General features: G+C 57.6%; 50 protein-coding genes and 2 tRNA genes (1 of these 52 only partly in view). 29 read left to right on the plus strand and 23 right to left on the minus strand.

Annotated features, from left to right (window positions below; all coding sequences use genetic code 11):
• The first annotated feature begins 264 nt into the window (after positions 1 to 264).
• From EQV96_RS06325 to EQV96_RS06335, 3 genes are read left to right on the plus strand one after another with little or no spacing between them, the layout of a single operon-like run.
• A complete protein-coding gene (locus tag EQV96_RS06325; protein ID WP_095003218.1) occupies positions 265 to 924 on the plus strand; it encodes a paraquat-inducible protein A in 660 nt (219 codons plus the stop codon).
• Positions 911 to 1,534, plus strand: a complete 624-nt coding sequence (locus tag EQV96_RS06330; RefSeq protein WP_095003217.1) for a paraquat-inducible protein A — start codon at positions 911 to 913, stop codon at positions 1,532 to 1,534. The genes EQV96_RS06325 and EQV96_RS06330 overlap by 14 nt, the downstream gene beginning before the upstream one ends.
• A complete protein-coding gene (locus EQV96_RS06335; RefSeq protein WP_095003216.1) occupies positions 1,527 to 3,830 on the plus strand; it encodes an MlaD family protein in 2,304 nt (767 codons plus the stop codon). The genes EQV96_RS06330 and EQV96_RS06335 overlap by 8 nt, the downstream gene beginning before the upstream one ends.
• A gap of 56 nt (positions 3,831 to 3,886) precedes the next feature.
• Here EQV96_RS06335 and mksF read toward each other — a convergent pair whose 3' ends face one another.
• The 3 genes from mksF to mksB are packed head-to-tail and all read right to left on the minus strand — an operon-like array spanning position 3,887 to position 8,638.
• Positions 3,887 to 6,727 carry an Mks condensin complex protein MksF gene (gene mksF / locus EQV96_RS06340; protein WP_095019682.1) on the minus strand — a complete coding sequence of 947 codons (2,841 nt, stop codon included), beginning with the start codon at positions 6,725 to 6,727 and terminating at the stop codon, positions 3,887 to 3,889.
• Positions 6,724 to 7,371, minus strand: coding sequence for an Mks condensin complex protein MksE (gene mksE, locus EQV96_RS06345; protein ID WP_095003214.1), 648 nt, complete (start codon positions 7,369 to 7,371; stop codon positions 6,724 to 6,726). The genes mksF and mksE overlap by 4 nt, the downstream gene beginning before the upstream one ends.
• Entirely contained in the window at positions 7,361 to 8,638 is a 1,278-nt protein-coding gene (gene mksB, locus EQV96_RS06350) for an Mks condensin complex protein MksB (protein WP_240881607.1), read from the minus strand. Before mksB ends, mksE begins: the two co-directional genes overlap by 11 nt.
• Positions 8,639 to 8,782: 144 nt before the next feature.
• On the opposite strand from mksB, the gene EQV96_RS06355 reads away from it, so the two are divergent.
• Together EQV96_RS06355 and rimI are read left to right on the plus strand one after the other, a co-directional pair.
• Positions 8,783 to 9,556, plus strand: coding sequence for an energy transducer TonB (locus EQV96_RS06355; protein WP_095003212.1), 774 nt, complete (start codon positions 8,783 to 8,785; stop codon positions 9,554 to 9,556).
• Entirely contained in the window at positions 9,549 to 10,001 is a 453-nt protein-coding gene (gene rimI / locus EQV96_RS06360) for a ribosomal protein S18-alanine N-acetyltransferase (RefSeq protein WP_016781701.1), read from the plus strand. The genes EQV96_RS06355 and rimI overlap by 8 nt, the downstream gene beginning before the upstream one ends.
• 105 nt (positions 10,002 to 10,106) lie before the next feature.
• On the opposite strand, the gene EQV96_RS06365 is transcribed toward rimI, so the two are convergent.
• The gene (locus EQV96_RS06365; RefSeq protein ID WP_169916771.1) at positions 10,107 to 10,490 is read right to left on the minus strand and encodes a serine kinase/phosphatase; all 384 of its coding nucleotides are present in this window, start codon (positions 10,488 to 10,490) and stop codon (positions 10,107 to 10,109) included.
• A 151-nt stretch (positions 10,491 to 10,641) separates the two neighbouring features.
• Between EQV96_RS06365 and can the strand changes: the two genes are divergently transcribed.
• Positions 10,642 to 11,286, plus strand: a complete 645-nt coding sequence (can, locus tag EQV96_RS06370) for a carbonate dehydratase (protein WP_095003211.1) — start codon at positions 10,642 to 10,644, stop codon at positions 11,284 to 11,286.
• A gap of 120 nt (positions 11,287 to 11,406) precedes the next feature.
• Here can and EQV96_RS06375 read toward each other — a convergent pair whose 3' ends face one another.
• Positions 11,407 to 12,825: a TIGR00366 family protein gene (locus tag EQV96_RS06375; RefSeq protein WP_095027170.1), complete on the minus strand. Its 1,419-nt coding sequence runs from the start codon at positions 12,823 to 12,825 to the stop codon at positions 11,407 to 11,409.
• Positions 12,826 to 13,036: 211 nt separating this feature from the next.
• Between EQV96_RS06375 and EQV96_RS06380 the strand changes: the two genes are divergently transcribed.
• The 6 genes from EQV96_RS06380 to EQV96_RS06405 all read left to right on the plus strand — a co-directional run bounded on the left by EQV96_RS06380 (position 13,037) and on the right by EQV96_RS06405 (position 20,824).
• Positions 13,037 to 14,353, plus strand: a complete 1,317-nt coding sequence (locus EQV96_RS06380; protein ID WP_095021247.1) for a PAS domain-containing methyl-accepting chemotaxis protein — start codon at positions 13,037 to 13,039, stop codon at positions 14,351 to 14,353.
• Positions 14,354 to 14,450: 97 nt separating this feature from the next.
• On the plus strand, positions 14,451 to 15,332 hold the full coding sequence (locus tag EQV96_RS06385; RefSeq protein WP_095039415.1) for a Dyp-type peroxidase: 882 nt from the start codon (positions 14,451 to 14,453) through the stop codon (positions 15,330 to 15,332).
• Between the two features lie 96 nt (positions 15,333 to 15,428).
• Complete coding sequence (locus EQV96_RS06390) at positions 15,429 to 18,197, plus strand: ATP-binding protein (RefSeq protein WP_095021246.1); 2,769 nt, start codon at positions 15,429 to 15,431, stop codon at positions 18,195 to 18,197.
• An 11-nt stretch (positions 18,198 to 18,208) separates the two neighbouring features.
• On the plus strand, positions 18,209 to 19,405 hold the full coding sequence (locus EQV96_RS06395) for an EAL domain-containing response regulator (protein ID WP_095021239.1): 1,197 nt from the start codon (positions 18,209 to 18,211) through the stop codon (positions 19,403 to 19,405).
• Between the two features lie 90 nt (positions 19,406 to 19,495).
• The gene (locus EQV96_RS06400; RefSeq protein ID WP_095003207.1) at positions 19,496 to 20,143 is read left to right on the plus strand and encodes a response regulator; all 648 of its coding nucleotides are present in this window, start codon (positions 19,496 to 19,498) and stop codon (positions 20,141 to 20,143) included.
• A gap of 36 nt (positions 20,144 to 20,179) precedes the next feature.
• Complete coding sequence (locus tag EQV96_RS06405; RefSeq protein ID WP_095019691.1) at positions 20,180 to 20,824, plus strand: response regulator; 645 nt, start codon at positions 20,180 to 20,182, stop codon at positions 20,822 to 20,824.
• A 9-nt stretch (positions 20,825 to 20,833) separates the two neighbouring features.
• Here EQV96_RS06405 and EQV96_RS06410 read toward each other — a convergent pair whose 3' ends face one another.
• From EQV96_RS06410 to EQV96_RS06435, 6 genes are all read right to left on the minus strand, one after another.
• The gene (locus EQV96_RS06410) at positions 20,834 to 21,352 is read right to left on the minus strand and encodes a fimbrial protein (protein WP_240881609.1); all 519 of its coding nucleotides are present in this window, start codon (positions 21,350 to 21,352) and stop codon (positions 20,834 to 20,836) included.
• A 7-nt stretch (positions 21,353 to 21,359) separates the two neighbouring features.
• Entirely contained in the window at positions 21,360 to 21,851 is a 492-nt protein-coding gene (locus EQV96_RS06415; RefSeq protein WP_240881611.1) for a fimbrial protein, read from the minus strand.
• A 19-nt stretch (positions 21,852 to 21,870) separates the two neighbouring features.
• Entirely contained in the window at positions 21,871 to 22,797 is a 927-nt protein-coding gene (locus EQV96_RS06420) for a fimbrial protein (protein ID WP_095021237.1), read from the minus strand.
• A complete protein-coding gene (locus tag EQV96_RS06425) occupies positions 22,790 to 25,411 on the minus strand; it encodes a fimbria/pilus outer membrane usher protein (protein WP_095031443.1) in 2,622 nt (873 codons plus the stop codon). The genes EQV96_RS06420 and EQV96_RS06425 overlap by 8 nt, the downstream gene beginning before the upstream one ends.
• Before the next feature lie 35 nt (positions 25,412 to 25,446).
• Positions 25,447 to 26,145 carry a molecular chaperone gene (locus tag EQV96_RS06430; RefSeq protein WP_153326335.1) on the minus strand — a complete coding sequence of 233 codons (699 nt, stop codon included), beginning with the start codon at positions 26,143 to 26,145 and terminating at the stop codon, positions 25,447 to 25,449.
• A gap of 75 nt (positions 26,146 to 26,220) precedes the next feature.
• Positions 26,221 to 26,802, minus strand: a complete 582-nt coding sequence (locus EQV96_RS06435; protein WP_095019672.1) for a fimbrial protein — start codon at positions 26,800 to 26,802, stop codon at positions 26,221 to 26,223.
• A gap of 281 nt (positions 26,803 to 27,083) precedes the next feature.
• On the opposite strand from EQV96_RS06435, the gene EQV96_RS06440 reads away from it, so the two are divergent.
• The 4 genes from EQV96_RS06440 to EQV96_RS06455 all read left to right on the plus strand — a co-directional run bounded on the left by EQV96_RS06440 (position 27,084) and on the right by EQV96_RS06455 (position 32,517).
• A complete protein-coding gene (locus tag EQV96_RS06440; protein WP_240881613.1) occupies positions 27,084 to 30,338 on the plus strand; it encodes a hybrid sensor histidine kinase/response regulator in 3,255 nt (1,084 codons plus the stop codon).
• 102 nt (positions 30,339 to 30,440) lie between these two features.
• Entirely contained in the window at positions 30,441 to 31,841 is a 1,401-nt protein-coding gene (locus EQV96_RS06445; RefSeq protein ID WP_240881615.1) for an FAD-linked oxidase C-terminal domain-containing protein, read from the plus strand.
• A gap of 99 nt (positions 31,842 to 31,940) precedes the next feature.
• Positions 31,941 to 32,016, plus strand: a tRNA-Phe gene (locus EQV96_RS06450).
• A gap of 156 nt (positions 32,017 to 32,172) precedes the next feature.
• On the plus strand, positions 32,173 to 32,517 hold the full coding sequence (locus EQV96_RS06455) for a cupin (RefSeq protein WP_240881618.1): 345 nt from the start codon (positions 32,173 to 32,175) through the stop codon (positions 32,515 to 32,517).
• A gap of 73 nt (positions 32,518 to 32,590) precedes the next feature.
• On the opposite strand, the gene EQV96_RS06460 is transcribed toward EQV96_RS06455, so the two are convergent.
• Complete coding sequence (locus EQV96_RS06460) at positions 32,591 to 33,955, minus strand: glycosyltransferase family 39 protein (RefSeq protein WP_240881623.1); 1,365 nt, start codon at positions 33,953 to 33,955, stop codon at positions 32,591 to 32,593.
• Positions 33,956 to 34,304: 349 nt separating this feature from the next.
• A tRNA-Met gene (locus EQV96_RS06465) sits at positions 34,305 to 34,381 on the minus strand.
• Positions 34,382 to 34,553: 172 nt separating this feature from the next.
• On the opposite strand from EQV96_RS06465, the gene EQV96_RS06470 reads away from it, so the two are divergent.
• Complete coding sequence (locus EQV96_RS06470; RefSeq protein ID WP_095003198.1) at positions 34,554 to 35,771, plus strand: MFS transporter; 1,218 nt, start codon at positions 34,554 to 34,556, stop codon at positions 35,769 to 35,771.
• A gap of 80 nt (positions 35,772 to 35,851) precedes the next feature.
• Here EQV96_RS06470 and EQV96_RS06475 read toward each other — a convergent pair whose 3' ends face one another.
• Positions 35,852 to 36,376: an RNA polymerase sigma factor gene (locus EQV96_RS06475; RefSeq protein ID WP_095019668.1), complete on the minus strand. Its 525-nt coding sequence runs from the start codon at positions 36,374 to 36,376 to the stop codon at positions 35,852 to 35,854.
• A gap of 330 nt (positions 36,377 to 36,706) precedes the next feature.
• Between EQV96_RS06475 and sctW the strand changes: the two genes are divergently transcribed.
• The 12 genes from sctW to EQV96_RS06535 all read left to right on the plus strand — a co-directional run bounded on the left by sctW (position 36,707) and on the right by EQV96_RS06535 (position 51,136).
• A complete protein-coding gene (gene sctW, locus EQV96_RS06480) occupies positions 36,707 to 37,738 on the plus strand; it encodes a type III secretion system gatekeeper subunit SctW (RefSeq protein WP_240881627.1) in 1,032 nt (343 codons plus the stop codon).
• Positions 37,735 to 39,828: a type III secretion system export apparatus subunit SctV gene (gene sctV / locus EQV96_RS06485; protein ID WP_240881629.1), complete on the plus strand. Its 2,094-nt coding sequence runs from the start codon at positions 37,735 to 37,737 to the stop codon at positions 39,826 to 39,828. The genes sctW and sctV overlap by 4 nt, the downstream gene beginning before the upstream one ends.
• Complete coding sequence (locus EQV96_RS06490) at positions 39,825 to 40,781, plus strand: FHA domain-containing protein (RefSeq protein WP_240881631.1); 957 nt, start codon at positions 39,825 to 39,827, stop codon at positions 40,779 to 40,781. The genes sctV and EQV96_RS06490 overlap by 4 nt, the downstream gene beginning before the upstream one ends.
• Positions 40,778 to 42,136: a FliI/YscN family ATPase gene (locus EQV96_RS06495; RefSeq protein ID WP_095024942.1), complete on the plus strand. Its 1,359-nt coding sequence runs from the start codon at positions 40,778 to 40,780 to the stop codon at positions 42,134 to 42,136. The genes EQV96_RS06490 and EQV96_RS06495 overlap by 4 nt, the downstream gene beginning before the upstream one ends.
• Positions 42,123 to 42,569, plus strand: a complete 447-nt coding sequence (locus EQV96_RS06500; RefSeq protein WP_095019664.1) for a YscO family type III secretion system apparatus protein — start codon at positions 42,123 to 42,125, stop codon at positions 42,567 to 42,569. Before EQV96_RS06495 ends, EQV96_RS06500 begins: the two co-directional genes overlap by 14 nt.
• The gene (locus EQV96_RS06505) at positions 42,548 to 42,934 is read left to right on the plus strand and encodes a type III secretion system HrpP C-terminal domain-containing protein (protein WP_169916765.1); all 387 of its coding nucleotides are present in this window, start codon (positions 42,548 to 42,550) and stop codon (positions 42,932 to 42,934) included. Before EQV96_RS06500 ends, EQV96_RS06505 begins: the two co-directional genes overlap by 22 nt.
• On the plus strand, positions 42,934 to 43,923 hold the full coding sequence (locus EQV96_RS06510) for a FliM/FliN family flagellar motor switch protein (protein WP_095019663.1): 990 nt from the start codon (positions 42,934 to 42,936) through the stop codon (positions 43,921 to 43,923). Before EQV96_RS06505 ends, EQV96_RS06510 begins: the two co-directional genes overlap by 1 nt.
• The gene (gene sctR / locus EQV96_RS06515; RefSeq protein ID WP_095003191.1) at positions 43,920 to 44,573 is read left to right on the plus strand and encodes a type III secretion system export apparatus subunit SctR; all 654 of its coding nucleotides are present in this window, start codon (positions 43,920 to 43,922) and stop codon (positions 44,571 to 44,573) included. The genes EQV96_RS06510 and sctR overlap by 4 nt, the downstream gene beginning before the upstream one ends.
• 7 nt (positions 44,574 to 44,580) lie before the next feature.
• Positions 44,581 to 44,841 (plus strand): type III secretion system export apparatus subunit SctS, encoded by a 261-nt coding sequence (gene sctS / locus EQV96_RS06520; protein ID WP_095003190.1) that lies wholly within the window; start codon positions 44,581 to 44,583, stop codon positions 44,839 to 44,841.
• 12 nt (positions 44,842 to 44,853) lie between these two features.
• Positions 44,854 to 45,651: a type III secretion system export apparatus subunit SctT gene (gene sctT / locus EQV96_RS06525; RefSeq protein WP_095021228.1), complete on the plus strand. Its 798-nt coding sequence runs from the start codon at positions 44,854 to 44,856 to the stop codon at positions 45,649 to 45,651.
• Positions 45,648 to 46,745, plus strand: coding sequence for a type III secretion system export apparatus subunit SctU (sctU, locus tag EQV96_RS06530; RefSeq protein WP_095019661.1), 1,098 nt, complete (start codon positions 45,648 to 45,650; stop codon positions 46,743 to 46,745). The genes sctT and sctU overlap by 4 nt, the downstream gene beginning before the upstream one ends.
• 68 nt (positions 46,746 to 46,813) lie before the next feature.
• Positions 46,814 to 51,136: an AvrE-family type 3 secretion system effector gene (locus EQV96_RS06535; protein WP_240881639.1), complete on the plus strand. Its 4,323-nt coding sequence runs from the start codon at positions 46,814 to 46,816 to the stop codon at positions 51,134 to 51,136.
• A gap of 132 nt (positions 51,137 to 51,268) precedes the next feature.
• Here EQV96_RS06535 and hrpT read toward each other — a convergent pair whose 3' ends face one another.
• From hrpT to EQV96_RS06580, 9 genes are all read right to left on the minus strand, one after another.
• Entirely contained in the window at positions 51,269 to 51,472 is a 204-nt protein-coding gene (gene hrpT, locus EQV96_RS06540) for an HrpT family type III secretion system protein (RefSeq protein ID WP_095031450.1), read from the minus strand.
• Entirely contained in the window at positions 51,469 to 53,454 is a 1,986-nt protein-coding gene (sctC, locus tag EQV96_RS06545) for a type III secretion system outer membrane ring subunit SctC (RefSeq protein ID WP_240881641.1), read from the minus strand. Before sctC ends, hrpT begins: the two co-directional genes overlap by 4 nt.
• Positions 53,455 to 53,489: 35 nt before the next feature.
• A complete protein-coding gene (locus EQV96_RS06550) occupies positions 53,490 to 53,708 on the minus strand; it encodes a type III secretion protein HrpF (protein WP_095019658.1) in 219 nt (72 codons plus the stop codon).
• Between the two features lie 21 nt (positions 53,709 to 53,729).
• Positions 53,730 to 54,344, minus strand: coding sequence for a type III secretion system stator protein SctL (sctL, locus tag EQV96_RS06555; protein ID WP_095021224.1), 615 nt, complete (start codon positions 54,342 to 54,344; stop codon positions 53,730 to 53,732).
• Entirely contained in the window at positions 54,322 to 54,867 is a 546-nt protein-coding gene (locus EQV96_RS06560) for a type III secretion protein (protein WP_095021243.1), read from the minus strand. The genes sctL and EQV96_RS06560 overlap by 23 nt, the downstream gene beginning before the upstream one ends.
• Complete coding sequence (sctJ, locus tag EQV96_RS06565; protein ID WP_095019656.1) at positions 54,864 to 55,619, minus strand: type III secretion inner membrane ring lipoprotein SctJ; 756 nt, start codon at positions 55,617 to 55,619, stop codon at positions 54,864 to 54,866. The genes EQV96_RS06560 and sctJ overlap by 4 nt, the downstream gene beginning before the upstream one ends.
• Positions 55,620 to 55,627: 8 nt before the next feature.
• On the minus strand, positions 55,628 to 55,996 hold the full coding sequence (locus EQV96_RS06570; protein WP_095003181.1) for an EscI/YscI/HrpB family type III secretion system inner rod protein: 369 nt from the start codon (positions 55,994 to 55,996) through the stop codon (positions 55,628 to 55,630).
• Between the two features lie 97 nt (positions 55,997 to 56,093).
• Positions 56,094 to 56,321, minus strand: coding sequence for a hypothetical protein (locus EQV96_RS06575; protein ID WP_095019655.1), 228 nt, complete (start codon positions 56,319 to 56,321; stop codon positions 56,094 to 56,096).
• 296 nt (positions 56,322 to 56,617) lie between these two features.
• A protein-coding gene (locus tag EQV96_RS06580) for a sigma-54 dependent transcriptional regulator (RefSeq protein WP_240881645.1) crosses the window boundary here: on the minus strand, positions 56,618 to 56,847 show its 3' portion. The gene runs 688 nt beyond the window's last position; only the last 230 of its 918 coding nucleotides appear in the window; its start codon lies beyond the right edge, outside the window; the stop codon is at positions 56,618 to 56,620.

Below are 56,847 nucleotides of genomic sequence, written 5' to 3' on the forward strand. Positions count from 1 at the left end.
GAACTCAGTAGTGAAACGATGCATCGCCGATGGTAGTGTGGGGTTTCCCCATGTGAGAGTAGGTCATCGTCAAGATTAAATTCCAAACCCCCTGTCTGCTCACGCAGACAGGGGGTTTGTTTTTGTGGCGAAAAAAGTTATGACCCGCCTGAGCGTATCGTTCTTCAGATCGCCTGCAGCTAAAGTCCTGCAAATAGGCACAGTTATTTTGTAGCCCGCGCACTAGAATAGGCCCAGTCATTTTCTGAGCCTGAGACTCCCTATATGCCAGATCCGGTTGACCCCCGCAGGGTGTCAGAATTACCGCTGGACGAGTTGGTGGCCTGTCATGAGTGCGATCTACTGATGCGCAAGCCGCATCTCGCTCTCGGTGAGAAAGCCCAATGCCCGCGCTGCGGCTATGAACTCTACGCTCATAGGTACAAGGTGGTTGAACGCAGCCTTGCGCTTGTGATTGCTGCTTTGCTGCTCTACATACCTGCGAACTTTTTACCCATCATGCAGCTCAATCTACTGGGCCAGGCGTCGCAAGACACGGTCTGGAGTGGTGTGCTCGGTTTGTACAACACCGGCATGCAAGGCATCGCGGTGGTGGTGTTCCTGTGCAGCATGGGCATCCCGCTGCTCAAGTTGCTCTGCCAGCTTGCTGTGTTGCTGAGCATTCGCTGGAATATCGGGCGCAGCTACGGTTTGCTGATTTACCGCATTTATCACCATCTGCGTGATTGGGGCATGCTTGAGGTGTACTTCATGGGCGTGCTGGTGGCCATCGTAAAACTGTCCGATCTGGCTGAGCTGAGTCTTGGCCTGGGCCTGGTCTGTTTTGTCAGCCTGTTGCTGGTACAGGTCTGGCTGGAAGTGGTGATGTCACCTCACCAGATCTGGCAGGCGTTATCCGGGGAGGATGCTCATGCGGGCGATTGATGCGGGTATCTTGATCTGTGGCGAATGCCACGAACTGAACAGGCAAGACCCCGAAACCGACGAGCAAACCTGTACTCGCTGCGGTGCTCTGGTTCACGCGCGTCGCCCCGACAGTTTGATGCGCACCTGGGCATTGCTGCTGACGTCGGCCATTCTCTATATCCCGGCCAACCTGCTGCCGATCATGACAGTCAACTCATTGGGCCAGGGCTCGCCGAGTACGATCATGGCGGGTGTCATCGAGCTGGTACAGCACGGCATGATCCCGATTGCTGCCGTGGTGTTTGTGGCAAGTATTCTGGTGCCCACCTTCAAGCTGGTCGGCATCGCCTTGCTGTTGTTTTCGGTACAACGCCATCAGCCTCTTTCTGCCCGGCAACGTATCATCATGTACCGATTTATCGAGTTCATTGGCCGTTGGTCAATGCTGGATATTTTCGTCATTGCCATTTTGGTGGCCGTGGTGAATTTTGGACGCATAGCCAGCATCGAAGCCAATCTTGGCGCAGTGGCATTTGCCAGTGTGGTGGTGCTAACGATGCTTGCAGCTGTAACTTTTGATCCCCGACTGATTTGGGACAACACGGAGTCGGACGACGACCATGAGTGACTTGCCTACCGCTAAAACCCGCCCGGCTTCCAACTGGTCGGCGATCTGGATCCTTCCGCTTATTGCCCTGGTCATCGGTGGCTGGCTGGGGTGGCGCGCCTACAGCGAAACCGGCATCGATATTCAGGTGCGTTTCGAGAGCGGCGAAGGCATCGTCGCCAACAAGACCGAGGTGGTCTACAAAGGCATGCCCGTGGGCAAGGTGAAAACCCTCGCCCTCGACGAGTCTGGCCCCAGCAAAGGGGTGATTGCTACCGTCGAAATGGACAAGGACGTTGAGCAATACCTGAAAACCAATACCCGTTTCTGGCTGGTCAAACCCAGTGTCACTCTGGCCGGTATCACCGGGCTCGAAACGCTGGTGTCCGGCAACTATATTGCGGTCAGTCCCGCCGATGGCGAGCCTGCACGCAAGTTCAAGGCGCTGTCACAAGAACCGCCCTTGTCTGATGCCAAACCAGGTCTGCACCTGACGCTTAAAGCTGAGCGTCTCGGTTCGTTGAACCGTGGCAGCCCGGTGTTCTACAAGCAGATCCAGGTAGGGCAGATCAAAAGCTATGTGCTTTCCGAAGACCAAAGCACTGTTGAAATCAAAGTCTTTATCGAGCCGACCTACGCCAATCTGGTGCGCAAACATACGCGCTTCTGGAATGCCAGCGGTATCAGCATCGACGCCAACCTGTCGGGTGTGAAACTGCGCAGCGAATCTCTGGCCAGTATTGTGGCCGGTGGTATTGCCTTCGCCACTCCAGAGAACCGCAAAGACAGCCCGCCCACCGATTCGAGCCTGCCGTTCCGTCTTTATGAAGACTTCGATGCCGCGCAGGCGGGGATCAAGGTCAAAGTCAAACTCAGCGACTTCGAGGGCCTGCAGGCCGGTCGTACGCCGGTCATGTACAAAGGCATCCAGGTCGGTAGCCTCAAGGGTCTCAAGGTGGACCCTGATCTGACCAGCGCCAGTGCCGAGCTGACTCTGGACCCGTTGGCAGAAGATTACCTGGTGCAGGGCACCCAGTTCTGGGTGGTCAAGCCGTCCATCTCCCTGGCCGGCATTACCGGGCTGGAGGCGCTGGTCAAAGGCAACTACATTGCCATTCGCCCGGGTGACAAGGGCAGCACCCCCGAACGCGAATTCGTCGCCCGGCCAAAGGCTCCGCCGCTGGATCTGCGCTCACCGGGCCTGCATATGGTGCTCTTTACCGAGAACCTGGGCTCGCTGGATGTCGGCAGCCCGATCCTCTACAAGCAGGTCAAGGTCGGTTCGGTGCAGAGCTATCAGTTCTCCCGCACCAAAAAGCAGTTGGTGATCGGTGTCCATATCGAGAAGGAATACGAGAATCTGGTCAATGCTTCGACCCGTTTCTGGAATGCCAGCGGCATCACGTTGACCGGCGGTTTGACCGGCGGTATCCAGGTTAAAAGCGAATCCCTGCAAAGTCTGATGGCAGGCGGGATTGCTTTTGAAACACCGGAAGCCAAGGCGCCGCTGCAAAAACGTATCCCGCGTTTCCGTCTGTTTACTGACCGTGACGCAGCCATGCAGCAGGGAGTCGCCGTTACGATCAAGGTGCCGCGTGCCGATGGCCTGCGCGAGGGTACGCCGATTCGCTTCAAGGGGCTGGATGTTGGCAAGATCGAAAGCATTGACCTGAGCGAGGACCTGCAATCGGTTCTGCTCAAGGCCCGCATCACCGAAGTGCCTGAGCGGATTGCGCGGGTTGGCAGCCAATTCTGGGTGGTCAAGCCGGAGCTTGGTTTGATGAAAACGGCCAACCTCGAAACCCTGGTCACCGGCCAGTACCTCGAGGTGCAACCGGCGAGCAAACAACTGGGGCGCCAGACCAGTTTTGTAGCCCTGGAGCAAGCGCCGGATGCCGCCGTTTCCCAGGCCGGATTGAGCCTGGTATTGAGCGCTGCCCGTCGTGGTTCGCTCAAGGAGGGCGTGCCTGTCACCTACCGTGAAGTCACCGTGGGTAAAGTCACGGGGTATGAGTTGGGCAACAGTGCCGACCGGGTGCTGGTACATATCCTGATCGAGCCGCGTTACGCGCCGTTGGTGCGTAGCGGTAGCCGCTTCTGGAATACGAGCGGTTTTGGTGTCGACTTCGGTTTGTTCAAAGGAGCAACGATTCGTACTGAATCCCTGGAAACCCTGGTGCAGGGTGGCATTGCCTTCGCCACACCGGACGGCGACAAGCTGGGCACCCAGGCTCGCCCTGAGCAAACCTTCCCGCTCTTTGACAAGTTCGAAGACGAATGGCTGCAGTGGGCACCGAAGATCCCGTTAGGCAAATAAGCTGCAAAAAAAACCGCGATCAATGATCGCGGTTTTTTTATGTACGGGGTTCAGTCTCAGACTTCATCCAGTTCGCGTTCTTCCACCGCCGTCAACGCATCAGGTTTCACCTCGTCATGGCGACGAATGTACTTCCAGTCGTCTTCATCGATATAGATCCCGTTAGGGCCGCTGCCGCCTTCCAGGTCGATGGCCACATGGGCGCAGACCTGCGGCTTCACACTGGCCAGAATCGGTACAAAGCCCAGCTGCAAACTGGTCTCCAGCAGAGCTGTCTGGTTTTTCTCGTCAATGTCGGCAGCTTCGTCCAGGTAGTACGGCAAGCGAATACGCCCGGCCTGATCGCGGTCCATCAAGTGCAGCAACAAATACATGTTGGTCAGCGCCTTGATCGTCATGGTCGTACCGTTGGACGCCGCGCCATCGATATCCGTGTGGATCACCGGCTGGCCATTGAGCTTGGTGATCTCGAACGCCAGCTCGAACAAGTCCTTGAGCCCCAACTGGTTATGGTTGGCTGCCACCAGGCGCGCCAGATACTCCTTGGCCTCTTCGTTCTTGTTGTCCTGTTCGGTGCTCTGGCTGAGGTCAAACACCGACAGTGTCTCGCCTTCTTCGTACTGGCTGGCGCTGTGGATAATCTGATCGATATGTTTGAGCGCCTCCTTGTTGGGGGCCAGCACGATACGGAAGCTTTTGAGGTTGGACACCTGACGCTTGTTGATTTCGCGGTTGAACAATGCCAGTTGATGCTCGAGGCTGTCGTAGTCGCTGCGGATATTGCGCAGCGTGCGGGCGATATCGGTGACTGCGGCCCGGCGCGCCTTGCCCAGGGTCAGGGCTTCTTCGGTGCGGTGGGCGTAGGCGTTGATCAGTAACTGCAGGCGCCGCTCCATATCGTCTTCACTGTCGAACTTGGCCACACCCTTGAGGCGTACCTGAGCGTACAGCGCCTCGATCTGGCCGTCGCAACGCAACAAGCCCTGCCAGCTGTCCTGATAGTCGTTGAGCAACGGCAGCAGGTTGTCCATCGAATCGTCGACCGGATCCATAAATGGCGTACCGAACGGCAAGTCGGCGGGCAGCAGTTGGCGTCGACGCAAGCTGTCATCCAGGGTGCGCTGTTTGGCTTCCATGTCACCGATCTGGCGACCGACCAGTTGCAACTTGGCCGACAACTGCTGGACGCGCTCGGTGAAGGCATCGCTGGAGCGTTTCAACTCGTCCTGCGCAGCTTCGGCCTGAGCCAGTTGCTCGAGTTTTTCGCCTTCTTCTGCACTGAGCGTCTGGCTGCGGCGGAAATCTTCCAGCGCCTTTTGCGCATCCAGCACCTGCTGATACAGGGACTCGGCTTCGCTCTTGCTTGCGGCGCGGTCAGAGGTCACGGCCTGCTGGGTCTTGAGTTGCTTGAGCTCTTTTTCCAGACGCTCTTTCTGCTCGCGCAAAGCCGCGCGGTCCGCCAGTGCCTGCAGGGCAGGGGGCTCGATATGGCTCAAGTCGATGGACAGGCCCGGGGCTTCAAAACGCTCGCCTTTAAAGCCATCGAGGATCAGCTCCAGCGATTTGACCCAGGCATCGCTGTCATCCAGCGCAATCCCGTGCTCACCCAGGGGCAGGCTGAACAGGGCACTGTTGAACAGGCGCATCAGGCGTTCCACATCCTGCTGCGAAAACTCTTCGCGCAAGCGGGCATAGCTGTTGTTGTCGGCGTGATCGAGCTGCTGCTTGACCGACTTGAGGCGCTTTTCCAGATCGCGCAGTCGCTCGTCCAGATCCTCGGCACTGAACTGACGCGACTGCGCCAGCGCCCCCGCCAGTTCGTCGTGGGCGTCTTTGGCGCTCAGCAATTGCTGCTCAAGCACCTTTACGTCGTCGACCAGGGCGAAACGATGTTTGAGCACTGACAACTCGCCGAGCCAGCGCTGGATACCGGAAATTTCCCGCTCAAGACGCATCAACTCCTGAGTGCTGCTGCGCTGGTTGTTTTGCAGGGCGTCCTGTTCGTTGCGGTAGTGCTCGGACTGGATCAGCAGCTCTTCCTTGCGGGCCCCGGCGTAGTCCTGCCAGGTACCGAGCAAGGAATCGAGCAGCGGTGACAGGCGGTGCAGCTTGCCACGCAGCAGGTCGCGCTGGCGCACACCTGCGGCCAATGCCTCGACCAACGGCCCGGCGCCGACCAGTGCGTTGTAGTCCTGCTCCATGCGTCGTACATCACGGAAAGCTTCTTCGCACGCGGCAATGTAATCAACGCTGCCCGAACGCAGGCTGTGTTCGAACGCATCGAGGAACAGTTGCTTGAGCTTGGCCGCAGTGATTTCGCGCATATGCAGCAGGTTGATAAATAGCGCGCGGAAGGTCTTGAGGCTCTGCTCGCTGGTGGAGCGCAGCGGGATCAGGGTCAGGTCCAGGGGGATCGACGTATGGCCGCCCACTAGCAGACGCCGAAGCTCATCAGGCTTGAGCTCGTAGGCTTTGAGGCCATTACGCTCCAGGTTGTTGAACAGCTCCTTCTGGCGCAGGCAGGTGTCGTCTTTCTGGTAGTGGGCCAGGTCCAGTTTGCCCGCGTAGGCAAAAAACTGGTGACCGAAGCCGCCCCCCGGGCCGCGACCGACAACACCGATCACATGGGGGCCGTGGGGTAGGGACACTTCGACCAGGATGTAACTGGTGTCCGAGGCAAAGTAGAAGCGTCGCGACTGCTCAAGGCTGTATTTGCCGAAGCTCATGTCGGACATGCGCGCCAGAATCGGGAACTGCAGGGCGTTGATTGATGCCGATTTGCCGAGGTTGTTCGCCCCGTAGACCGACAGCGGGTGTTCCAGCGGGAACAGCCCCAGGCTGTAACCGGCGGTGTTCAACAGGGCAAAGCGGCGAATGCCGTAGCGTTCCTGGCTCATGCGTCCATCTCCTGTTGTTCGTCGGCAATGGCGCGGGCCAATGCGGCCTCGTCATCACTGTCGTCATCGGCCAGCACCGGCGTGGGCAATGGCAGGATGCTGTGCAGGCTGGCGGCCAGGTCGCGGTCTTGTTGCACCGACAGGCACACATCGAGAAAACGGTGCATGGGTGGCAGAAAGCGATAGATGCCGGGTTCTTCACTGGCAAAACCGAGCTGGGTCATGCGGCGCATGATCTTTTCTTCCAGTTCGTCCTGGCTGGTGACTTCAGCCTGCACAAACAGGTCGCGGTATTTTTCCAGCAGCGCAGGCAACTCGTCGCGGCCCAGGCTGCCACCGTCGAGCACGGCGATCGGGTCGCGGCCCTGATCGGCCAGATGCTCGACGATGATAAACGTGAATAGCGCCAGGCGCTGTGCGGTCTTGTTGACCTGCGCAGTGGCAGTGTCGGGCACAAAGTAATAGAAGCCGCGGGTATCACACACCAGTTCAAAGCCCAGGGCTTTAAACAGGGCGCGGTATTGATCCTGGAAGTTCGACAGTTGCGCGTACAGCTCCGGGTCGCGGCGGCTGACGTGATAACCCTTGAACAGCTCACGAAAAATCGGTGCCAGCTGGGACAGTTCAGAAAGATCAAGATGCATGCAGAGAGCTCGCAGTAGTCTGGGTCGCATCTTCGCTGTGAGAAAGCAGAGCGAAGGAGCGCAGGCTGACCAAATGTTCGTGGGTGTGGTAATCGCGGCGCTCCAGGCGTTCGCGCCCGAAGCGTTTTTCACGGGACAGGCGTGAGAACCAGTACAGCAGCTCATCGGTGTCGCCGTCTGGCTCTTGTGCCAGCAGCCAGCACATCAAGTCCGGCATCGGTAGCGCATCGCTGCAGCGGTCGAGCATTTCCTTGACCGTGCGCGGGGCCTTGGGCGTTTCGCCGCGGTGGACCTTATGCGCCTTGGGAAATTTCGCCGGTTTGGCTTCGAAGCGGGCCAGGGCATAGACATAAGCCTCAACCTGACTGGCGCTACCCAAAAAGGTGCTTTGCGGGCGGGTGAACATCGGCATGGCTGCTTGCGGCACTGCGTCCAGGCCTTTGCGGCGGATGGCTGCCAGTGCCAGCGCGGCACCACGGGTCACGGCATTGTGCCGGCGGGCTTCTTCACGCAGCGGCAGTAGCAATTCACGGGCATGGCGCAGGGTCATCTGGGCGCTGGTTTGCATCTCAAGGATGCGCGCATGGGTGCGCAGCAGCATGTCGTCGTCTACCAAGTGGCCGAGGCGTTGCTGTTCGCTGAGCATGCGCAGCAGCACCACTTCGACCTTGCGTACGCCTTGCTCGAAAGCGCCGTCGGCGTTGACCAGCTGAATCATGGGTTCGACGTATTCATCCCAGGTTGCCAGCACTTCGGCATAGCGCTGACGCAACGGAATTTGCCGGTCGCTGGTCTTGGCCCGTTCGGCTACGGCCACCAGCGCCTGTTCATCGTTGGCGAGTTTTTTCAATACATCGCGTACCCGCATATCGAGTAAACGCAGCTGGCGTGCCAGGTCATGGCCGTCTCGAATGTCGAAGGCATCCTGGATATAACCTGCCAGCCGCTCCAGATGGCGCAGGTAGGCTTCGATTTCCAGGCACAGGCCAAGGCGGTGCTCGTGGCGCAAATAAGCCAGAAAGTCGTGAATCTGGGCGTTTAGCTCGAAACGGTTCGGGCTTTTGGCGACCGGCACCAGAATGTCCAGACGAATCCAGGCATCGAGCACGGCGGTGATGTCTTGCGGCGTGCTGTCCATCTGATGAACGGCCAGTTGCAGGCGTAATTCGTTCAGGCTCAGGGTGCCTTGGTCGAAGTGTTCACACAAAGGCTCAAGGAGTGCCCAGTGCTCGGCGAGGGCACGTAAAACGCGCTTGGGTTCGATCATGGGAGGGCCGGTCAATTGGCAAGTAAAGGCCGCGATTGTACTGCAACGTGCTGTCGAGTCATCACTTGGCAGATCAACTGCGGGCGGGAAGGGCAGAAGGGCGGTAGAATCCCCACACTTTAGTAATCCACAGATGGCCGACCCTTGTTGAATGAGTCCCGCCGCCGCGCTTTCTTGACTGCCATGCAAGTGGTCAGCTGGTTGCCGCGCACTGAACTGCCGTTTGCCGCCCCTTCGCGGCCAGAACTGCTGGTGCTCCCCGAGCCGCCCGCGGAGCCTGTGATCACAAGGCCTGCGGTCAAGGCGGCGGTTGCACCGGGCAAACCTGTCGAGCGGCCAAAAATCGAAGTGCCCCGGCCTTCGGTCAGTCGCCCGGTCAGCAAACCGGTGGTCGAAGCCGAGTTGGCACCTGTACCGGCCAAGGTCGTGCAACTGCCACCGCCGCGTTTTGCCCTGCAGTTACTGCGGGCCGGACGTTGCCTGGTGCTGGTGGAGTTACCCACAGGCGGTGCATTCCAGAGCCGCGACCCGGCCTATTTATTGTTAAAGGACATGTTGCGCGCTGCCGGCTTGCCCGACAGCCCGCAAATCATTGGCGAGCCGGTGCGCTGGCCGTTGCTGCGGCGTGGCAATGTCGATCAAGGGCCCGAGGCTGCGCGTGAGTTTGTGCAGGGCTTTCTTATGGCCCGCCTGGAAGAGGCCGAATGTGCCTGTTTGTGGCTGATCGGGCTGCCTGCGGTGCGCTTTGCCGGTGAGGCCGATGCCGAGGCGTTCAACACTGAACTGCAAATTGAAGGGCTGGGCAGCGCATGGGCGTTGCCGGGCCTGGAACTCTTAATGGATGAGCCACAACGCAAAGCGCATGTGTGGCAAGCCATGCGCCGGCTAATGGCGCGCTGGAAACAGAACGATGAGTGATGCGGTAACTTTTCGCCCGATGACCGAGGCGGACCTTGATGCGGTATTGAAAATTGAATACGCCGCTTTCAGTCACCCCTGGACCCGCGGCATATTTCTCGACGGCCTGGGCAAGTACCATATCTGGCTGATGTTTGAAGGTGAGCAGCAGGTAGGGCATGGCGTGGTGCAGATCATCCTCGACGAGGCCCATCTGCTCAATATCACCGTCAAGCCCGAGAGCCAGGGCCGTGGCCTGGGGCTCAAGCTGCTTGAGCACTTGATGTCGATTGCCTATCAGCATGAGGCGCGCGAATGCTTCCTTGAGTTGCGCGACAGCAATACCGCGGCGTTCAAGTTGTATGAGCGTTATGGCTTCAATGAAATCGGCCGTCGCCGTGACTACTACCCGGCTGTGGGTGGGCGTGAAGATGCGGTGGTGATGGCCTGTACGCTGGTCGACTGACGGCGAAAAGTCGTTGTGTGGGAGCGGGCTTGCTGGCGCTGCGGTTTATCAGGTAAACCGTGTTGATCCGATCGCGAGCAAGCCCGCTCCCACAGGGTTTACCTTTCAACGCTTGCGTCCCACCGGGTCAATTTCCGCCAGTTCGGCTTCATCCAGCCCTTTGCCGGCGCCGATTTCGTCTTCATCAACCAGGCTCAGATCCCAGTCAGCGGCACCGTCCGGGCCCTGGGCAGCCTCCTTGGCATCGCGGGCGCCGTCCTCGCGGATCAGCATCTCCTGCTCCAGGTCGTCGTCGTTGAGGCCCAGATCCAGTTCGTCATCCAGCGCGGCTCTGTGCCTGGAGCCTGTATCGTCGACAAACAAGTCGCTGACGGGCTCATAGGTATCGTCATCATCAAAATCCAGCGGCTCCACCGAGCCCATGGCGTCTTCGATATCGTCGATGGGCGCAGGTTGTGGTGCCCCGTAGGGGCGACGTGAATCAGTCATGGTAATTCCTCATACTCTGGGTGCTTTAATACGATGACTGTAGCCATTGCTGAAGATTCCACCCAACTGACCGCCGGAATGTCATGGGGCAAGTGACCCCGACCGCTGGTCGGCTGTCAGAACAGCGCATCAACTCTTGAGGCTCCACAGCATGAACGAACTACAAGATCTGATTGATAACAATGAGCGTTGGGCCGATGCGATCAAGCAGGAAGATCCCGACTTCTTCGCCAAGCTGGCCCGCCAGCAAACACCGGAATACCTGTGGATTGGTTGTTCGGATGCGCGGGTGCCGGCCAACGAAATTGTCGGCATGTTGCCCGGCGATCTTTTTGTGCACCGCAACGTGGCCAATGTCGTGTTGCACACTGACTTGAACTGCCTGTCGGTGATCCAGTACGCGGTCGACGTTTTGAAGGTCAAACATATTCTGGTGACCGGCCACTATGGCTGTGGCGGTGTACGCGCATCGATGAAGGACCAGCAGATGGGGCTGATCGATGGCTGGCTGCGTTCGATTCGTGACCTGTATTACGAGAATCGTGAAGCGCTGGCGCTGTTACCCACCGAGGAAGAGCGGGTTGACCGCCTCTGCGAATTGAACGTGATCCAGCAGGTGGCGAACGTCGGGCATACCAATATTGTGCAAAATGCCTGGCACCGCGGGCAGAAGCTGTCGGTGCATGGCTGCATCTACGGGATCAAGGACGGTCGCTGGAAAAGCCTGAACACCACCATCAGCGGCCTTGACCAGTTGCCGCCGCAGTATCGTTTGCGGCCGGTGGGCGCAGTATAAAGTTGCATGCATAACCTGTGGGAGCGGGCTTGCTCGCGATGGTATCGACGCGGTTTTCCTGCTTTACCGCGCCGCCTGAATCGCGAGCAAGCCCGCTCCCACATTTAGTTACGAGTTCGCTTACGGCATCACCGGCGCGGTATACACCAGCGTCGTCCCCAATGCCCACAGCAAAAACAGCACCAGCGGCGTGTGCACCAACAGTTGCACAAACGAGAAGCCGATCAAGTCCCGCGCCTTCAAACCCAGTACGCCCAGCAGCGGCAGCATGTAAAACGGATTGATCAGATTGGGCAGCGCCTCGGCGGCGTTGTAGATCTGCACAGCCCAACCCAGGTGATAGCCCAGATCATTGGCCACCTGCATCACGTACGGCGCTTCGATAATCCACTTGCCGCCACCCGACGGGATAAAAAAGCCCAGAATCGCCGAATACACGCCCATCAATAATGCATAGGTGTCATGGGACGCGATCTGCACGAAAAACGTCGAAATATGGTGGGCCAGTGTTTGCCCGTCGGTGCCCTTGACCACCGTCATCAATGCGGCAATCGAGCCATACAGCGGAAACTGGATCATCACTCCGGTGGTGGTTGGCACGGCGCTGGTCACGGCATTGAGAAAACTGCGCGGGCGCCAGTGCAGCAGGGCACCGAGCATCAGGAACAGAAAATTGTAAGTGTTGAGCCCGGAGATGGCGCTGATCGCCGGTTTGGTCGAAAACTCATGGAACAACCAGCCAGCAGCCAGCAGCACCAGCAAAATGGTCAGCAGCGGGCTGTATTCCAGCCACTCACCGGGGCGAGTGCGCGGGGGGAGCTTCGGTGAGCTGAAGCTCGGGTCGATACCGCAGGCAGCTGCGTCGCGGGCCGATTCAGCGCCGGGTGCGGTGGCGTAGGCGACAATCAACGACACCACTACCAGCGCCGCCAGCAACACCCCGGACTGCCAGAGAAAGATGGTTTCAGTGAAGGGGATAACCCCGGTAATCGCCAGAATCGACGGCGGCAGGCTGGCGGGGTTGGCTTGCAACTGTGCAGCCGAAGACGACAACCCCAGTGCCCACACCGCGCCCAGCCCCAGGTAGGCCGCAGCGCCGGCGGCGCGATAGTCCATGCGCAGGTTGGTGCGCCGGGCCAGTGCCCGTACCAGTAAGCCGCCAAACACCAGCGACAGCCCCCAGTTGAGCAATGACGCGACCATTGAAATCAACGCTACCCAGCACACCGCCTGGCGGCCGTTTTTCGGTACCCGGGCCAGTTTGTCGATCAATTTGACGGCGGGCGGCGAGCTGGCCACCACATAACCGCCAATCACCACGAAGGCCATTTGCATGGTGAACGGGATCAGGCTCCAGAAGCCGTCACCAAATGCCATGGCGGCATCGGTGGGTTTGGCGCCCATCAGCATCGTGGCCAGTGCCACGGTTATTACCGCAACAGCTGCGAACACCCACGAATCGGGAAACCAGCGCTCGGCAAAGTTCGAGCAGCGCAGGGCAAAGCGGGCAGAGCGGCTGTCTGTAATCTCGGTGGCCATGAAATGTACCTCGGTTTTCTTATGGTTATGGGATGGCCCGAGCACAGTAAATCAAAGCGGGAGCAATTCCGATGGCCCGCTGTGTGTGGCCATGAATGTGCAGGGTTATTCAGTGGCCTCGGTTTTGGATGAACGGTCGTTTTCGGCGCTCCAGAAAATTCGCCTAAAGCCGATTCTGTTGCACGCATTCTTTCATTGCTCCGGGTACCCCATGTTCAACACACGCTTGAAGCAAGAGCTGTCGGCTCTTCGCGAAGAAATATCCAGCCTGCAGCAGGTTCGGGAGAGCCTGGACAGCGAAATGCTGGTGCTGTCTCTGGGTGCGGATGGGCGCATCGAGACAGCCAACCATAACTTCACCCAACAGATGCACTACACCGGTACTGCGTTGCTGGGTCTGCATATTGATGAACTGGTGCCCGCACACCTGAAAAACGACGAACACAGCCTTCGTTTCAAGAGCGCCATGAAGCGCAATGAACATTACAGTGGCACCGTGCGCTTGCTGCGCGGCAATGGCCAGGAAGCGTGGCTGCGCTCGATCATGCAGCCGATTCTGGACTCCAGCGGGCGGGTGCTGCGCATTTCGATTTTCTCCAGTGACCTGACGCGCACCATCGAAACTTCCCGCGACCATGAAAACCTGATGAGTGCGCTGATGCGTTCTACCGCCGTGATCGAGTTCAACCTCAAGGGCGAAGTGCTGACCGCCAATGAGCGTTTTCTCTCCGGCATGGGGTATACCCTGGGGCAGATCCAGGGCAAACATCACCGCATGTTCTGCACCCCGCAAGAACAGAACAGTGCCGAATACCAGGCCTTCTGGCAGCGTTTAAATGCGGGTGAGTTTGTCGCGGCACGCTTTCAGCGCATCGACAGTCACGGCCGTGATGTATGGCTTGAGGCCACCTACAACCCGGTGCGCGACGCCAATGACAACCTGTACAAAGTGGTGAAGTTCGCCACGGTGATCACCGATCAGGTTCATCAGGAACAGGCCGTCTGCGAAGCGGCAGGCATTGCCTACAGCACTTCGCTGCAAACCGACAGCAGCGCCCAGCGCGGCACCAAAGTGGTGACCGAAGCGGTGCAAGTGATGCGTGATCTGGCCCGTCACATGCAGCAGGCGGGTGACGGCATTGAAGCCTTGAGCGATCAATCGCAAGTGATTGGCAGCATCGTCAAGACCATCAGCTCGATTGCCGACCAGACCAACTTGCTGGCGCTTAACGCCGCCATTGAGGCCGCGCGTGCCGGTGAACAAGGTCGCGGTTTTGCCGTCGTGGCTGACGAAGTGCGCCAATTGGCGTCGCGCACCAGCAAGGCCACTGAAGAAATCATCGGTGTGGTGCGGCAAAACCAGGACATGGCCCGTAGCGCCGTGACCCTGATGGCCGATGGCAAGCTTCAGGCCGAAGCAGGATTGGCGTTGGCTGCCGAAGCGGGCACGGTGATTGTCGAAATCCAGGATGGCGCGCAGAAAGTGGTCGATGCCGTGGGTCAGTTTGCCAACCAGCTGTCGTCATGAGCCTTGATATGCAGGGGTTGAACTTAAGAAAAATCCCTCTGAGGTGACGGAAAAAGTACTGGTAGGAGTAAACTCCAGGCTTTCCAAAGGAGTTTCTATGAGTCTCTACCAGTCGAGCATTCTTGCCAAACCGATACCTTCGCAAGCGCGTTACATGTTTTTCGCCCTCAAGTCAGTAGAAGCTTTGCCGGCGGCACTCGACACCTTGTCGCAGTGGGTGGATGGCAAAAGCGTGGTGGCCGGTTTTGGTTCGCCGCTGGTATTGGCCCTTGGCGCGAAAGTCCCGGGGTTGCGGGTGTTTCCTGCGATCAATGCCATGGTTGAAAACCCGTCGACCCAGCACGCCCTGTGGCTGTGGTTACTGGGCGAAGACCGTGGCGAGCTGCTGCACCGCAGCCAGGCCATCGAGACTGCCCTGGCGCCTGCGTTCAACCTGCTGCAAGTGACCGAAGGCTTCCGTTACGGCACTGATCGTGACCTGACCGGCTACGAAGACGGCACTGAAAACCCGGTGGACGAAGCGGCTGTGGACGCGGCCATCGTTGCCAATGCTGGCGCCGGGCTGGACGGTGGCAGCTTTGTTGCCATTCAGCAGTGGCAGCATGACCTGAACGGTTTTGCCGCACTGCCGTCCGAAGAGCAGGACAACATCATGGGCCGTCGCAAGAGCGACAACGAAGAGCTGGACGATGCGCCGGAGTCGGCCCACGTCAAGCGGACGGCCCAGGAAAGCTTCACGCCAGAGGCCTTTATCGTGCGCCGCTCCATGCCGTGGACAGAAAACGGCAAGTCCGGGCTGATGTTTGTTGCCTTTGGCCGCACGCTGAATGCCTTTGAAGTGCAACTGCGGCGCATGAGCGGTCTGGAAGACGGCATCATCGATGGCTTGTATCGTTACAGCCGTCCACTTAACGGTGGCTACTACTGGTGCCCGCCGATGAAAGACGGGCGGATGGATTTGAGTGCGGTGCGTCCGTAATAAGCGTCACTCCCCCGTAGCAGAGCGGAGTCAGCGACGACTGGTTTCAGGAATTGTCTGATTATTTTTTGCATGCCGCAGCCTCAGGCTTGCGGCATGAAATCGACCCCCCAAGCCGCTCGAAAACTCCTGCACTTATTTGCCTGTGGCCTGATCGTCGGACTCCTTGCGGGGTCGTTCGTATACTTGCGTGCCGTGTTCAACGAAGAGGTCTCGCAGCGCCGCAGTTTTATGAACGAGGCGGTGTTCAATGCCCAGGATTTTTTCGTCAGCCGCCAGACGCTTCTCAAGAGCCTGGTGCTGGCCACTGTGCCTGATCATCAGGCAGGCCAAACGGTCGCCGGTATTGATCCACAAGAAGAGGTCAACATCAGCCTGGGCAGTGAGGCTGGCCACTGGAACCTTTGGCTGACCCGGCGGATGATGGATTATTTGCACGAAAGCAAAGTCAATCTGTTGTATGTGCCGCAGACGGATAAGCCCAAAGTGGTGTGTTTGTTCGACTCTTCAGGCAACCTTGAACCGCTGCCCAAAGTGGTGTTGCAGCGCCTGCTTGATGAAGGGGCCAAGGCCTATTCATTTGGTGATGATCTGTGGCTGACCGACAGCAAGGTCCTGAATGCCCCCTTTTATTTATTTTCCCGACTCGATAACCGTAACCTGTCTTCCGGCTGGCTGGGCATTGAGGTCGAGGTTCCGGATCTGGTAGAGGCCTTGCGCAGTGAAAGTGCCGGTGACTTCATGCTGCTCAACGGTCAAGGCCAGATTCTGTTCACCAACGCCGCACAATCCACTCTCGTCAATTCATTGCAGACGCTGGAACCCAAGAATTCGTTTGGCTTTATCGGTAGTGGCTGGTTGCCCGATAGCCTGGCAATCACGAAGAAGCTGGGCTATTCGGGCTGGCAAATCGTTTATGCCTTAGATATCAAATCTCTATTGCCAGTTTTGGGCGGGCCTTTGTTGGGCTGTGTTTTGTTGTTTATTGCCGTCTGCATCGGCTTGCGATTACTGATTGTGCGCATTGATCGGCGCCTGATCACCCCGGGTGAGAAACGCATTCAGGCGCTGGTTGAAAGTGAGGCGTTCAGTCGTGCCGTATTGCAAGTTGCACCGATGGCCCTGTGTGTAATCCGGCGCACAGACGGCACCGTGGTACTGGAAAACTCCTTGTCACAACAGTGGCTGGGTAACGGCACTGAGCGCAGCAAGTTATGCCATGGCTGGATTTCACGCGCGTTCGATGAATGTGACTTGCGCAACAGTGATGAGATCGAAATGGAGGATGGCCGTCTTCTGTACCTGGCCTTTGCCCCTACGCGCTACAAAAGTCAGGATGTGCTGATTTGCGCGTTCAGCGACATCAGCGCACGTAAACAGATTGAAGTAACCCTCGAACGTGCCCGGCAACTGGCGGACCGGGCCAATGAGGCCAAGACTCTGTTTCTGGCAACCATGAGCCACGAAATCCGTACACCCCTGTACGGTGTTTTGGGCACGCTGGAACTGCTGGCGCGTACCGAACTTAACGATCAGCAGAACAACTATCTCAAGGCTATCGAACGCTCATCCGGCAACTTGTTGCAGCTGATTTGCGACGTGCTGGATGTGTCGCGTATCGAGGCGGGTCAGCTGCAACTGGAACTCAACACCTTCAGCCCTCTTGAGCTGATAGAAGAGGTGGTCCTGGGCTACAGTGGCGCAGCCCAGGCCAAGGGCCTGCAGTTGTTTGCATTGATTGATTCAACGGTGCCCGAGTGGCTCAGCGGTGATGTCACCCGCATCCGCCAGATCTTGAATAACCTGCTCAATAACGCCCTGAAGTTCACGGACTACGGAAAAATTGTCCTGCGTCTGAAAATGGACAGCCGTGATGATGAGCGCGTGATGTTGCACTGGCAGGTTTCCGATACTGGCAAAGGTATTGCCCATGAAGAGCAGGCTCATCTGTTCGAGCCTTTTTATCAAGTGGAGTCTGCGAAAAACGTGGTCGCCGGCACCGGGCTGGGCCTGTCCATCTGCAAGCGCCTTATGCACTTGATGAATGGCACCATGCGTCTGGTCAGTGAGCCGGGATTGGGTAGCAGTTTTACCCTGCATCTGCCCTTGGTGCAGGTTAGCGAACCGGCGCGTTTTAGCCCTTTTGGCGAGTTGGCGGCCCGCGTTGTTTATGTGGTTTCCCCCGTGCGCGAACTGGCCGAGTGTTATTGCGCCTGGTTACGCCGTTGGGGTGCGCGGGCTCATCTTGGGGCGCCGAAACCAGGGGATGCATCCGATGCTGCTGTTTTATTGGAGCTGCATCCCGGCGCTGCCCGGCAATTGCTTGAACCTGGCTGGACAGGCCCGCTGGTGGTAGCCGCCAGTGACATGTCGGTAGCTCCCGCCGTTGAAAACCCTTGCTGGCAAGCGGACCTGAGCAGCTTGCAGGACGTCTATCGTGCCCTGTGCAAGGCCCAGGGCATGGGTATTGGCAGCGATCTTGAGCCGGGTACGGTGAAGACGGAACTCAAGCTCGGTTTGCGCATTCTGGTTGCCGAAGACAATGTGATCAATCAACTGATTCTGCGAGATCAACTTGAAGAGTTGGGTTGCACAGTGACATTGGTCAGCGATGGACTGGAAGCACTCGAGCGTTGGCGCGACGACGATTTTGATCTGCTGCTGACCGACGTCAACATGCCGAAAATGAACGGTTATGAGCTGGCGGCCCGGTTGCGGGCCATGAACATAACGCTGCCGATCATTGGTGCAACGGCCAATGCCATGCGTGAGGAGAGCGAGCGCTGTCTGAATGCGGGGATGAATCACTGCCTGATCAAGCCTTTTACGCTGCACACCCTATACAACTGTCTTCAGCACTTCTAAAGGAGGATCCAGTGAAGCCCTATCGTGTACTGGTCGTTGAGGATCACCCTTTTCAGCATGAGTATTTGCTGAACGTTTTCAATGAGGTGGGTGGCTTTACAGTTGACACCGTTTGGGATGGCGATGGCGCGCTGGAGTGTCTGGCGCGTCATGACTATGACTTGCTGCTCAGTGACTTGCTGATGCCTGTGATGGATGGTGTGCAACTGATCCAGAGAGTTGCCGCCCTGAAAAATAAACCGGCGTTGGCACTGATGAGCGCCTCGTCCCGGCGCATGCTGATTAGTGCGGGGTTGGCAGCAAAAAACCTGGGTATTTCAGTGATTGGCCTGATCTCCAAACCGGTCGAGTTCAATGCGGTACAGCGCTTGAAAGAGCGAATGGAGCTTTTCCGCCTTAACGGTGATACGGACCCCTCACTGGCCATTGAAGTCGACCCGCAGAGTATCGAATTGGCCATGGCCAACGGGCAGATTCAAGCATGGTTCCAGCCCAAGAAATCCCTGCGCAACGGCAATATTCTCAGTGCAGAAGCCCTGGTGCGTTGGGTGCATCCCGAGGCCGGCTTGTTATTGCCCAAGGACTTTCTGACCTTGTTGATCAGCCACGGTCTTGAAGAGCGGCTGTTGTGGCTGATGCTGGAGCAAACACTTCAAGCCCAAAGACAATGGCGAGAGCAGGGCTGGGATATTCCGGTTTCAATCAACTTGCCCACGCATTTGCTGGATAACCATGCGCTCGCCGACCGTCTGCGCGACGCTGTGATTGCTGATGGTGGCGAGCCACGCAGTATCGTTTTTGAACTGATGGAGAGTTCAACCACAGAAGAGCTCAGTAATTACTATGCGGGAGCTTGTCGTTTGCGCATGATGGGCTTTGGCTTGGCCCAGGATGATTTTGGCAAGGGATTCAGCTCTTACTTCAATCTGGTTTCCACTCCATTCAGTGAGCTCAAGATTGACCGGTCGCTGGTACATGGCTGTGTCGAAAACGAGAATCTGGCGTCAGCACTGCGCAGCCTTGTTGAACTGAGCCGCAAGCTGGGCCTGACAGTTGTCGCCGAGGGCGTCGAGACACAGGCCGAACTCGAGTTTCTGCGCAGCATCCAGTGTGATCAAGTGCAAGGTTTCCTTATTTGCGGCGCTATATCGTGCGCCGACTTTGAAACTCTTTTACTGGACGATAGCTCTAAGCCATCACCGGGGTAGCTGAGTGCGGCGCCACGGGTCTTGTTCTGCGCTCGATCTGTAGAAACCGGGGGCGCCGGACTTGCCATGTCATCAATGTGGAGCCAGGCAATGCGCGAATTAAAGGTAGTGATTGCCGACGATCATCCAGTGGTGGTACTGGGGCTTCGGGAAATGATTCAACGTGATGAGTATTTCTCCCTGGTAGGCGAGGCGCTGAGCTCGTCGCAGTTGGTCGAGCAGTTGCAGTTGCATCAACCCGAACTGCTGATTACTGATTTCAACATGCCAGGGGATGAAACCTATGGCGACGGTCTGCAACTGATCGAGTACATCATTGAGCATTTTCCCGGGGTCAAGATCCTGGTGCTGACAGTCATGAGCAATCATCTGATTATCTCGCGCTTGCTGGAGCTGGGTGTGGCAGGCGTGATTGCTAAAAGCCATATCCGCGAAGAAATAGGCAAGGCCCTAAGTGCGTTGGCCAACGATCGGGACTATACGGCCCCGGCTGCTCCAGCCATCTCTGTGGTGACTAACCCCAAAGTCATTGATGAACGTTTCTCCACACTTTCACCCCGTGAAGTTGAGGTGCTGAGGCTGTTTGTTGCGGGCAATAGCGTGGGTGATATCGCCCGCCAATTGAACCGCAGCGTTAAAACCGTGAGCACCCAAAAGGTGGCTGCGATGCAGAAGCTGGAAGTGCTTAACGACCATGCCTTGCTGACCTATTGCATCAAAGCGGACCCCTTCGAATAGCTGTAGTGCTCTTCCAGTGCAGGAGTCATGTTTGCCATGCCGCAAATGAAAGTCTTATTGGCCGACGACCATCCGATTGTGTTGATGGGCGTGCGTGAAATCATTGAGCGTGACCCGCGTTTCAAGGTTGTGGGCGAAGCAATGAGTTCCTCGGAGTTGATCGACAAAATTTCGTTACTCAAGCCTGATGTGATTATTACCGACTACAACATGCCGGGTGACGATCAATATGGTGACGGCACTCGCCTGGTGGAGTACCTGCGCCGGCATTTTCCCGAACCCAAGGTGTTGATCCTGACCGTTATAACCAATGCACAAGTACTGACCTGGCTGTATGAGCTGGGTATCAGCGGTGTCATTTCAAAGAGCGCTGGGCTTGAGCAGATCCTGGTGGCGCTGGACGCGTTCTATCGCCAAGGGCACTACCAGCAGGACCAGCCGCAAGGGGACTTGAGTGAGGGCGCCGATGACCTTTCGCAAAGGCTCAGCCAACTGACGGTCAAGGAGTTCGAGGTCCTGCGTCTGTTCTCTACGGGGGTGAGTGTGAGCGATGTCGCGCATAGCCTGAACCGCAGCATTAAAACCATCAGTACCCTGAAGATTTCGGCGATGCGCAAACTCAATGTCGACAATGATCAAGCGCTGCTGATCTTGTGCGTCAAGGCCAATCTGTTTGCCTGACGCAGCGGTTTACAGATAGATCATTTCCATCAATAGCGTTGAGCTGTAACTGCCGATTGCGGGCAGTTCCTCCCCGGTCTTGACCGGCCGCACAGAGAGCTGGAGCTTGAGCCGCGTTTCTTCAACCGGGAAGATCAATTGCTCGCCCAGCTTCAGGTCAATCACTTTCAACGTACTGGTCATGTCGCTCAGGCGGGTTTTCAGCCCCAGTCTGTCGAGCGTGGTGCGCAGTGTGCTGCTGTCAAAAGCACCATTGCCGGCGCTGAAACGCAGGTGTACCTGGCTGCCTTTGATGCATTGAAAGTCCAGGCTGACATCGGTCCAGCCGGTGATGTCCGAGTTCAGCGAGTTGAGGTTTGTCTTGGGGATATCCACGCTTTGCGAGGCCGGGAAATTAGCCGTGCAGGGCGGTTTTATCAGGGTGCCGCCCACCTCTATCAGGGCGGCATCCTCTGCACAGATGGCCGGGCTGAGCAACAGCGCTGCGGTGGACAGCAGCGCCACCCACAGGCTCACTCTGGCGAGCATGGACATCTCACAGGTACTCGATACTGATAACAGCCGAAGTGCTGAATGCACCCTCGGTCAACGCGCCAAGGGCAATCAACTTTGCTTTCAAACTCAGGTCGACCGTGCCGCTCTGGTTGGTCAGGTTGCGTTTGGTCCCGGTAATGTTGGCCGCCGTGCTGTCGCTGTTCCAGAGCAATGAATAAGCCAGATTGGTTTTGCCCGTTGAGGCCTGTGTGGTTGAGCCTTGAATCGTGCGGGCTGCCAGAATGCTCACCGCCAGTACCGAGTTGGCCGGGCAGGTCATGGTGAGGGGGATGTCGATCAGCGCGGCATCGGCCACCTGGTCATAACGCAGGCTGCCGAAGTTGGCGGTCAGCGTCTTGCTGCTGGTCAGGTTGCAGGGCGGACGCGTCAGGGTGCCGCTCAGGTTGATGGTCACAGTGTCTGTTACGGCGTTGGCGGTCGAGCTGAGCAGGCCTGCGAACAGTGTCGCAGCCAATGTCAGGGATAATTTCATGGTTGAGCTCCTTACTTGATCAGAGATAGGTGATGTTGAGGGTGTACTGACTGTAAAAATTTCCGGTAGGCGAAACACTGGTATTCAGGCGCGGGCGAAAACCAAGGCTGATGTTGTTGCTGCCATTGGTCAGCGCCAGCGTGCGTGGGCTGTTGAAGCTCACTGCCGTGTTGGTGTCAGCCCAGGTGGCAGCCATCGACAGACCGGCCAGGGTTGTGGCTGAAACGCCCGGGCTGCCGCTGATGGCCGCCTGGGTGGGTACCAGCGTGGCGGTCGCTTGCGTACCGCGAGTGCAATTCATGGTGATATTGGCAATTTGCTGCGAACTGGCGAAGTCATTGCTGCTGAGTGTGCCAAAGGGCAGGTTGAGGGTTTTTGCCGAGCCCATCGAGCAGGCGGGCTGGATGACCCGGAAGCTGAGAATGACGGTCTGCAAGTAGTCGCCGTAAGCCTCATAACCTTGGATAGAGGTGTCTGTGAGCGTGACACTGACCATGTAGTTGCCAGGCGTGACGGGCGCCGTTCCATAAAGCAGAACGTTGTAGGAAAAGGTGTTGCCCACGTACAGCTGCACACAGCTCCACGGCATGCATGTAGTGGTCGCAGTCCCGATGGGCAGCTCGGGAACCATCAGTCCAGAGTTGGTATGAAACACCTGGACCTTGCTGCCTCTGCCCTGGTTGTAGAACTGGCTGTGCTGCAATGACGCGCCAAAGGGAAACCAACGGGTAACCCGGCAGTTGGCTGTCATGTTGGCGGTATAGCTGGTGGATGGCGCAAGGTCGCCCAGCTGAATGATGCCGGTGGTGCCCGTAGGGGTGCATGCGAGGTTGTTTTCAATCAGTGCAAACGCTTGCTGACTGACAAGTCCCAGCAACAGGCAGAGCAGCAACAAGCAGACTTTGACCAGCCCCGGACGAGATGATTTGACGTTTGATTCATGCATCGGGAGTACCTTGAGTGTCTGGCGATTTGGCATCGCAACGGATGGTCAGTTGCCCGATGCCAGTCTCTGACAGGTTGTAGGTGTTCAGGTCCAGGTCCTTGGCGCACCAAGGCTGGCCGTTGACGTTGATCAGCAGCCGCGCCTTGTCCGGCACGCCAGTCATAAATACCCGGCCCTTGTCGGCTACCATCGCGCTGCTCAGCAGAGTGCCCTTGGGGTCATACAGCTGCGCTTCGGCGGCGAAAGGGGCGGGCTTGCCAGTGCTTGAGCTGACGCTGACCAGCAGGCGGCGGCCGTTATGGGTTTCGAAGTTGGCCAGGACAAAGGCACCACGATTGGGGGTGACTTCCTGTACCAGGTTGGCAATGTCGGTGTTGTCCGACAGTGAGTCAGTGTTGAGCGATACCTTGTTTTTGCGGTACGGCTGCGCCGAGGGAATAATCGTGTAGCCACTGCCGTTGGTCTTGATCCCGCTCTTGGTCAGCACGCCCACATCGGCGGCGCCGGGGGTGGCGACAATGATGTTGGTCTCGCCCAATGGCTGGGTGAACATCACGGTATTGCGGATGGCAACCACGCCGCCTTCCACGCCATAGTCCATCTGACGGGTGTTCTGATCCTTGTTATAGGAGCCGTGCCAAATGGCATTGGCCGCGTTGTAGCGGGCCGCCACCGAGCCGCCGAGCACGCGGTCATCGTCACTGATCTGCTGATTGATGCCCAGGTTGTACGACAGGGCATCGTCCTGCAGTTGCGAGCCGCTGAAGGTGGCATTGCGGCTGGCATTGCCGGCGGAGTCCTGGTTGGTGCTCAGGCCGATGCGGCTGCTGCTGCCCGGGCTGCCCAGCGGCAGGCTGACGCTCAGCGACACGCTACGGATGTCGTCGCCCATGCCGCTGTTCTGTGACAGCCCCAGGTTGTAGGAGGCGCTGGCAACACTGAAGCTGTAGCCCAACTGAATGGAGGTATTGCTCTTGGCCCGGTTCCAGTAATCGGTTTTGGTCAGGTTGGCGTACATGCCGCCCCAGGTACCGAATTGTTGCGATACGTTGGCGGTAAAGCTGCTTTTCATATGGCCGGTCAAATAGGGGGAAAACGCCGCACTGTTATTCAGGGTTTCATCGACATAGGGCTCTAGCGAGTTGTTGGAGCGTGCGTTGATTGCCTCGTTGAAGCTGTAATAGCCGCTGGTGGAGTAGCGATAGCCAATCAGGCTGAAGCTGGTATCGGTCAGATCGATGGATTTGGAGTACCGGAAGCGATATGACTGGCCCGACAGCGTTTTGGCGTCTGCGCCCATGTCTTCGCTGATGGCATGGGTCACGTCCAGGGAAATCGCACCAAAGCCGGCAAAGTCGTGGGCAAAGCCAAGCAGCGCCGATTTGTATTGTTCGCTGACGATGCTGCCACCGAACAGCGTGGTGCCCTCGGTCAGGCCGCGGCGATAGGTGCCTTGTACAAAACTGGGCTTGGGCGAATTCTGCGCGCCTTCTGCCGGGCGATACTGGCCTGCGGTCACAGCGTAGCTTTGCTGGCCTTCACGCAACATGTAAGGCACAGAGGCAAATGACTGGATGTAGACCTGGCGCTCGCCATTGGGGCCTTCGATGGTGACTTCGATATCGCCGTTGCCCGCGGTCGAGTACAGGTTCTTGAGGGCGAACGGGCCTGACGGCACCCACTGTTCACTGATGACATAACCGCGCTGGCGCAATGTCACCAGCGAGCGGCCGTTGGCAACCCCACGCACTACGGGGGCAAAATTACGCGCATCATCGGGCAGCATGTCCAGATCAGAAGCGATCCCCACGCCGCGGTAAGAGATGGTGTCGAACAGATCGCTGTCGGTGGCGCTTTCACCCACCGTGGCAATGGCCATAAGGTTGCCCAGGTCGCGCTGGACATAGGTGTCCACCGATTTCCAGCTGCCGTCGACGTTAGTGCCTTTTTGCCAAGTCGAGAAATTGCGAAAGCGCCAGGCGCCGCTGTTGAACCCGCTATGAACACTGCCGAACTGGGATTGGCGGCTGCCGAACTGGTTCTCGTAGTCGCTCCCGGAAAAACTGTAGTTGGCGAAGGCCACCTGCTCGCCATCGCTCCAGGTCTTGCGCCGGGTTTCAAACGGCACGCTGCCGATATACGCCTGGGGAACCTGCAGGCTCAAATGCTGCTTGTTGAAGTCGTAATCGTAGGTGACGCCGGTAAGGTCACGGTTGAAGTACACGCAATTGTCGGCGCTGATGTCCGCATTTTTCAGGCGTGTGGGGTCAATTCCCAAATCCATCAGGGCCTGAAGGCTGAAGCAGGGGAACAGGCCGTTGGGAGTCGATATCTGGCTCGCGGTTTCTCGCACAAAGTGCAGGTCGCGCTGCTCCACAAGCCGGTCATCCACTGACAGGTCTACCCGGTAGATCCCCGGAAGTTGACCCTGGCTCATGGCTTTTACTTGCTCGGCCACTTCGCTCGAAGCGTTGCCGCCGCCAATTTCCAGAAAAGAAGAGTCAAAACTGTAGTCTGCATGCACTGCGGTTGTTGCAAGACCTGTAGCCGCAACGGTCATCGTGCTCCAGCACTTTACTCGGCGCGCGAAGGCGCACATGCGCAATCGCAGCATGAGGGGGTCCTTCCATTCAGCGGATTATTCAGTGATCAATGTGGGGTAACGGGTGCGGCCTTGACTGTGCTGCCGTACTCGTTGATGTAGCTAAGTTCTAGGCTGTCGCTGTTTTTCAGCGCTATTGGAGTGGTGACGGTGCTGCCGGGCTTGATAACCTCGGGCATGCCTTTGCTGGCGCTGTTGTTGATCAGCAATTCGCTGACCACCACGTTGTAACCCGACGGGTTATGCACCGTGAGTTTTCCGCCTTCAGCCCGCCACTGCAGTTTCTCCACCGCTTCGGGCAAAGTGCCCTTGAGGTTGGCGGGGCGATAAAACAGTTTGATCGTGGTCTTGAGTGCTATTTGCAGCACGTTCTGGTTGCGCTGTTCCTCACTCTTGGCCGGGATGGCTTTGACGTTGAGCAAAAACAGGCTTTCTTTGTCGTCGGGCAGGTTCTGTGCGTTGGTGGCGATGATCCGCAGAAGGTTCTGGCCCTTGGCATCCAGGCGAAACAACGGCGGTGTGACAATAAACTCATCGGCGCTGGCGTCGCGGTCATCGAACGGGCTGACCCACGACTGCACGAGATACGGCACACCGTCATCACCCGAGTTTGAAAGTGCAAGGTTGGCTTCTTTCTCCTTGCTTTGATACACAACGCGCGTAGAACCCACGTTGACGCCTGCATGAACCTGGGGCAGCCAGAAGCTTGCTGCCAGTGCCAAAAAGGCTGCAACTTTTAAACGCATTAAGATGTCCTCTGGTTAACGCCAGAGCTCGCGATCAATCGCGATCAACCGCGAGCTCTTCGTTAAATGCATAAATTACTTGTAGGTAACGTCGAAACTGGCCAATGCATTGACTTTACCGGTGCCGATGCCACGCACACCCGGGGTCTCACCCGAAGCTGCGGTGTCGGCAACCAGGCGAACATAGGATGCGGTGAAGTCGAAGGTGTTGGACTGCGGACGCAGAACGTAATCGTTGCTGGCCGTGTTAAGTGGCAACTTGTTACCGGTGCGCGCGTCGTTGATCTGGATACCAACGCCGGGTACCTGGTTGTCACCGGTCATGCCCAGCACGGTTGCATCAGTGCCAGCTTGTTGGCCGCTGAATTTGATGGAGGCGTTTTTCAGGGTCGAGCCGCTGCAGTTTTCCAGCGAGATCGAAAATGGTGTGGCGCCAGCAGTGGCGACAGCCCCTACAGTGTTAGGGAAGTCGGCAATACGGACCTGGCCCATATCAACCGCTTTTTTAACGCTTTCGCTGTTGATGGTGCATGCGTTGTCGTTGATAGTGCCGGTGAATTCAACCTGACCATCAGCCGCTTGAGCGGTAGCAGCAGCCATTACGATCAGCAGCGAAGAGCCACAAAGCGCGGTGTATTTGCCAAATTTATGAAACATGAGAGAAGCCCTCTACAAACCAATGATGTGTGATTTCCATTATTTAATGCCCCCCCTGCCAACGGCTCGCCGCGGCAGGTGATGCAAAGGATGCAATTGCCAGAGGAGAATCCCCATCAGACAATTCCTGTTCGGCTTGCTCAGGCCATTTCGAGGGCGCAGAAGTGGCGGCGCAAGGCTCGTGGCGAGCGCAGTGGGGGCTGGCGGATAGTGCAATGTGTAACCCTTTGGCTAGCAACAGGCTTGCCTATTTCCTCCCAGGTCATCGACGGCGCTAAATCATGAAGCAAGCTAAGGTACGTCTCGGTGCGCTGGCACTGAGCTCACTCAGACTTAACAAACTATTGCTCCTGCTCACCGGGTTTGCCCTGCTGCTGGTGAGCATGAGCTATTGGGCGGTTAATCGAGTGCTGAAGGAGGAGGGCGAGAAGACGGATTTTCATTTCGCGCGGCTGATGGAAAGCATTCATGAGCATGAGACCTTTTTGCGTATTGCCGTTCAAAGCTACAGTCAGGCTAATGAAAACCTGCTGATAGATAGCCAACCGCACTCGCACGAGGTACTGATCCGTCAGGGCGATGAGCGCTTGTTCCAGAACCGTGACACGGCCAAGTCATTGCCCTTTACGGTGAGCCAGCGAGACAAGTTCACCCATACCGAAATGCAGGGCGTCTACTCGCTCGGTGTGCAGTTGACCGACCTTTTCACGGCTTACTGGTCCGATTCCCACTATGTGGCGCCGCAGGTATTTGTTTTTTCCCCCAGCGATCAATTCACTATTGCGGTGCCCGGTATTGAGGGCACGCGGCAGTCCCCCCTATTGCTCAAAAGCAACTTTTTCGATGTGACCAAACGTTTGTACGATGAACTTATGGTGCATCGCCATGCCCTTGGCAGTGATGAACTGATCTGGATAAAAGCTCCGCAGGACCTGATTCAAAAGCGCAAGTACATTGTCGGCGCCGTCGGGCTGAATCTGTCGCGCAACTTCATGCCACCGGGGGCTGAAGCCAATGACCTGGTGATCCTGAACGCGTTACTGGACGTCAGCGATATCGGTGATCTGGAGCGCTTGCTGATGCACCCCACCAACAGCCGTTTGACCCTGATCTCGCCTGCCGGCGATGTATTGCTGGGGGACGCCGGGGATGTCGAGGATCTGCCCCTGGGCTTGAGCATTACCCGCGATGGTCTGCGCTTCAAGCTGAGTTCGGGCGGGGCCACGCCCTGGGTCGGGTTGTACGCGATCAGTTATCAGAACTTCTTTGGCTATGCCAAATGGCCTTTGGCCGGCGCGGCGGGCCTGCTGGTATTGTTTGGGCTGATCGGCTGGCGCTTCAACCGCTGGTACCGCAAGCAAATCATCGAACCTGCCCAGCGTGCCAGCCAGTCCCTGGCCGAGAGCGAAGAATTCAATCGGGCCATGCTCGACAGCGCACCCGTGGGATTGTGCGTGGTCGAGCGCAGCACGGGAGAGATCCTGCTGGAAAACCAGAGGGCGCATGAGTGGCAGGGTACCCCTGAACTGATTGCCCTGCTGAAGCGCGATTATGGTGAGCACGAACTGGGAGAGGTCCAGTTGGAAGTCGCGGGGCGCTATCTGCAGGCCTGTTTTGTCTTTACCCGTTACAAGGGCAAGAACGTGGTGCTCTGTGGTTTCAACGACGTCACCCGGCATGTGGATGACGCCAACCTGATGGAGCAGGAGCGGCGTTCGGCTGACGAAGCGAGCAAAGCCAAGACTTTGTTTCTGGCAACCATGAGCCATGAAATTCGTACGCCTCTATACGGGGTACTGGGCAATCTTGAACTGCTGGGCCTTACGTCTCTGAATGAGCGCCAGCGTGAATACCTGCAGACCATTCAGCGGTCATCTACGGTGTTGTTTCAGTTGATCAGTGATGTGCTGGACGTCTCCAAGATCGAGTCCGGGCAAATGGCTGTCGAGGCCAAGTCCTTCTGTCCGCTGGACTTGTTTGAAGACTGTGTGCGCAGTTATTCAGCCGCGGCGAGCAATAAGGGCTTGAAGATTTTTGCCTGTGCCGATGCGCAGTTGCCGCCATTGTTGAGTGGCGATGCGGTACGTATTCGGCAAATCATCAATAATTTGCTGAGTAACGCAATCAAGTTCACCGACACCGGCTGGGTTGTCTTCAGGCTCAAGGTGATTGGCATCGAACAAGGGCAGGCCGCGTTGCAGTGGCAGGTTTCCGATACCGGCGTGGGGATCAGCGAAGAGCAACTGACGCGTCTGTTCAAGCCGTTCTCCCAGGTGGGTGGCAGCGAACGTGCAGGCGGTGCGGGGCTGGGCCTGTCCATTTGTGCGAGCTTGAGCGAGATGATGGGCGCGAATTTGCGGGTGGTCAGTGAACCGGGGCTTGGCAGCAGCTTTTCGTTGCATATGAGCTTACCGGTTATCGCCGGCTCACTGGGTAGTTGTGCCGATATCGACCTTGAGGGGGTCCGTGTTTACGTGCGCGCTGCGCGCAATGATATAGGGCAGATCCTGGCAGACTGGTTAAACCATTGGGGCGCTCGCGCCCAGGTTATGCCGGCAGCGCTTCCTCCCGACTACCCTGCAATCCTGCTGGATCTGGACCCTGACCAACCGCTGACAGTGCCCTGGCAAGGTGAGCGGCTGCTGGCGACCGAGTCGGGGGGCAGCCAGCCGCAAAGAACGGCCCGTGGCTGGGAGGTCAATGCCTATGATATTCGCGCCATTGGCAGAACGCTGATGCAGATCGCCCATGGGGCTGTCCCCCAGGCGTCCGCCAGTGTGGTGCCCTATGCCGCAAAGCTGGAGTTGAATGTCCTGGTCGCCGAGGACAATCCCGTCAACCAGGAGATCCTCAGGGAGCAGCTGGAGGCCCTGGGGGCCCGGGTTACGTTGGCAGACGACGGGCAGCAGGCCCTGTCGCGCTGGAAGGAAGCGTCATTTGATCTGCTGATCACCGACGTCAATATGCCCAGACTCGATGGCTATCAGCTGACGCGCCGCTTGCGTGAGCTTGACCCGCGGGTGCCTATTATTGGTGTGACCGCCAATGCCCTGCGTGAAGAAGGGGAGCGCTGCCTGGAAGCGGGAATGAATGTATGGCTGGTCAAGCCCCTGAGCCTGACCACATTACGCCAGACCTTATCCGCCTTGTGCGCAGCGCCTGCCGAGCTGCCTGTTGGCGTCCATGATGCCCCCGATGCACCCCTGCAGACGGATGATCTGCAAGACTGGATCAGCCTGTCGCCAGCCATGCATCGGCTGTTTATCGCCACCATGCAGGAGGATCTGGCGCAGGCTCAGCTGGCGTTGCAGCAGGGCAATACCTCGAAACTGATCAGTTATGTGCACCGGATGCACGGTTCTTTTGCCACGGTGGGCGCTGTCAATTTGGCTGAGGCCTGCAATCAGTGCGAAATTGCCTTGTTGCGTGAGCCCTTGAACCCGGTCTCGGTCGCGGCCAATGAGGTGTTGCTCGAACGTTTGCGCAGGGTGGTCGCGAGGCTGGTTGACGGGGCGTTATATCCCGGCAGCCAGTAACGTTACGGCCACGTTCAGCGGGCTTGCGGATCTGCCGGTGATCACAGTGGCCGTTTGTTGTACCTTGGAATCGTCCCTCCCAACAATAATATGGACGTTTCCATGGCCTCTAACCCTGCATTTCACGCTTCTCCCATACCCACCCTGCTCGATGCCCTGCGCGAGCTGCTCGGTGAGCGCCTGAGCACTGGCCGAGCCGAGTGCGAGCAACACGGCCGAGGTGAGTCATACCACCCGACCTTGCCGCCGGACGCGGTGTGTTACGCCGAGTCCACGGCCGAGGTGGCGGCCATCGTCAAACTCTGCGCAGCGCAGCGAGTGCCGATCATTGCCTTTGGTGGTGGCACTTCACTGGAAGGCCATGTAGGCGCTACCCGGGGCGGGGTCTGTATCGACCTGAGCCGCATGCAGCGAATCATCGCCGTGCGCCCGGATGATCTGGATGTCACTGTGGAGGCCGGGGTAACCCGCATGCAGCTGAATGCCGAACTGCGTACCACCGGGCTGTTCTTTCCGGTCGACCCGGGCGGTGAAAGTACCCTGGGGGGCATGGCAGCGACCCGCGCTTCAGGGACCAATGCGGTGCGTTACGGGACCATGCGCGAAAACGTGTTGAACCTGACCGTGGTGCTGGCTGACGGCCAGGTGATCAAGACCGGTGGGCGGGCGCGAAAATCATCCGCTGGCTACGACCTCACGCGCTTGTTTGTCGGCTCGGAAGGCACGCTGGGGATCATCACCGAAGTCACCCTGCGCCTTTACGGTATTCCGGAAACCACCTGCGCGGCGGTGTGTACCTTCCCGACGATAGCGGCGGCGGTCAGTTCGGTGGTGTCGATCATTCAATATGGCATTCCAGTGTCACGGGTCGAATTGCTCGATGCGCGCACGGTGCAGGCGGTCAACCGTTTCTCGCACATGGGCCTGGTTGAATCGCCGACGCTGTTTTTCGAGTTCGCCGGTTCCCCGGCCAGTGTGGCGGAGCAGGTGGAACTGACCCGGGAGATTGTTGAAAGCAATGGTGCATTGGGTTTTCAGGCGGCTGGCGATGCTGATGCGCGCAATGCCCTGTGGCGTGCCCGGCACAGTGTCCACTATGCAATGCAGTCCATGCGGCCGAATGGTCGGATCTGGAGTACGGATGTCTGCGTACCGATTTCGGCGCTGACCCGGTGCATTGCCGAAACGGCTGAAGATGTGGCCAGGGTTTCATTTTTCGTAGGCATGGTCGGGCATGTCGGGGATGGCAACTTTCACCTGGGGATGGTGGTCGACCCGGGCAATGCCGCAGAACTGGTTGAAGCCGAAGCGCTCAATGAGCGGGTTGTCGAGCGCGCCATTGCCCTTGAGGGCACTTGCACCGGAGAGCATGGCATTGGTTCGGGAAAGATAAAGTTCATGCCCCTGGAGCATGGCGCCGCACTGGGTGTCATGCACCTGGTCAAGCAGGCTCTCGACCCTCTTGGGCTGATGAACCCGGGGAAAATCCTGCCCCAGGGGTGATATCAGGCCTGGGCGGTGATGTAAGCGCAGGTAATCATTGGTCTTTTTTTTATTTCGTGCTTGACGCCCCGACGGTAAAACACGTTTAATTGCCGCCTTGCCCAGATAGCTCAGTCGGTAGAGCAGGGGATTGAAAATCCCCGTGTCGGCGGTTCGATTCCGTCTCTGGGCACCACAACAGCAAAACCCCTGATGCCTTATGGCTTCGGGGGTTTTTTGTTTTCGGGTGGAGCAAATCTGTTCTGCCTATCCCTTTGTCGCCTCGTCACTCGTTACGCCTTTCAGGGTGTTTACTTTCAATAAGGCTTTGTCTTTTGAAAAGGTGGGTGCGATGAGCAATGAACAGGCAGTACCCGAGACCAAAGGCGTTACGGTCACGTTGCTGGCCACCATCGACCTTGGCCCCGAGATCGAGGGAATGGCAGGGCGCCAGCTTCGCATGCGTAAGGTGACGATTGAGCCGGGGGGCGTTTTCGGGCCGGTTCACAACCATGCAGACAGGCCTGGCACCGTCTATATCCTTCACGGCGTTATCACTGACCATAGAAATGGTATCGCCACGGAGTATGGTCCGGGTGTGGGCTGGCCTGAAGACAGGCACACCACTCACTGGCTTGAGAACAGGGGAGTGATTGAGGCGGTGGAGATTTCAGTCGATATCGTCAGGCAAGAATAAGCCCGCATCAGGGGGCTGCTTGATAGTCGCTCACTCGAGCGGAATCCGTAATGGGTGACGTTGTGAGCGCGCGTCACCAAAACCAATAAGGCAGGAACTTGGGGGTCGGTTCATTGGCCAATTCCAGATGGTAGGTAATGGCGTTAAAGAAAAACATGTCCAGTATAAGAAAGGCCGTCGCCCCAAAAGAGAATGTTAAAAACTCGCGATGTGGATGTGAATAAAGGCGTGACTCCATCCAGGGGCGAGCCGCGGCAAGAATAATCAAGCCCGTCATTGCACCAAGGTAGTTCGGTTGAACAGGGGACGCCGCAAAGTGACTATAAATAAATGCAAACAGAAGCATCCCGAGGCCAATAACGGGTAGTCTCAAGCAGAACTTCAGCAGTTTGTCTCTGGTGTTGGCGAATCGTTGGCTTCGATCTACAAAGATATAGGCCGCTAACAAGGAAATCGCGGGTGTGATTGAAAGTATGTAACGCGCTTTCTTGGCACTTGGAATTGTCAGCAGTACGACCACGACAAGAAACCAGGCCGAGAGATACAAGAGCATGCTTGTCGACGGTAGAGGCGACGGTGCTAAAAAAACTTTGCCCTTTCTGATGATGACGTTCAAGGCAATAAAAACGGTTACACCGTAGGTCAGCAAGCCGGCAGAGAAGTAGAAGTAATAACGAGGTGCCTGGTTACTGTCAAATCGCCCCAGCCCTTGCTTGACCAATACCTCCTGCAAGAAAGCATGTCCACCTTGTGCGTAGGCAGCCGCTATCAGCAGCAAAAGGGCAGCGCCCAGGACCAGGCCGGCGAGCAGGCAGAACACAACGAGCCTGCGCCATTGCCGGCTCAGCAGGTAATAAGAGGCGACTACACTGGCTGGGACGATCAGGCCAACAGGACCACGGAATGCAAAGCCCAGCGCCAGGGCTGCGAGTATAAGCAGCAATCGGGATGTTTGTTTATGCTCGTCTCCTGCACAGGCCAGATAAAAACATATCACGGTAAAAAGTGCAGGGTATATATCCATTGATAAGGAGTTTACGCCGTCCAGAAATGACCAGGTGAATAGCGCGAACACAACACCATATGCGCCCCATTTCTTTTCCTGTCGTTCACCCAGCTTGTATATGAATACCAGTGTCAAGGCGGCAGCAATACAAAAAGGCGTCGCCAGTGAGAGAAGGGATACTTGGCCAAATGGCAGTGAAATCAGATAAACGAGGAACGTATGGGTCACTGTGTAGTCGGGATAGGGCTGCAGGTCATCAGAGATTGGAAAAAGCGTCAATCCGTTCTGGAACATATAGTGGGCGAAGTCGACGAAGCGTGTTGTGTAATTGAGCACTGCGGGCCTGTATTGCAGGGCGGCAAATAGGAAAAAAGACATTATAAAAATAACGGAGCATGGGTACTTAAAAGTGACGTCTTTAAGTGCCTTCATATAAGCGGCTCTCCAAAAACGCGCAGGCTAGCATTGTTTTTTTTAGGTAGCCAAGATTTAAAGGTAAATATTTATTATATTAAAAGTGTCAGGGAATAGTGGGGCTACCTGTCCATTTCAGATCATGGGCTGCGAACAGGTGTGAAGCAGACTGATTCGGATCGGTCATGACGTCAGGGCGGGAGGCGAGTTCTGGACGCAGTTGCCAGGTTTTTGGCCGAGGGCTCGCAGGACGCGACGGGGAGATTTGGGAGGAGACAAGAAGAAACCCCCAGACACAAGAAAGCCCGCACTAGGCGGGCTTCTTGTACTGTCTGCAGACTCATGGAGACTTCTGTAAACAAGCGTTTGGTGGCTACACAGGGACTTGAACCCCGGACCCCAGCATTATGAATGCTATGCTCTAACCAACTGAGCTATGTAGCCGATGGCGCGCATTATTCCCTCGTACGGGGGGTGTGTCAAGCAAATATCTAAAAAAAATCTTCGTTCTATCAATTGCTTAAGGTTTTACGGCGTTTGCATGGAAAGATCTTGTAAAAGAATGGCACATTGACGGATCTGCAAGCGCGCATTCACCTGTCGTACGGAAACCCAAATGGCTCTTAGCAACGCTCAAACAACTACAATCGCGTCCCCTCCAGCCCCTCAGTCAAGCCCATTGGTCATGCGCATTATCGGCGCCGTGGCCCTGGCGCATCTGATCAATGACCTGATCCAGGCTGTACTGCCGTCGATCTATCCGATGCTCAAGGCCAAATATGACCTGACCTTTACCCAGATCGGACTGATAACCCTGACGTTTCAGATGACCGCTTCGCTATTGCAGCCGTGGGTGGGTTACTACACCGACCGTCATCCCAATCCGCTTTTGTTGCCTGCCGGGATGGTTTGCACCCTGATCGGGATTTTGATGTTGTCTCAGGTCGGCAGTTTTCCGCTGATTTTGCTGGCCGCCGCCCTGGTGGGTATTGGCTCTTCTACGTTTCACCCCGAAGCTTCCCGTGTAGCGAGGCTTGCTTCGGGCGGGCGTTACGGGCTTGCGCAATCGACCTTCCAGGTAGGTGGCAATGCCGGCTCGGCCTTTGGCCCGTTGTTGGCTGCGGCCATCATCATTCCCTTCGGTCAGGGTAACGTGGCCTGGTTCGGCCTGTTTGCCCTGTTCGCCGTCGGGCTGCTGTATGTCATCAGTCGCTGGTACCGCAACCATTTGAATCTGTTCAAGCTCAAGGCCGGGCAGCAGGCGACTCATGGGTTGTCGAAGCAGCGGGTACTCGGTGCCCTGGCGGTGCTCGGCTTGCTGGTGTTCTCCAAGTACTTCTACATGGCGAGTCTGACCAGCTACTACACCTTCTTTCTGATCGAAAAGTTCGACGTGTCCGTGTCCACCTCGCAGTTGTACCTGTTCCTGTTCCTGGGCGCAGTTGCGGCGGGCACGTTCTTTGGCGGCCCCATCGGTGACCGTATTGGCCGCAAGGCGGTGATCTGGTTTTCAATTCTCGGGGTGGCGCCGTTTACCTTGCTGTTGCCCTATGCCGACCTGTTCTGGACCAGTGTGCTCAGCGTGATCATCGGTTTTATCCTGGCGTCGGCATTCTCGGCCATTGTGGTGTATGCCCAGGAGCTGGTGCCGGGCAATGTGGGGATGATTGCCGGTATCTTCTTCGGCCTGATGTTTGGTTTTGGCGGGATTGGTGCGGCCTTGCTCGGGCATTTGGCGGACATTCATGGCATCGAGTATGTGTACACCCTGTGCTCTTACCTGCCGTTGTTCGGCGTGCTGGCGATTTTGCTGCCGCGAACGAAAAAAGTCTGAGTCGGTAGTGGGGGCCATTCCCTGGCCTTGCTCCGGGAGTGTCCTCAATCATGGACCCCTCTGAGCATCCGTGGCGGGCACTAGCAGTGGGTGGCCATCTTGAGTTGTTCGCGAGCTCGCGAGATGCGTGAGCGAACTGTCCCTATAGGGATTTCCAGAGCGCTGGCGGTGTCGCGATAACTGCTGCCGCTTTGCACCGATGCATACAACGTGTCGCGCATTTCGATGGGCAGCCGGTTGAAGGCAATCAGCGTGAGCTCAAGCCTGCGGTGAGTCTCAAATTGACCATACAGGTCGGGGCTGTGGTCCTGCTCATGGCACTGCGTCTCGTCGAACTCGCAATGCACCGGCCTTGCGTGCAACCGACGAAAATGATTGCGAATGAGGTTCTGGGCAATGCCGCACATCCATGTGCTGAGCGTTGCCTGGCCGTTGAAGCGTGCTTTGCTGCGCCACGCCTCCAGGCAGGTCAACTGAAAAATATCCTCTGCATCTTCGGGGTTCAGTACGCGCTTGTGGATAAACGCTTTAAGCTTTTTTTGAAGTTCAGTCGACAGATCCAGAAAGTCAGGGGCAGGGGGGGAAGCCTTATCAAGGTGATCCATTTTTTATCCTCAGGGTGAGTGCTATCGAAAATGGTTTCGACAAGGACCTCCCAAGCATCGCCTGTGCCAATTTGCGGATCGAATATAGCCATCTGATTTATATGAGCTTTACAGGTTTTTAACAGGCGCGGTTGTGCCGGATCTTGCGTAGCGGACCTTGTGCGTGCGCCAGTTTTTTCAAAAACATGCCAATGCTACTGCCAGGGAACCGCTTGCCTGTGATCAACCACACAGGTCAATGAAACCTCCTGACTTGGCAGCGCTATGAAAGTTGAAGGGCGAAACGACACCGCGCAGATCCTGCTCTCTTCTCGGAGCGTTGGGGGGCAGATGCCCCAGTCTTCTGCGCAAAGTGCCGCTGAAGAGGTTGGCATGTTGTTCAGCCAGAAAGCCGAAAGCAGCAGCAAGGCATTGGCTCAGCGCGCGCTGCGCACGGTAGATAACCGGGTGCAGAAGGTTGAGGGTATCCAGCAGTTAAACGAGCTCTATGAGCAACTGGGGCATCCCGCTCAGCTCAGCCTGGGGCTGCTGACCCGGCACGTTCGTCTGGCACTGGCGTCAGACTCAGGGGTCGAAGCCTTGCTGGCGTTGACCGGCGACGACCCGGCCCGCACCAGTGTTGTCTTGCAGTACATGGTTGCTCAGGCCCGGGCACAAGGGCGTGAAGGTGATATCGAGCGGGTGCAGAAGGTTCAGGCACAGTTGCATACCCGCTATGACCGGCAAATTCAGGCGGGCCTGAATATTGCGCTGGCGCTGGCAGCAGCCGAAGGCGATGCCGCGCTGCGCCAGGCTGTTCGCACGCTGTATTACTCCAGTGTGGTGCGCAAACAATCACTGCCGAGCATTATCCAGGCCTTGCTGGCTTTATTCGATGAAGAAAGGGTCAACGACGGGTTGCGCGTGATGGCGCGCGCGCTGGCGGATGATATCGCCGCCCACCGGCCCTCGGTGCCGAGCCTCAGGTTGCGTACCTTGTTGAGCGGACTTCAAGGCTGCACCCAGTTGAGCAGCCTTTTGCACAGTTGCCGGTGGTTTATTGAGCGATTGTCATCCCGCGAACGGCAGGCCGAACTGTCGCCAGTCTGCCTGTTGCAACGTCTGCTGGGGTACGCGGGCACGGGCATCGATAGCGATGAGGTGCAAAGCCTGAGTCGTGAGTTGGGTGGCGAAAACCTTTCCAGTCAACTGGTCTTGCTCAATCAAGTTTATCCGTTGATTCAGCGTCTCCCGTTGGCCGTTTGGAGTGACCCTGCAAGCCGTCAGGACGCATTGCAGTCTTTTTTGAGCCTGATGGGTGAACACACTCAGAGCGAAGGTATCGTCCAGCTGTGGGCAGGGCTGACGAGACCGATTCGATGAGGCTCGTCAAATGGCTCAGTAAAGGCCCTGGCAGGGTGGCAAGCCCGGGCGAAGTGCTCGGGGCCGTGGCGGTGCTGGGCATTGTTTTTATCTTTATCGTACCCTTGCCGACCTGGCTGGTGGATGTGCTGATCGCGCTCAATATGTGCCTGGCCAGCCTGTTGATCGTGCTGGCGCTTTATCTGCCCAACCCTTTGGCATTTTCCACATTTCCTGCACTTTTGCTGCTGACCACGATGTTTCGTCTGGCGTTGTCGATTGCCACGACCCGCCTGATCCTGCTGGAGCAGGATGCGGGCGAGATCGTCGAGGCCTTTGGCAACTTTGTGGTGGGGGGGAATCTGGCGGTGGGGCTGGTGATTTTTCTGATCATCACCATCGTCAATTTCCTGGTGATTACCAAGGGTTCGGAACGTGTCGCTGAAGTGGCGGCGCGCTTTAGCCTGGATGCGCTGCCGGGCAAGCAGATGTCCATCGACAGTGACCTGCGTGGCGGGTTGATCGATGGTGCACAGGCCCGATACAAACGTGACCAGTTGTCCCGGGAAAGCCAGATGTTCGGTGCCATGGACGGCGCCATGAAGTTCGTCAAAGGAGACGCCATCGCAGGCCTGGTGATTGTGCTGATCAATATCCTCGGCGGGTTTTCCACGGGGGTAGTGCAACACGGGATGAGTGCTGGCGAGGCCATCACGCTGTATTCGGTATTGACCATCGGTGATGGTCTGATCGCGCAAATTCCGGCGCTGTTGATTGCCTTGACCGCGGGGATGATCATCACCCGTGTCGCCCCCGACGACCAATCGCCAGGCAGCCATGTCGGGGCACAAATCGGCCAGCAGATAACCCGTGAACCCAAGAGCTGGATGATCGCATCGGCGGCCATGCTGGCCTTCGCCGCCCTGCCGGGAATGCCCGCCCCGGTGTTTGGCTTGATTGCCCTGTGTACGTTTGCGCCGGGATTTTACTGGTGGTCGCGAAGCCGCAAGGCTGAGGCGTTGGAGCCGGCGCAAGCAGTGCAGGTGGCCCCTGATCACAACGGCGACGAAGATCTGAGAGTGTTTGATCCGACACGCCCGTATCTGTTGCAGTTCGCCAGTGCCCATCAAAGCCTGGAGCTTACTGAGCGGCTGATTCACGGGATTCGTCAGGTGCGCAACAGTATCGTCACCCGTATCGGGGTGACACTTCCCAGTTTTGAAATCGAATACAGCGACATGCTGCCCGAGGATGAGTTTCGCTTTTGTGTTCACGAAGTGCCCACGCTCAAGGCGACTTTTGATGAACGACGGGCCGTGGCACGGGACAGTGTCACGGATGCTCCTCAGAGTGCTCTCAGAGGCAGCGAGCAAAGAGATGAACGGGACTGGCTATGGCTGAACCCCGGTGATCCGCTGCTGGCCCGGGAGGGCGTCGAGTCGTTCAGTGCCCATGCCTTGATTGTTGAGCGCATGCGTCAAGCCATGATGATCAGCGGGCCGCAATTTTTGGGGTTGCAGGAGAGCAAGTCGATTCTCGGCTGGCTTGAGCAAACCCAGCCTGAGCTGGTTCAAGAGTTGCAGCGGATCATGCCGCTGTCCCGGTTCTCTGCCGTTCTGCAGCGCCTGGCCAGTGAAGGCGTACCCCTGCGGGCGGTACGCCTGATTGTCGAAGTGCTGACCGAACATGGCCAGCACGAGCGCGAAGTGTCAGCGCTGGCGGACTATGCGCGGATTGCCCTGAAGTCGCAGATCTATCACCTGTACAGTCAGGCTGACGGTCTGCATGCCTGGCTGTTGTCTGCCCATAGCGAAAACCTTTTTCGCGAGGCATTGCGCCAAACCCAAGCGGGCGTGTTCTTTGCCCTGGACAATGAGCACAGTACGCAACTTGTGGCGCTGCTCAAGGAGGCTTTTGCACCGCGCAAGTGCGACGCAAGCGTATTGCTGGTGGCGCAGGATCTGCGCAGCCCGTTGCGCACGCTGTTGTTCGATGAATTCAACCATGTGCCGGTCATGTCTTTCGCCGAGTTGACCGGCTCGGCCAAGGTCAAGGTGCTCGGGCGTCTTGATCTGCAATTCGACGGTGTGCTGCGCGAGGCCGTGTCTTGAGTCCGGGGCATGGCTTACCTGATGGCGCAACCGTGGTGTTCGATTTGCAGCAGCCTGGCCAGCTGTTCGAGTTGCGAGTGCTGAGCGGTTTGCATGAGGGGGCTGCACTGCCTTTGTTCGGTGAGTGCTGGAGCATCGGTGCCCATCAAGATGCCGACCTGGAGTTGTACGACCCTGGCGTTGAAACCAGGCATGCCCGGTTGCACTGTGTGGACGGGCGCTGGACAGTGCAGGCGCAGGAAGGTCTCTTGCAGGATGAAACCGGCACTGCCCGGGCACAGATTGCCGATCTGGCTGCGGGTAAGGCGTTTGCCATTGGCGGGATACGCTTGTGCATCGCCAATACGCAAAGTGCCTGGGTGGATGAGCTGGCAGAAGTAACCAGGGTGCAGAGCGAAACGGCCGCCGCGCGCTCGGGCATGGTGCCTGCGCGCCGCCCTGGCAAGTGGCTGGCGCTGGCCCTGAGCGTGTCGGTGCTGATATTGGCGGCACAAGCCTGTCAGCCTTCAAACACGGCACAGGCACTTTCTCCGAAGCCATTGGCTGTCAGTGACAGGCGTCAGCTTGCAACAACGCATCAGGTCCATCAGCAATTACTCAAGATGTTGATCGAGCGTGATCTGGACAACGCCATCCGGCTGCAGGTGGTTGATGAGCAAATCATCCTGGGCGGTGATGTCGGCAAGGACTCGCTGGCACTGGTCTCGCGGATGCTCGATCGCTTCGAGGCGCAATTTGAAACGCCGGTTGCGATCATTAATCAGGTCCAGGAAATCAGCACGGCACTGCCCTTCAGGATCGTCCAGATAATCGGTGGCCAAAAGGCCCATGTTGTACTGGAAGACGGGCGTCGGCTGTTTTTTGGTGACGAAGCGCAGGGTGTGCGCCTGACTGCGATCGACAACCGCCGAGTGCTGTTTGAAGGCGCGCAGCGCTATGAGGTGAGCTGGTGAACGGCACGATTGCTGAGCGCCTTGAGCGCTGGCGGCAACGCCAGTTCACGCACCTGGCGGGTTTTTCACCGGTAACCCTGAGCGGTCGGCTCCTGCGGATCAATGGCATGCTGCTGCAATGCTGCCTGCCCCAGGCCCGCATTGGCGAGCTGTGCCGGGTTCAGGCAGGGAGCAACGCATGGATACTGGCAGAGGTCATCGCCTGTGATCAGCAGGACGCCACCCTCAGTGCTTTGGCGAGCCTCGAAGGTATAAGCGCAGGAGCGGCCGTTGAACGCTTGGGGGCTGTGCATCAGGTTCGCGTCGGCAATGATCTGCTGGGGCAAGTGCTCGACGGGTTTGGCCGACCGCTTGCCGGGGGCGACGGGGGGGGCTTTTCCTGGAGGCCTTGTGAGGAGGCCAATGCAGTTGTATGCGAAGCCCCCTTGCCCACTCAGAGGCCGCGCATCGGTCGCGCTTTGCCAACAGGGGTACGGGCCATCGACGGGTTGTTGACCCTGGGTGAGGGCCAGCGGGTCGGGCTGTTTGCCGGTGCCGGTTGTGGCAAGACCACCCTGCTGGCCGAAATCGCCCGCAACGTCGAGTGCGATGTGATCGTGTTTGGCCTGGTTGGCGAGCGCGGTCGCGAGCTGCGTGAGTTTCTTGACCATGAGCTGGATGAGGGGCTGCGGGGCAAAGCCGTGCTGGTGTGCGCAACCTCTGATCGCACAAGCATGGAGCGTGCGCGGGCAGCCTTTACCGCAACTGCTCTGGCCGAAGGTTTCCGACGCAAAGGCCGGCGGGTTTTATTGTTGATCGACTCATTGACGCGCTTTGCCCGCGCTCAGCGGGAAATCGGTCTGGCCGCTGGCGAACCCTTGGGCAGAGGCGGGTTGCCGCCCTCGGTTTACAGCCTGTTGCCACGTCTGGTAGAGCGCGCAGGCCTGACTCGCGAGGGGTCTATCACCGCGATCTATACCGTACTCATCGAGCAGGACTCCATGGGCGATCCGGTAGCCGATGAAGTTCGATCCTTGCTGGACGGGCACATTGTGTTGTCCCGCAAACTGGCAGAGCGCGGTCACTATCCGGCGATAGATGTGCTGGGCAGCCTGTCACGGATCCTGAGCAATGTGGCTGCGCCAGAACATATGCAAAACATGGCCGCGTTCAGGCGATTGCTGAGCGCGCATCAGCAGATCGAACTGCTGCTCAGGCTGGGTGAGTACCAGGCGGGCAACGATGCCCTGACCGACCTGGCCGTCGAGAGCCGCCAGCGTGTGGAGGCCTTTTTGCGTCAGGACTTGCGCGAGCCTGCAACGTTTCAGGAAACCCTGGAGCACTTGAGCGAGTTGACTGCCCATGTGCCCTTCTGAAAACCGCCCGCCTGCCACCGAGCCCTTGCGGCGCCTGCGCCAACATCGGGCCGATCGGGCTGAGCGTTTGTTGCACATCAAACGTATGGAGCTGCGAGCCCTTGGCCTGAACATTGAGCAGGCCCGTTCGGCGGTTGAGCAGGCCAGGCAAAACGAAAACCGGCAGCAAGCCGAACTGACCGGCCGGTACCAGGGGCAGGTGGTGTCGCCCAGGACCCTGTCGGGCTGGGACGAGTCACAGCGCCAGTGGGCGGCTCAAACAGCGCAGCAGGCAAGTGCCTTGCAAGCGCTGCTCGAGCAGCAGCGCGTGGTTGCGATCCATGTCGAGAGTGCCCGCCAGTACGCGGGTGAATGCCAGAGAAAGGTCGAAAAACTTCTGGAATTGTCGATGTTGCTGGCAGAGGAGGCGGGATGGCCGAGTCATCAGGAGTAAACCCGGTGCCGTTGCCATTGGCCCGGTATCTGCCTGCCGCCCCGGCGCGCGCAGCCGACTGCAAACTGTTTGCAGACAGCCTGGCAGGCGCGGATAGGGGCTTGGCACAGGTGTTGTCCGAGGCACTGATGCCCCGTGCACCGGGGGCAGGGCCATGGCCAGTGCAATTTGTGCTGCATCTGGCACATCGCGGGCGGGTCAGTGTCAGCGCCCGTTATGAACATCATGGCTGGCTGATCATTTTAAAGGCGCAGCAATCCGCCACCCGACAATGGCTCTCCCGTCAGCAGCAACCCTGTCAACGGCGTCTGGCCCGTGCCTTGGGGCAGGTCGTCAGGATCCGGTTACTGCAGGAGTGCCAGTGATGACGGTAGCGCCGATCACCTTGCCACAGCTGGACGCAACCACGGTCCAGGCCTGTTGGCGGTTGGGTCGTGGCCTGCGCTATTCATTTCAGGTCGCAGGCGAGCCCGGTGAGCTTTTGCTGGAACCGGGGCGGGCGCCAGGGGGTGGTGCGTGTGTCTCGTTCGAGAGCCGCTGCGGGGTCTTTACGCTCAGTGATGCAGGGCCCTTGCTTAGCCTGTTTGGCGAGTGCCCGGTGGTGCTGGCCGAGACCGGCAACGATCCCCAGTCATGGTTTTGGGCGCACTTTGAGCAGCGCATGAGTGCGCAGTTGAGGGCGCTTTTTGGCTATCTGCGGCCCCTTGCCGACAGGCAGGTGGGCGCATTCGAGTGCTGCCTCAGTGTAGTGCTGGGCCCATCGCGAAGTGTCGGCCGATTGATGCTGGCGGCCCACAGCCTGTTGGCGCTTTGCGAGGCGGGGCAATGGCAGGCAGTCAAGGCGCCGTTGCCCGATTGCTTTGCCGTGCCTGTGCCCGTGGTGCTTGGCTATCTGCCGTTGACGGTTGAGCAGTTGCGCAGGGTACGACCAGGCGACGTGCTGGTGCCGGAGCGCCTGTTGTTCAGCGGTGATGGCGTGGGGCAGTTGAGGATTGGGCGGTGGCGGATCACATCGCAAATTGATGATGAAGGCGGGCGTCGCTGCCTGACCGTGTGTGCTCTCGAGGAGTCGGCTGTGGAAGAGGTGATGTTTGCGGGTACGGACGTTGAACGGCATAAAGGCAATGAGCCGTTTGAAACCTTGCAGGTAGAGCTGAGCGTGCGCTGTGGCGCACTCAAGTTGAGCCTGGGTGAGCTGCGCCAGTTGGCCCCCGGCATGGTGTTGAGCATCGAGGGCTATGACACGGGCATGGCCGGGTTGTATTACGGCGACCGGCCGATCGGTCACGGGCAGTTGGTGGAGGTTGAGGGGCGCCTTGGCCTGCAACTGTCGCGCATCAGTTTTTCGCAATGACCGTTCAAGGGATCGATCCCTTTCTGCTGGCGCTGTTTCTCGGCGGCCTGTCACTGATGCCCATGCTGCTGATGGTGTGCACCGCCTTCCTGAAAATCTGCATTGTGTTGATGATTACCCGCAACGCCATTGGTGTGCAGCAGGTGCCGCCGAGCATGGCCCTTTATGGAGTTGCCCTGGCTGCAACGATGTTTGTCATGGCACCGGTGGGGTATGAAACCGCCCAGGCCCTCAAGCAGACGCCGCTGGATATGAGCAGTGTGCAAGCCTTGCAGGAGAGCGGGGAGGAGGCGGTAAAGCCCTTGCGGGCCTTTATGGCACGCAACACTGCTCCCGATGTGCTGACCCATCTGCTGGATAACACTGCGCGTCTATGGCCTGCGCAACTGGCGCAAGAGGTCAAGCGTGACGACCTTATCCTGCTGGTACCGGCATTTGTGCTGTCGCAGCTACAGGCAGGGTTTGAAATCGGTTTTCTGATTTACATCCCCTTTATCGTGATCGACCTGATCGTCTCGAACCTGTTGTTGGCGCTGGGCATGCAGATGGTCTCGCCCATGACCCTTTCATTGCCGCTCAAGCTGTTGCTGTTTGTGCTGGTTTCGGGTTGGACACGTCTGCTCGACAGTCTGTTCCTGTCCTATCTGTGAGGCGTCCATGGAGCCGATTTTGCTGTTCAAGCAGGGCATGCTGCTGGTGGTGGTGCTGTCTGCGCCACCGCTGATCGTGGCTGTAGCGGTGGGTGTGCTGACCTCGCTGGTGCAGGCGCTGATGCAGGTACAGGACCAGACGCTGCCCTTCGGCATCAAACTGGTTGCAGTGGGCGTCACGTTGGCGCTGACGGGGCGCTGGATCGGGGTTGAGCTGATTCAATTGATCAACCTCACCTTTGACATGGTCGCCCGCTCGGCGCTGTAGAGGGAACACCCGATGGCCCCACAGATTGCGTTTCTCGAATACCTGCCCAGCCTCGCCATTGCGATGGCGCGCCTGTATCCCTGTTTTTTTCTGATCCCGGCATTCTGCTTCGAACATGTGCGCGGCATGCCCCGGCATGTCATCGTTTTTGCGCTGGCCCTGATACCTGCCCCGGGTATTTATCACGCCTTGTCGGGCGTGAATTACACCCTGCTGGCGCTCGGCGGTCTGATGCTCAAAGAGGCCATGCTGGGCTTTTTGCTGGGCATGCTGCTGTCCATGCCGTTCTGGCTGTTCGAGTCGGTAGGGGCTTTGCTCGATAACCAGCGTGGTGCCCTGATCGGCGGGCAGCTCAACCCTTCGCTGGGGGCGGATGCCACACCTGTCGGGCACCTGTTCAAGCAACTGAGCATTTTTTTGCTGATGGTCACCCTCGGGCTGGGCAGCTTGACCCGGGTGATCTGGGACAGCTACCTGATCTGGCCCCCCACGCTCTGGTTACCGACCATTGCTGCGGATGGTTTTGCCGTGTTTCTTTCTTTGCTCGGCGATACCTTCACGCATCTGCTGCTCTACGCCGCGCCCTTTATTGCGCTGTTGTTGTTGATCGAATTCGCTGTTGCCCTGTTGAGCCTCTACAGCCCGCAGTTGCAGGTATTTGTGCTGTCGATGCCGGCCAAAAGCCTGGCCGGGCTGGGCTTTCTGCTGCTCTACCTGCCACAACTGGAGGAGCTGATCGTGGGACGGATGAGTCTGCTGGGGGATCTTGGGCACGCACTGGGCCAGCTCTTCAAAGTAGGTGAGTCATGAGCGATTCGGGTGAGAAGAAATATGACGCCAGCCAGAAAAAACTGCAGGACCAGCGCAAAAAAGGCCAGGTTGCGCAAAGTCAGGACATCGCCAAACTGCTGACGCTGGCGGTTATCAGTGAGGTCGCCTTGATCACGGCTCAGAACAGCCTGCAGCGTTTTGGCCAATTGCTGATGCTGCCCGTTTCACTGGTCGGGCAACCCTTTGGTCATTCGCTGCAGGCCGTGTTCGTCGAGGCGGGTTACCTGTTTTTTGACTTCGCCTTACTGATGACCGGCGTTGCAGTCTTGATGAAATTAATCAGCAGCTGGCTGCAATTCGGCTTTCTGTTTGCCCCTGAAGTCCTGATCCCGGACTTCAACCGGCTCAACCCGGTCAATCAGGCCCGGCAGATGTTTTCGGCCCAGTCACTGTTGACCCTGCTCACCGGCCTGATCAAGGCACTGCTGATCTGTGCGGTGCTTTACCGAGTGATCGGGCCTTCCCTGGGGGCGTTGGTCGGGTTGGTCAACGCTGACTTGCCGGGCTATATCGTCGCGCTGATCGCCTTGTTCCGGCATTTGCTGCATGTGTGCCTTGGCCTGCTGCTGGTGCTAGCAGTGGTTGACCTGGCGTTGCAGCGGTATTTTTTTGCCCGGCGCATGCGCATGACCCATGTCGAAGTGGTCAAGGAGTACAAGGGCATGGAAGGTGATCCTCATACCAAGATGCTGCGTCGGGCACTGGCCCAGGAGCTGGCCCATGAAGAGCCTGTGGCCCCGACTCCGCCGTTGGAAGAGGCCGACATGCTGCTGATCAACCCTACGCATTTTGCCGTGGCGCTTTACTACCGGCCGCCACAGACGCCTTTGCCGACCGTGATTGCCAAGGGGGCTGATGCCCGGGCACGTCGAATGATCGACAGGGCACGGGCAGCAGATGTTCCGGTGATTCAGTGTGTGTGGCTGGCTCGCACGCTGTATGGCATCGAGACCGGGCATTGCATCAGCCGCGAGACCCTGCAGGCGGTTGCGCTGGTCTACCGCACTCTGCGAGAACTGGATGATGACGAGCGCCGTGAAGTCATCGAGTTGGCGGAACTTGAGCAACGCTGATCGGGGCAGGAACCGGGCGCTATTACATGGTCACTCACTCTTCATCAGCCAGTCAGAGTTGAGCAGTCATGGACGTCAATTTTTTTGAACCCGCAAAGCCAGCGCCGTCAGAAATGCGCGGCACAGCCTCCCCGAACACTTCTGGCCCCACCGAATCGGTGCAAATGACCGGTTTTCGTCATTATCAGCAGCCCTCTCTGGCATTCAGCGCCAGCCTGGTTGAAGGAAAAGTCGTGACCCAAGGCTCGTATGTGGGCCAGGACATTGCCGCCCAACTGAATCAGTTGTCCAGGCCGTTCAAGCAAGATGCCACTTACGCAGGCCCTGCCCGGAACCTGCGAATCAGGGACGACAAATTTAATGTATTTCATATCCAGTCCACCCCTGCGGCCGCTGCAGTACTTAAAAGCAGTCTTCCCCTGAGTTTTTACCCATCGCCCCCGATCAATCCCGGGCGTGCCCATCTGGGGCAGATAAGCGGTGTGCAAACAACCGCCGAAGGCGGCCAGTTTCGTGTGGTCGAGCAACGCCTGTACCGGTTAGAAGCACAGACGCTTCGTTGGTTGCCCGACAAGGACGAGGCCCGATACAGCCGTATTGGCTTGAGTGCTCAAGGGCAACTGATGAAAGTGCCGCAGGGGGTCGCAGACATGAGCATTGATGGTAAAACGCAGGCGAGCCTTGAGGGTTTCACGCTAAAAATCAGCCGCGACACAGCCGATGCTGCTCTTTGTCTTGTTCCCGTCAACGAGTCGGGTAAACCGGTGCAACTGGCGCATCTGGGGCTGGCGGGTGATGTGCTGTACGCCTCGACACCTCAGGGTGAGTTTTTGTGCGCGAACCTGCGCAATGCCGAAGACGGGCAATTGGTCATGCGCCCTGAACCACTCGATAATCTTGAGCAGCTGCATCAGGGCGCAGTCAGCATCAAGGGCTTTATGCATGATGATCAAGGCCGGCTCAACGCCCTTGTCCTCGACTCCCGCCGCCAGTTACACAGCACCCCTTTGAGCCATGGCCCTGATCAGGCATCGGGCTGGAACCTCAGTGATGTGATCCTCAGAGTGAACGACACAGGTTTGCCCGAGCCAGGGCTGCAGACACTCGCCGGTAGTGTGGACCTTGGGCCGCGGGGCAAGGTTGCGCTTGAGGGCAACACATTGCTGTGCTGGAACGAGCGCTCACAGCAATGGGATAAAAGCGCTCACCACAATGTGGAGCGACTGGAGCGTGGCCTGGATGGTCGCGCTTATGTATTGCAAGGTGCAGAGCTGAAAGCGCTGGCAATCCATAAAACGCGGGATGCTGCGTACAGCGGTGCCAGTTATGACCTGACACCTGTTAATGATGCTCATGCCCATATCAACCTTGGTGGCGCCATGGTTGAGAATAACGAGCGAAAGATCACCGGTTTTGCTATCGATAACGCCAGGCAATTTGTAACGCTTGATGCTGAAAACAAGCTGATTGCCCACGTCAACGGAAAGGCCAGGGTCTTGACCTTTACCCGGCCTAAAGAGCTTGTGGCGCTGGCACTTGACCGTCAGGGAGATCTGTATGCACAGACCGGCGCCGGCGAACTGCTCAAGCTCGACAAGGCTCACTGGCAAACCCCTTGCACCTCAGCGCTCACCTGGACTCCCGTGCCGGTGCCGGACAATGCGCCGGTCAAGTCGTTGCGTATGGGAGCAGGTCAGCAATTGATCGTCAGCTGGGGTGAAAACAATGCGCAACAAAAAAGATGGGGTGAACACTATCGGCAGTTGATTGTTTCAGCGGATGGCGACCCGCAATGGAAACCTTTAACGGCACACTCAAACACCCCCGCGAGATCACTGGGTACGGTGTTGGGCAACGCTGAGTTGAAGAGTCAGGACAACGGCACCTCCTGGGCCGTGACCTCCGATTGTTTTGGCCACAAGACTGAAGCCCTGTCGGTTGATCGTGGGGTTATTAAAAGTGCTTTAGCCCATTTTCATCCTGTTCAGGGGATCAAGAATATCGGCCTTGGTATCCAGCATGATGTTAAAGGGCGACGCGGGCTGGCAGACCTCTACGCGGATGTGCGGGAACTGCAGGGGCTATTGCGTACGCTGGCGAGCGTGACACCCCGTACGATGGATATTTCAAGTCGCCTTGACCGCCTGGGCGAGGGCAAGCCAACCCAGGCCCTGGCCACAAAACTCAAGCATTTTATGAGTCAGGTAGAAGAGTACAGCGTGCAATTGGCCAGGCGATTGGGCGACATCAAGGGAGCCCGTGTGATCCCGGATTATCTGCCCACAACGAGTGGCAAACCCACTGAAGGCTCAGCGAGCAACCTGTCCCGAATTCGCCAGTCCTTCGAGAATATGGGGTCTTCAAAGTCTGATATCACAGCGGCCTTGCTGCGCAGTTACGAAAAACAGGGAGTTTGTTTGTCGTTGCACGACGCTGGCCTGAAACGTGATTTGAGCAATTCGACCGGGCTGATCGAGAGCGATTTGATTCAGCACGCCCGCACACTTTTCAGGCTGGTCAAACTGGTCGATCGGCTGGAGGGTAAAGCGCCTGATCAGGCCGAAATAACAGCCCGCCTGGAGAGTGCGATAGAGAACTATCAAAACAGCCCGGTACACAAGAAAACATCGCAGAGCATCAATGGATTGAAGCAGGCAGAAACGCTCTATAACAACTTCAAATTGTTGGCCAGGGACTTGGGTACCCCGGGATCAGCGCTCAATTTTCATATAACCACTACCTTGGGGCTCAATCCACAAGAGACGGTCAAGCAGGCTCTGCTTCAATGCATTCAAAAGTCTGAAAGCGGCCAGTCAGTTGCATCGAGCCGGAGCAAAACCTTATCGGCATCCCTGTTCTTACTTCCAGTCCCGTTGCTTGAAATCATAGGGGGTGTTTCAAGAGACAATACCAACGGCATAACGCTGACTCGAACCGATCAGGGGGTCAGCGTTGACATCAATATGGGCACTGGCCATACCGTCACTGGTTCTGTAGGCGTCGGTAACATGTTGCTTCCCTCCGAGGTGCCACTCGAAGGCCGGCTCAGGGTAGGGGCTGAGACTACATTGGCGTTGACGCATGAAAACGAGCAAAGCGTCAGCTTTGATATCAGGGAGGCAGATTTTCCCGCAATGATGGCCATCCTCACCGGGGAGAAAGGGAACGTTTTCGACTTGCTGGATCTTGGCAGCAATCACAAGAGCGGCACGAGCTCGAAAAATGCTTTGGACTTGAGTGTTTCCGCTCATGTGCAGCCCCGCTTTCACATGTTGATGCCGGAAACCTCGAATACACCTGGTGGCCTGGTACGTACTATGGTGAATGCGGGGGGGGGGCTTCAACTGTTTCATGTTGATCAACGTAGCGCTGTCGTCTTGGGGCAGGATGAAATAACCCGGGCCCAAAGCGTGAATACCCAATGGTTAGCCAGAGGCAGTGCCTCTTTAGGTATGGCGCCGGCCAATGGCGCCTTGTGGACTCAGCTCGGTGCCGATGGACCTACGTGGGTGCCGTATATCACGAGTGATTCTTCGTTCACCCTGGGGTTTGATCGCAGTGTTGCCCGCAGCATGCGTTTTACCTTCAAGCAGCCTGCTGTGATCGATCAGGCGCAAGTCAATGGATTACGCGATGCCTTGTCCCGGCATTCTGCGCCACTCAAGCAACACCTGACCTCGTTTGCAGCACAGGGCCCACTGGTGGAGCAACTGCAACATCTGCATCGTCTATTCATTCAGCTACCGTCACCCGCTACCCGTTCTGAAGAGCACCATGCCCTCAATGAACAGCTGCAAACCTGCCTTCACCAGGAGGCGCTGGCCGCACAAGGTCGGCGAGCACTCAAATCAGTTGAAAGAACGGTTTCCTATGTGGGGGTAAAAGGTGGCCCTGACCATGAGTGGCTGAATGACGCTGCGCCTGCTAACAAGGCGGCAATTCTCCGGCTGTTTGCCCAGCAGCCACAATTCGAGCGGATCATCAACGACCTGGAAAGCAGCCAGGGCACCTCGGTAGTGATCAGGCTGGAGGTCAAGCCGAAGGTGCTGCGCATGATTGACAATCAGATAGGGGATGGGCCTAACGCCATAAATGATGTGCAAAAGGCCCTGGAAAACCCGGACAACCTGCGGATTAAAACCTTGGCTGTAAGCTATACGGCAACTAGAACCGACGCTATGAAGACCCCCATTCCTCTTGTGGCCTACTCCAGCAGGGCAGCCTTGAGCAATTCCTGCAAACTCCTCAACATTGAGTTGAAATACGGTATGGATCAGAACACTCCCTTGCGCGTTGAGTTCAAGGATACGTTGCCCTCGGCTCGTATTCGGGAGCTGAATCCCGAGCAGCTTGACCAAAAGATCCGGCATGGCCGCAGCCCTTTGATGTAACGACAATACCGGCCTGGCTGATAATCAGACAGGCCGGTACATGGGGGTGGGGGCTAAGACTCTGCGCAGGATTGGATGCGTGGGTTTGAATGTCTTCAGATCACCGGGGCAATGGGTCGTTGCACGGTTGATCTAGGGTTCCAGAGGCACAACGTGATGGTCTGAACGTTCAGCATACGAGCCTGTTTCTGTACGCATGTGTGGTGGCCACCAGATCACCAGCGTCCTGGCGCTGGAGGCCGGGCGCGCGCACAGGTCTGCACGGCAATCCGAGGTGCAGCCTTGCAACAGTCCAGCCAGGGCCGCCGCCATGGCAACTGCGATCAGCCGAGTCATGGCGTGGCCTCCAGCAATGATGGCCGAGACACGCTTGATTGTTCGTCGGGGTCGGGTGCTCGTGTCGCGATAAACACCTCCGCACGTTCGCCGGGCGCCAGCCACGGAGTCGGCCAGATACTCACCGCCAGGGTGCCGGCAGTGCTGCAATCACGTTCATCGACGCGCACCCGGCTCTGGCTCTGGTTGTGCAATACCAGTACGGCCACGTTGTAGTCCTCACTTTCGTACCACTGATGACGCTCGGTATCGACCTTCAGAGACGTGAACGCTTTGCACAGGCTGCCCGTCCGGGGCGGCATCGGCATCGCTGTGAACCGGCCAGGCACGTGGCCCGTGACCAGTTGGCGGAACACCCGGGTAATGTCGGAGCGCTGAATCACTGGCTGCTTCGCATCACGCCGTCTCAATGGGGTCAGCGCTGCCTCCAGTTGCGCCTGATCCGATTGTGGCAGGTAGCGGGCAGGGTTGGTCTGGTCGCCAATCAGGCGGGGTGTCAGGATAAACAGTCGCTCACGGCGATTTTTAGTGTTCTGCGTGGACGAAAACAGCAGCTTGCCCAGCCATGGGATATTTCCCAATACAGGGACTTGATTGCGGCTGTCGACCTCTTCAGCGACATGAAAACCGCCGATGACCAGGGATTGTTTTTCGTGGATCACTGCCTGGGTACTGATGTTGCCTTTGCGAACATCCGGTGTGGAATGCTGCCCTGTGTTGTCGGCAAAGGTGCCGTCTTCGATATCGATGATCAGGTGAATCTGATTGGCGCCACTGGCTTCGATTACCCGGGGTATGACCTGGAAACTGGTGCCGGTGGTGACCGGCATGATGTTGGCCACGCCCTCACCGACGGCCTGGATATATTGCGTGCGATTGAAATCGATAACAGCGGGCTGGTTTTCCAGGGTCATGATCGAGGGGTTGGATACCACCGTTGCCAGCCCGCGGGCTTCAAGCGCCTTGATCTCGGCTGCAAAACGGTCAGCCTGGATCATGGACACGGTTGTCGGGGAAGTGCCAGACAACCCAGTAGCCATCCCGAAACGGCCGCTCTGAAAGCCCCATTTCGTCCCCAGTTCGTTGAGTTGGGTGCGGTTGATATCGAGAATCACGGCGTCTATTTCCACGAGTTTGCGCGGGACATCGAGCTTGGCGATCAGTGCCTGATAGAGCGTCCCGCGTTCGCTGGCGTCGTAGATCAACACGCTGTTGTTACGTACATCGGCCTCCACGCGGATGGCGTTCAGGCCTGATGATTTCAAATCGGCGGTGAGCGCGGGCAGTGGTGGATTGCTTGAATAAGGCATGGGGGAGGCCGTGCCGGATACTGGCGAGGGGCCGGGGGAGGGAGCAGCGAACGGGCTCGATGACTTGGTATCGAGCAACCCGCGCAACAAGCTGGCGATACCGGGCACACTCAGTTTTTCGCCCCGATAATCGATCTGCCGGTCTGCCGCATTGGCGAACTGCAGTGTGAAAGTCAGCACATCCTGTTTATTGGCGGGTTCTGCCCGTTTGCGACTGAACTGCCTGATCTGCTCGATATAGCGTTTGGGCCCGGACACCAGTACCACGCCGATCTCCGGCAACTCGCCCCAGCCGAAACGCTCATCCAGCAGGCCTATCCGGGTCAGGGCCTGCTTCAGATCGGCAATGGTATCGTCCGCAACTTCAAGGCGGCTCGTGGTCTGCTGGTCAAGCGAACTGATGTAGAGCGTGTTGTTATGCACAAACCACTGGAAACGGTGTTCCAGTGCAAGCCGCTCCATTAAACCGGTGAGCGTGTCGGCGCGTAGCTTGCCGTTTACGACGCCTTGAAGCGCGCCATCAATCTGTAGTTGCAGGCCCACGGTATGGGCAAAGGCCCCTAGAAAATCAGGCACTGACAGGTTATTGGCTTCATGGGCATAAGGCGTTTTTTGCCACTCCTGTGGAACGGCGGCCATCGCCCCGTTGGCTAGCAAAAAAAGAGCTGGCAACAGGGTCCGTTGCAAGGAGTGCTTGAACCTGAGCATCACTGCACGGCATCAATAATGCTTTTGGTCAGGCTGTGCTTGAATCGGGTTTGCTCGTTGATCGAGAAACTGGCAATGGCCATTTTTTGTGAAGCGTCGAGGAAGCGCTGCATGTCTTCGGGGCTTGCTTGATTGTTCAGGGCGATCTCCTCCAGTTTTTTTTGGGCCTGGATAAAGCGGGTGTCAATGCGACGCTGAATGCTTTCGAACGAAGCCATAGAACCTCCATCAGTCAATACTCACCACTCAGTGGTAGCTCCTGCCGGATCAGTTCCATCAGTGGTCATGGGGATCAGCAGCGCCTTGAGCGTTGTGGCCCAGTCAATGCGCAGGTCGTGTTGCGCAGTGACCAGCACCAGAGCGAAGGGGTCGAGGCGTTCATCTGCTTGCAGTTGCCATGCGGTATCCGGGCGGGTGCTTAGCCACTGCCGTACAGGTGCAAGCATCTGCGGGTGGCAGCGCAGGGTTGCATTCAATGGCGGGCATTGGGCTGGCAGCAGTTGCGCCAGCAAGGCATTGATTCGCATCTGTGGCGGCACCTCACCGAGCAATCGCTCCAGAGCCTGATTGACCACTTGCGAGGCGCTGGTTTCAATCGCTTGGCACAAGGCGCCATGTTCCTGTTGCCAACGCGCCAGATGGGCATTGGCCTGTTGCCAGAATTCGCTGTGGGCCTTTTGCAGCAGCGTTTCGGCAGCGTTTTCAGCGTTGCTCAGCAGTTCGTCTGCCTGGGCACGTGCCTGGGCCAGCACCTCATTGGCCAGGCCGCAATCGATCAGGTTCTGGCTGCTGATCAGTACCTGGGGCAGCCCGGTTGCGCCTGGCTGCAGCTCAATCGTGCGGCGTGTCAGCATGGTTGTGCCCCTCGTCGCGGGGTCGTGTGTGCCACAACACTGTTTGCCAGAGCGTTCGGAGTTTGGCCGGTGAAATGGCCGGCACCGGTTTTTGCTCCAGCGTTTCGATCCGTGCAGGGGCAAAGCGCAGTCGCAACCTCTGCCAGACCGGTGGTTCGAGCCATGCTCTGAGCAGTTGCAAGGGATCGTCGGCGGGCTCGAGCCAGTCCTGCGTGTGCAAAGCCCTGGCAAGGCGCTGGCACCACAAACGCTGCGTGTCATCCCGTGCAGCAGAAGGTGTAGTGCGGCAGATACGCTCGACCCTTTGCAGCAACGCGTCATAGTGCGCCGGTTGCGCCAGTGCCAGCTGCATCAGGCTGGTTGTGGGCGCACAGGGCAGGCAGGGGGCGATACCCAAGCTCTTGCTGGCGCCTGCATGCTGGTTGCGCAGCAAGGCGGGCGATGCGTCAAGGATCTGCCAGTGCGGATGAGCGTAGCGCCATGGCAAGGCCCACCACTGTACCCAGGCATCAATGTCATTCATGCAGAGCCCTTTTTGCGCAGCTTTAACCATACAACTGGCGTAATGATTGCCAGCAGGCACCCTGTCACCAGTGCAGCGAACAGGCTTTTCCAGAACCCCAGGTCTTGCTGCGGCACCAGAAAAGGTCCGAAGAACAGCAGTTGCTGGTTGTCCTGAAACGCGGCGGCAAGAACAAAAACCGTGGTTATTTTGTGCGGGTTGTCGATTGCCATTGCCATGCCCGGAATGCTGCTGGCAACCATCCGCCGTACCCGCGACTGGATGCCGTCGGGGTCCAGTCTGGCATCGTGTTTGATAAACACCGAAGCGGATGCGGGCTGCACGGCCTCACCTGGCGCCACACGCTCGGGCAGTACCACATGCACGCGCGCGACTATCACCCCGTCAATGCTCGACAGTGTGGCTTCAAGCTCTTGTGACAGCGCATAGATGTAACGGGCGCGCTCCTCAAGTGGCGTAGAAATGACACCTTCCTTGCGAAAAATATCACCCAGTGTGGAGCGCTTTGTTCTGGGCAGGCCAGCCGCCGACAGCGAGTTAATCGCCCGGCTGATAGCTTCTGTTCTGACACGAATGGAAATGCCATTTTTATCGGGGACTTTTTGAGCGTGGACCTGTTTGTCTGCCAGTTCTGCAATGACTGCATTGGCCTCCTGTTCGGAGAGCTGGCTGTGAAGCACCACGCTTTCACCACAACCGGTGACGGCCAGCACGAGCAGGAAACACACGCTCTTGATCAGGCGCGCTGCCATGCGGTTACCTAAGACAGATTGGTGAGTTTTTCGATGGCTTGTGACGTCTTGCTGATCATCTTGGCGCTCAGCACGGTCTCAAGGTGGAGCGCCGACAGGGCCCGGGTGGATTTGAGCATGTCGAGGGGGTCGGTGCTGGTACTGGCTTTTTGCAGGGCCCTTGCGGCGGTACTCGACAGACCCGCTAAAAGTGCAGAGCGCTGTTTGAGTGGGTGGCTGGTCAATTTATCGGATATCTCGGTATTGGTTGCTTTAGTTGCCGTGGCAAGCAAAGAGGCGTTGAACCAATGGATATCGGCCAGTTCGGGGGTGTTCGAGGGTAGTTCAGAGGCACTCAAGACGGCCTGGGGGAGCTTCGAAGGAAAGTGGGTTTTCATTTGAAACCTCAAGCTGTGAGTTGTAGTTGCATGCTTGTGTGGCTGCACGCCCCGATTGGCCGGATGCCCCATTCGAGATGGGGCGGTATGAATAAAATCAGTACGAGATGGCCTTGGCACCTGCAAAGATTGCATTCATTGACTTGCTACTTGAGTCCATTACTCCGGCGGCTATGCCGTTTCTCGTGTCAACTCCCGTTTTGTGCATGGCGGCCGCGGCGGCTTTCCATTCTTGTTCGCGCGCAAAATTCTTTTGCGCTTGGAGGGGGTCGTCGCCAGCAGCGCGCGACATTCCTGCAATCAATCCAATTATTGCTCCAATCATGGTCTGTATCCTCTTGGTTTTTTACAGGAAGGTCAGAACGAAATTTTATTATTTATATATATGTTCGTTTGAGAGTGATCGATATTGTTGGTGTGAGTATTTGCCGGGTTTGCAGGGGGCATTCTTGTGTTTCCAAATCCGCCAAGCGCGTTGAGGACCTGGCTCGCAAAGGGCATTACAAGTGAAAGTAAAGGGAACATGTATGTGCCTCTGTGGTTCGGTATTGGGAGTGCAACAGAACGTCTGTTCGCTATTTAAGTGTCGATATCCATGTGGGCAGTTCCAGTGGGAACTACTCAGTAAATGTCTAATTGTTTCATTCGGTGGTACAGCGTGCGCTTGGCAATCCCAAGTTCGATTACCACAGAATCGATACAATTAAAGTGGCGTCGCAAACAATCTGCGATCAACTGCTTTTCTATTTGTTGCAGGCGCATTTTTAAATTTAGAATTGTGGATTCCTGTTCACAGGAAGAGGTATCCAGCGGGGGTAGCCCGAGCACAAAGCGCTTTGCTGCGGAGCGTA

This window comes from Pseudomonas sp. TMW22080, assembly GCF_022496745.1.
In the GTDB taxonomy this organism is placed as follows: Bacteria; Pseudomonadota; Gammaproteobacteria; order Pseudomonadales; family Pseudomonadaceae; genus Aquipseudomonas; species Aquipseudomonas bubulae.

What these genes read in the sequence shown, in the direction of transcription:
- EQV96_RS06335 (WP_095003216.1), top strand. Translation starts at nt 1,527, where the DNA reads ATGAGTGACTTGCCTACCGCTAAAACCCGCCCGGCTTCCAACTGGTCG.
- EQV96_RS06390 (WP_095021246.1), top strand. Translation starts at nt 15,429, where the DNA reads ATGAAATCGACCCCCCAAGCCGCTCGAAAACTCCTGCACTTATTTGCC.
- EQV96_RS06330 (WP_095003217.1), top strand. Translation starts at nt 911, where the DNA reads ATGCGGGCGATTGATGCGGGTATCTTGATCTGTGGCGAATGCCACGAA.
- EQV96_RS06570 (WP_095003181.1), bottom strand. Translation starts at nt 55,996, where the DNA reads ATGAAAACCCACTTTCCTTCGAAGCTCCCCCAGGCCGTCTTGAGTGCC.
- EQV96_RS06400 (WP_095003207.1), top strand. Translation starts at nt 19,496, where the DNA reads ATGCGCGAATTAAAGGTAGTGATTGCCGACGATCATCCAGTGGTGGTA.
- EQV96_RS06365 (WP_169916771.1), bottom strand. Translation starts at nt 10,490, where the DNA reads ATGACTGATTCACGTCGCCCCTACGGGGCACCACAACCTGCGCCCATC.
- EQV96_RS06560 (WP_095021243.1), bottom strand. Translation starts at nt 54,867, where the DNA reads ATGAATGACATTGATGCCTGGGTACAGTGGTGGGCCTTGCCATGGCGC.
- sctV (WP_240881629.1), top strand. Translation starts at nt 37,735, where the DNA reads ATGAGGCTCGTCAAATGGCTCAGTAAAGGCCCTGGCAGGGTGGCAAGC.
- EQV96_RS06405 (WP_095019691.1), top strand. Translation starts at nt 20,180, where the DNA reads ATGCCGCAAATGAAAGTCTTATTGGCCGACGACCATCCGATTGTGTTG.
- sctT (WP_095021228.1), top strand. Translation starts at nt 44,854, where the DNA reads ATGGCCCCACAGATTGCGTTTCTCGAATACCTGCCCAGCCTCGCCATT.
- EQV96_RS06445 (WP_240881615.1), top strand. Translation starts at nt 30,441, where the DNA reads ATGGCCTCTAACCCTGCATTTCACGCTTCTCCCATACCCACCCTGCTC.
- EQV96_RS06425 (WP_095031443.1), bottom strand. Translation starts at nt 25,411, where the DNA reads ATGCTGCGATTGCGCATGTGCGCCTTCGCGCGCCGAGTAAAGTGCTGG.
- sctJ (WP_095019656.1), bottom strand. Translation starts at nt 55,619, where the DNA reads ATGGCAGCGCGCCTGATCAAGAGCGTGTGTTTCCTGCTCGTGCTGGCC.
- EQV96_RS06380 (WP_095021247.1), top strand. Translation starts at nt 13,037, where the DNA reads ATGTTCAACACACGCTTGAAGCAAGAGCTGTCGGCTCTTCGCGAAGAA.
- EQV96_RS06430 (WP_153326335.1), bottom strand. Translation starts at nt 26,145, where the DNA reads ATGCGTTTAAAAGTTGCAGCCTTTTTGGCACTGGCAGCAAGCTTCTGG.
- mksE (WP_095003214.1), bottom strand. Translation starts at nt 7,371, where the DNA reads ATGCATCTTGATCTTTCTGAACTGTCCCAGCTGGCACCGATTTTTCGT.
- EQV96_RS06440 (WP_240881613.1), top strand. Translation starts at nt 27,084, where the DNA reads ATGAAGCAAGCTAAGGTACGTCTCGGTGCGCTGGCACTGAGCTCACTC.
- EQV96_RS06575 (WP_095019655.1), bottom strand. Translation starts at nt 56,321, where the DNA reads ATGATTGGAGCAATAATTGGATTGATTGCAGGAATGTCGCGCGCTGCT.
- EQV96_RS06410 (WP_240881609.1), bottom strand. Translation starts at nt 21,352, where the DNA reads ATGCTCGCCAGAGTGAGCCTGTGGGTGGCGCTGCTGTCCACCGCAGCG.
- hrpT (WP_095031450.1), bottom strand. Translation starts at nt 51,472, where the DNA reads ATGACTCGGCTGATCGCAGTTGCCATGGCGGCGGCCCTGGCTGGACTG.
- sctL (WP_095021224.1), bottom strand. Translation starts at nt 54,344, where the DNA reads ATGCTGACACGCCGCACGATTGAGCTGCAGCCAGGCGCAACCGGGCTG.
- EQV96_RS06385 (WP_095039415.1), top strand. Translation starts at nt 14,451, where the DNA reads ATGAGTCTCTACCAGTCGAGCATTCTTGCCAAACCGATACCTTCGCAA.
- EQV96_RS06500 (WP_095019664.1), top strand. Translation starts at nt 42,123, where the DNA reads ATGTGCCCTTCTGAAAACCGCCCGCCTGCCACCGAGCCCTTGCGGCGC.
- EQV96_RS06460 (WP_240881623.1), bottom strand. Translation starts at nt 33,955, where the DNA reads ATGAAGGCACTTAAAGACGTCACTTTTAAGTACCCATGCTCCGTTATT.
- EQV96_RS06510 (WP_095019663.1), top strand. Translation starts at nt 42,934, where the DNA reads ATGACGGTAGCGCCGATCACCTTGCCACAGCTGGACGCAACCACGGTC.
- EQV96_RS06455 (WP_240881618.1), top strand. Translation starts at nt 32,173, where the DNA reads ATGAGCAATGAACAGGCAGTACCCGAGACCAAAGGCGTTACGGTCACG.
- sctR (WP_095003191.1), top strand. Translation starts at nt 43,920, where the DNA reads ATGACCGTTCAAGGGATCGATCCCTTTCTGCTGGCGCTGTTTCTCGGC.
- mksB (WP_240881607.1), bottom strand. Translation starts at nt 8,638, where the DNA reads ATGATCGAACCCAAGCGCGTTTTACGTGCCCTCGCCGAGCACTGGGCA.
- EQV96_RS06550 (WP_095019658.1), bottom strand. Translation starts at nt 53,708, where the DNA reads ATGGCTTCGTTCGAAAGCATTCAGCGTCGCATTGACACCCGCTTTATC.
- EQV96_RS06435 (WP_095019672.1), bottom strand. Translation starts at nt 26,802, where the DNA reads ATGTTTCATAAATTTGGCAAATACACCGCGCTTTGTGGCTCTTCGCTG.
- can (WP_095003211.1), top strand. Translation starts at nt 10,642, where the DNA reads ATGAACGAACTACAAGATCTGATTGATAACAATGAGCGTTGGGCCGAT.
- sctU (WP_095019661.1), top strand. Translation starts at nt 45,648, where the DNA reads ATGAGCGATTCGGGTGAGAAGAAATATGACGCCAGCCAGAAAAAACTG.
- rimI (WP_016781701.1), top strand. Translation starts at nt 9,549, where the DNA reads ATGAGTGATGCGGTAACTTTTCGCCCGATGACCGAGGCGGACCTTGAT.
- EQV96_RS06505 (WP_169916765.1), top strand. Translation starts at nt 42,548, where the DNA reads ATGGCCGAGTCATCAGGAGTAAACCCGGTGCCGTTGCCATTGGCCCGG.
- sctW (WP_240881627.1), top strand. Translation starts at nt 36,707, where the DNA reads ATGCCCCAGTCTTCTGCGCAAAGTGCCGCTGAAGAGGTTGGCATGTTG.
- EQV96_RS06475 (WP_095019668.1), bottom strand. Translation starts at nt 36,376, where the DNA reads ATGGATCACCTTGATAAGGCTTCCCCCCCTGCCCCTGACTTTCTGGAT.
- EQV96_RS06415 (WP_240881611.1), bottom strand. Translation starts at nt 21,851, where the DNA reads ATGAAATTATCCCTGACATTGGCTGCGACACTGTTCGCAGGCCTGCTC.
- EQV96_RS06535 (WP_240881639.1), top strand. Translation starts at nt 46,814, where the DNA reads ATGGACGTCAATTTTTTTGAACCCGCAAAGCCAGCGCCGTCAGAAATG.
- EQV96_RS06375 (WP_095027170.1), bottom strand. Translation starts at nt 12,825, where the DNA reads ATGGCCACCGAGATTACAGACAGCCGCTCTGCCCGCTTTGCCCTGCGC.
- EQV96_RS06325 (WP_095003218.1), top strand. Translation starts at nt 265, where the DNA reads ATGCCAGATCCGGTTGACCCCCGCAGGGTGTCAGAATTACCGCTGGAC.
- mksF (WP_095019682.1), bottom strand. Translation starts at nt 6,727, where the DNA reads ATGAGCCAGGAACGCTACGGCATTCGCCGCTTTGCCCTGTTGAACACC.
- EQV96_RS06470 (WP_095003198.1), top strand. Translation starts at nt 34,554, where the DNA reads ATGGCTCTTAGCAACGCTCAAACAACTACAATCGCGTCCCCTCCAGCC.
- EQV96_RS06420 (WP_095021237.1), bottom strand. Translation starts at nt 22,797, where the DNA reads ATGCATGAATCAAACGTCAAATCATCTCGTCCGGGGCTGGTCAAAGTC.
- sctS (WP_095003190.1), top strand. Translation starts at nt 44,581, where the DNA reads ATGGAGCCGATTTTGCTGTTCAAGCAGGGCATGCTGCTGGTGGTGGTG.